The 57,671-nt window shown below is 59.6% G+C and carries 49 protein-coding genes (1 of these 49 running past the window's edge); 12 read left to right on the top strand and 37 right to left on the bottom strand.

Going from position 1 to position 57,671, the window contains the following annotated elements:
- The 3 genes from VE23_RS27720 to VE23_RS26295 all read left to right on the top strand — a co-directional run.
- Positions 1–45 carry the 3' portion of a hypothetical protein gene (locus tag VE23_RS27720; protein ID WP_069202423.1) on the top strand. The gene continues 309 nt to the left of window position 1, outside the view, so 45 of the gene's 354 nt are visible here — the last part of the coding sequence; its start codon lies off the left edge, out of view; its stop codon occupies positions 43–45.
- Complete coding sequence (locus tag VE23_RS01940; RefSeq protein WP_049867174.1) at positions 42–581, top strand: spore germination protein GerPE; 540 nt, start codon at positions 42–44, stop codon at positions 579–581. Before VE23_RS27720 ends, VE23_RS01940 begins: the two co-directional genes overlap by 4 nt.
- 112 nt (positions 582–693) lie before the next feature.
- Positions 694–813 carry a YjcZ family sporulation protein gene (locus VE23_RS26295; protein ID WP_021879232.1) on the top strand — a complete coding sequence of 40 codons (120 nt, stop codon included), beginning with the start codon at positions 694–696 and terminating at the stop codon, positions 811–813.
- Between the two features lie 256 nt (positions 814–1,069).
- Here VE23_RS26295 and VE23_RS01930 read toward each other — a convergent pair whose 3' ends face one another.
- A complete protein-coding gene (locus tag VE23_RS01930) occupies positions 1,070–1,762 on the bottom strand; it encodes a class I SAM-dependent methyltransferase (protein ID WP_049867172.1) in 693 nt (230 codons plus the stop codon).
- Between the two features lie 258 nt (positions 1,763–2,020).
- Between VE23_RS01930 and VE23_RS01925 the strand changes: the two genes are divergently transcribed.
- Positions 2,021–2,395: a winged helix-turn-helix transcriptional regulator gene (locus VE23_RS01925; protein ID WP_021879230.1), complete on the top strand. Its 375-nt coding sequence runs from the start codon at positions 2,021–2,023 to the stop codon at positions 2,393–2,395.
- A 65-nt stretch (positions 2,396–2,460) separates the two neighbouring features.
- Here the strand turns inward: VE23_RS01925 and VE23_RS01920 are convergent, their stop codons facing one another.
- From VE23_RS01920 to VE23_RS01875, 10 genes are all read right to left on the bottom strand, one after another.
- On the bottom strand, positions 2,461–3,003 hold the full coding sequence (locus tag VE23_RS01920) for an NAD(P)H-dependent oxidoreductase (RefSeq protein WP_049867171.1): 543 nt from the start codon (positions 3,001–3,003) through the stop codon (positions 2,461–2,463).
- Between the two features lie 253 nt (positions 3,004–3,256).
- Entirely contained in the window at positions 3,257–3,844 is a 588-nt protein-coding gene (locus VE23_RS01915) for a GNAT family N-acetyltransferase (RefSeq protein WP_069202422.1), read from the bottom strand.
- 81 nt (positions 3,845–3,925) lie between these two features.
- Entirely contained in the window at positions 3,926–5,902 is a 1,977-nt protein-coding gene (locus VE23_RS01910; RefSeq protein WP_048748450.1) for a glycoside hydrolase family 15 protein, read from the bottom strand.
- Positions 5,884–7,347, bottom strand: coding sequence for a glycogen synthase GlgA (gene glgA, locus VE23_RS01905; protein ID WP_049867169.1), 1,464 nt, complete (start codon positions 7,345–7,347; stop codon positions 5,884–5,886). The genes VE23_RS01910 and glgA overlap by 19 nt, the downstream gene beginning before the upstream one ends.
- Positions 7,348–7,557: 210 nt before the next feature.
- A complete protein-coding gene (glgD, locus tag VE23_RS01900; protein WP_048748468.1) occupies positions 7,558–8,670 on the bottom strand; it encodes a glucose-1-phosphate adenylyltransferase subunit GlgD in 1,113 nt (370 codons plus the stop codon).
- Positions 8,667–9,833, bottom strand: a complete 1,167-nt coding sequence (locus VE23_RS01895; protein ID WP_049867168.1) for a glucose-1-phosphate adenylyltransferase — start codon at positions 9,831–9,833, stop codon at positions 8,667–8,669. Before VE23_RS01895 ends, glgD begins: the two co-directional genes overlap by 4 nt.
- Before the next feature lie 16 nt (positions 9,834–9,849).
- Positions 9,850–11,766, bottom strand: a complete 1,917-nt coding sequence (gene glgB / locus VE23_RS01890) for a 1,4-alpha-glucan branching protein GlgB (protein WP_049867167.1) — start codon at positions 11,764–11,766, stop codon at positions 9,850–9,852.
- Positions 11,767–12,063: 297 nt separating this feature from the next.
- Complete coding sequence (locus VE23_RS01885; RefSeq protein ID WP_021879222.1) at positions 12,064–12,519, bottom strand: disulfide oxidoreductase; 456 nt, start codon at positions 12,517–12,519, stop codon at positions 12,064–12,066.
- A 33-nt stretch (positions 12,520–12,552) separates the two neighbouring features.
- Positions 12,553–13,266 carry a DsbA family protein gene (locus VE23_RS01880; protein WP_232316774.1) on the bottom strand — a complete coding sequence of 238 codons (714 nt, stop codon included), beginning with the start codon at positions 13,264–13,266 and terminating at the stop codon, positions 12,553–12,555.
- Positions 13,267–13,390: 124 nt separating this feature from the next.
- Positions 13,391–15,640, bottom strand: coding sequence for a hypothetical protein (locus VE23_RS01875; protein WP_157053890.1), 2,250 nt, complete (start codon positions 15,638–15,640; stop codon positions 13,391–13,393).
- A 155-nt stretch (positions 15,641–15,795) separates the two neighbouring features.
- On the opposite strand from VE23_RS01875, the gene VE23_RS01870 reads away from it, so the two are divergent.
- The 3 genes from VE23_RS01870 to VE23_RS01860 are packed head-to-tail and all read left to right on the top strand — an operon-like array spanning position 15,796 to position 19,348.
- On the top strand, positions 15,796–17,166 hold the full coding sequence (locus VE23_RS01870) for a spore germination protein (RefSeq protein ID WP_048746732.1): 1,371 nt from the start codon (positions 15,796–15,798) through the stop codon (positions 17,164–17,166).
- On the top strand, positions 17,163–18,266 hold the full coding sequence (locus VE23_RS01865; protein WP_021879217.1) for a GerAB/ArcD/ProY family transporter: 1,104 nt from the start codon (positions 17,163–17,165) through the stop codon (positions 18,264–18,266). The genes VE23_RS01870 and VE23_RS01865 overlap by 4 nt, the downstream gene beginning before the upstream one ends.
- Entirely contained in the window at positions 18,263–19,348 is a 1,086-nt protein-coding gene (locus VE23_RS01860) for a Ger(x)C family spore germination protein (RefSeq protein WP_021879216.1), read from the top strand. Before VE23_RS01865 ends, VE23_RS01860 begins: the two co-directional genes overlap by 4 nt.
- 88 nt (positions 19,349–19,436) lie before the next feature.
- On the opposite strand, the gene VE23_RS01855 is transcribed toward VE23_RS01860, so the two are convergent.
- The 3 genes from VE23_RS01855 to VE23_RS01845 all read right to left on the bottom strand — a co-directional run bounded on the left by VE23_RS01855 (position 19,437) and on the right by VE23_RS01845 (position 22,710).
- On the bottom strand, positions 19,437–20,945 hold the full coding sequence (locus tag VE23_RS01855; RefSeq protein WP_049867165.1) for an alpha-glucosidase/alpha-galactosidase: 1,509 nt from the start codon (positions 20,943–20,945) through the stop codon (positions 19,437–19,439).
- A 125-nt stretch (positions 20,946–21,070) separates the two neighbouring features.
- Complete coding sequence (locus VE23_RS01850; RefSeq protein ID WP_049867164.1) at positions 21,071–22,105, bottom strand: helix-turn-helix domain-containing protein; 1,035 nt, start codon at positions 22,103–22,105, stop codon at positions 21,071–21,073.
- The gene (locus VE23_RS01845; RefSeq protein WP_049867163.1) at positions 22,102–22,710 is read right to left on the bottom strand and encodes a GNAT family N-acetyltransferase; all 609 of its coding nucleotides are present in this window, start codon (positions 22,708–22,710) and stop codon (positions 22,102–22,104) included. Before VE23_RS01845 ends, VE23_RS01850 begins: the two co-directional genes overlap by 4 nt.
- 126 nt (positions 22,711–22,836) lie before the next feature.
- On the opposite strand from VE23_RS01845, the gene VE23_RS01840 reads away from it, so the two are divergent.
- Positions 22,837–24,069: an aminopeptidase gene (locus VE23_RS01840; protein ID WP_048748241.1), complete on the top strand. Its 1,233-nt coding sequence runs from the start codon at positions 22,837–22,839 to the stop codon at positions 24,067–24,069.
- 88 nt (positions 24,070–24,157) lie between these two features.
- On the opposite strand, the gene VE23_RS01835 is transcribed toward VE23_RS01840, so the two are convergent.
- From VE23_RS01835 to VE23_RS01810, 6 genes are all read right to left on the bottom strand, one after another.
- Positions 24,158–24,823: a pentapeptide repeat-containing protein gene (locus VE23_RS01835; RefSeq protein ID WP_069202421.1), complete on the bottom strand. Its 666-nt coding sequence runs from the start codon at positions 24,821–24,823 to the stop codon at positions 24,158–24,160.
- Positions 24,789–26,795, bottom strand: a complete 2,007-nt coding sequence (locus VE23_RS01830; protein WP_049867162.1) for a PAS domain-containing hybrid sensor histidine kinase/response regulator — start codon at positions 26,793–26,795, stop codon at positions 24,789–24,791. The genes VE23_RS01835 and VE23_RS01830 overlap by 35 nt, the downstream gene beginning before the upstream one ends.
- A gap of 438 nt (positions 26,796–27,233) precedes the next feature.
- The gene (locus tag VE23_RS01825) at positions 27,234–29,792 is read right to left on the bottom strand and encodes a beta-mannosidase (protein ID WP_049867161.1); all 2,559 of its coding nucleotides are present in this window, start codon (positions 29,790–29,792) and stop codon (positions 27,234–27,236) included.
- A 196-nt stretch (positions 29,793–29,988) separates the two neighbouring features.
- Entirely contained in the window at positions 29,989–30,969 is a 981-nt protein-coding gene (locus tag VE23_RS01820; RefSeq protein ID WP_049869599.1) for a phosphotransferase family protein, read from the bottom strand.
- A gap of 108 nt (positions 30,970–31,077) precedes the next feature.
- Positions 31,078–31,764: an LrgB family protein gene (locus VE23_RS01815; RefSeq protein ID WP_048748230.1), complete on the bottom strand. Its 687-nt coding sequence runs from the start codon at positions 31,762–31,764 to the stop codon at positions 31,078–31,080.
- On the bottom strand, positions 31,761–32,141 hold the full coding sequence (locus VE23_RS01810; protein WP_049867160.1) for a CidA/LrgA family protein: 381 nt from the start codon (positions 32,139–32,141) through the stop codon (positions 31,761–31,763). The genes VE23_RS01815 and VE23_RS01810 overlap by 4 nt, the downstream gene beginning before the upstream one ends.
- A 103-nt stretch (positions 32,142–32,244) precedes the next feature.
- Here VE23_RS01810 and VE23_RS01805 point away from each other — a divergent pair, with 103 nt between their 5' ends.
- Both VE23_RS01805 and VE23_RS01800 read left to right on the top strand, forming a co-directional pair.
- Positions 32,245–33,141, top strand: coding sequence for a LysR family transcriptional regulator (locus VE23_RS01805; RefSeq protein ID WP_049867159.1), 897 nt, complete (start codon positions 32,245–32,247; stop codon positions 33,139–33,141).
- Between the two features lie 92 nt (positions 33,142–33,233).
- Positions 33,234–33,908 carry a hypothetical protein gene (locus VE23_RS01800; protein ID WP_049867158.1) on the top strand — a complete coding sequence of 225 codons (675 nt, stop codon included), beginning with the start codon at positions 33,234–33,236 and terminating at the stop codon, positions 33,906–33,908.
- A gap of 99 nt (positions 33,909–34,007) precedes the next feature.
- Here VE23_RS01800 and VE23_RS01795 read toward each other — a convergent pair whose 3' ends face one another.
- Positions 34,008–34,982: an SDR family oxidoreductase gene (locus VE23_RS01795; RefSeq protein WP_083436525.1), complete on the bottom strand. Its 975-nt coding sequence runs from the start codon at positions 34,980–34,982 to the stop codon at positions 34,008–34,010.
- A gap of 159 nt (positions 34,983–35,141) precedes the next feature.
- Here VE23_RS01795 and VE23_RS26905 point away from each other — a divergent pair, with 159 nt between their 5' ends.
- A complete protein-coding gene (locus tag VE23_RS26905; protein WP_164763000.1) occupies positions 35,142–35,306 on the top strand; it encodes a hypothetical protein in 165 nt (54 codons plus the stop codon).
- A 142-nt stretch (positions 35,307–35,448) separates the two neighbouring features.
- Here VE23_RS26905 and VE23_RS01790 read toward each other — a convergent pair whose 3' ends face one another.
- From VE23_RS01790 to VE23_RS01720, 16 genes are all read right to left on the bottom strand, one after another.
- Positions 35,449–36,099 (bottom strand): amino acid ABC transporter permease, encoded by a 651-nt coding sequence (locus VE23_RS01790; RefSeq protein WP_048748236.1) that lies wholly within the window; start codon positions 36,097–36,099, stop codon positions 35,449–35,451.
- Positions 36,100–36,291: 192 nt separating this feature from the next.
- Positions 36,292–37,122 carry a transporter substrate-binding domain-containing protein gene (locus VE23_RS01785; RefSeq protein ID WP_049867157.1) on the bottom strand — a complete coding sequence of 277 codons (831 nt, stop codon included), beginning with the start codon at positions 37,120–37,122 and terminating at the stop codon, positions 36,292–36,294.
- Positions 37,123–37,380: 258 nt separating this feature from the next.
- Positions 37,381–38,085, bottom strand: coding sequence for a response regulator (locus tag VE23_RS01780; protein ID WP_048748227.1), 705 nt, complete (start codon positions 38,083–38,085; stop codon positions 37,381–37,383).
- A gap of 2 nt (positions 38,086–38,087) precedes the next feature.
- Positions 38,088–39,734, bottom strand: a complete 1,647-nt coding sequence (locus VE23_RS01775; RefSeq protein WP_049867156.1) for a DUF4118 domain-containing protein — start codon at positions 39,732–39,734, stop codon at positions 38,088–38,090.
- Positions 39,735–39,866: 132 nt separating this feature from the next.
- Complete coding sequence (locus tag VE23_RS01770) at positions 39,867–42,191, bottom strand: histidine kinase (protein WP_049867155.1); 2,325 nt, start codon at positions 42,189–42,191, stop codon at positions 39,867–39,869.
- 7 nt (positions 42,192–42,198) lie between these two features.
- On the bottom strand, positions 42,199–42,759 hold the full coding sequence (gene kdpC, locus VE23_RS01765) for a potassium-transporting ATPase subunit KdpC (RefSeq protein WP_048748225.1): 561 nt from the start codon (positions 42,757–42,759) through the stop codon (positions 42,199–42,201).
- 51 nt (positions 42,760–42,810) lie between these two features.
- Positions 42,811–44,847, bottom strand: coding sequence for a potassium-transporting ATPase subunit KdpB (gene kdpB, locus VE23_RS01760; protein WP_049867154.1), 2,037 nt, complete (start codon positions 44,845–44,847; stop codon positions 42,811–42,813).
- Positions 44,848–44,879: 32 nt separating this feature from the next.
- Positions 44,880–46,556, bottom strand: a complete 1,677-nt coding sequence (gene kdpA, locus VE23_RS01755) for a potassium-transporting ATPase subunit KdpA (RefSeq protein ID WP_049869598.1) — start codon at positions 46,554–46,556, stop codon at positions 44,880–44,882.
- A 32-nt stretch (positions 46,557–46,588) separates the two neighbouring features.
- A complete protein-coding gene (locus VE23_RS27820; protein ID WP_127506941.1) occupies positions 46,589–46,666 on the bottom strand; it encodes a potassium-transporting ATPase subunit F in 78 nt (25 codons plus the stop codon).
- A gap of 530 nt (positions 46,667–47,196) precedes the next feature.
- Positions 47,197–47,943 carry a C40 family peptidase gene (locus VE23_RS01750; RefSeq protein WP_021879521.1) on the bottom strand — a complete coding sequence of 249 codons (747 nt, stop codon included), beginning with the start codon at positions 47,941–47,943 and terminating at the stop codon, positions 47,197–47,199.
- 264 nt (positions 47,944–48,207) lie between these two features.
- Positions 48,208–48,426: a hypothetical protein gene (locus VE23_RS01745; protein WP_049867153.1), complete on the bottom strand. Its 219-nt coding sequence runs from the start codon at positions 48,424–48,426 to the stop codon at positions 48,208–48,210.
- 216 nt (positions 48,427–48,642) lie between these two features.
- Positions 48,643–48,900, bottom strand: coding sequence for a hypothetical protein (locus tag VE23_RS01740; RefSeq protein WP_049867152.1), 258 nt, complete (start codon positions 48,898–48,900; stop codon positions 48,643–48,645).
- Positions 48,901–48,927: 27 nt separating this feature from the next.
- The gene (locus VE23_RS27815) at positions 48,928–49,155 is read right to left on the bottom strand and encodes a DUF5348 domain-containing protein (RefSeq protein ID WP_049867151.1); all 228 of its coding nucleotides are present in this window, start codon (positions 49,153–49,155) and stop codon (positions 48,928–48,930) included.
- Positions 49,148–49,963 (bottom strand): IS21-like element helper ATPase IstB, encoded by an 816-nt coding sequence (istB, locus tag VE23_RS01730; RefSeq protein ID WP_049867150.1) that lies wholly within the window; start codon positions 49,961–49,963, stop codon positions 49,148–49,150. The genes VE23_RS27815 and istB overlap by 8 nt, the downstream gene beginning before the upstream one ends.
- Positions 49,963–51,186: an IS21 family transposase gene (gene istA, locus VE23_RS01725; RefSeq protein ID WP_049867149.1), complete on the bottom strand. Its 1,224-nt coding sequence runs from the start codon at positions 51,184–51,186 to the stop codon at positions 49,963–49,965. Before istA ends, istB begins: the two co-directional genes overlap by 1 nt.
- An 85-nt stretch (positions 51,187–51,271) precedes the next feature.
- On the bottom strand, positions 51,272–52,117 hold the full coding sequence (locus VE23_RS01720) for a glycosyltransferase (protein ID WP_049867148.1): 846 nt from the start codon (positions 52,115–52,117) through the stop codon (positions 51,272–51,274).
- A gap of 568 nt (positions 52,118–52,685) precedes the next feature.
- Here VE23_RS01720 and VE23_RS27810 point away from each other — a divergent pair.
- The coding region (locus VE23_RS27810; RefSeq protein ID WP_442950544.1) for a beta strand repeat-containing protein at positions 52,686–57,671 on the top strand (4,986 nt) is incomplete at its 3' end.

Raw genomic sequence — 57,671 nt, 5'->3', positions numbered from 1 at the left:
TCCAGCTTCGTCAGCCCGAACGGCTCCATCACGATAAGCCCATGATCGAAAACGACGCATCGATTCGAACTTCGTTCGTCGGGTCGTTTCAACTGATCAATACCGGGCTTTCCTCCGTCATCCAGTTCGGAGATTCGGCGTCGATCAGCGCCAAATCTTCCGGCCTTGCCGTCCAGCGCCAGCTGGACAACCGAGCCGGAGGAGAGGTGGATTTCGCCAGCTACGACTTGTTCAGCACGCCATTCAGCCTTCCGCAAGAGGAAAGCGCCGACGCTGCCGACATCCGAACGCGGACCGTCAACCCGAATCCAAGCATCATGGTAGGCACGGTCAACATCATTACCTGCAGCAGCGCTTCCGTCGTCCTTACTGGCAACGCCATGGATACGCTGATGGAATCCAGGCTCAAGCACTTCCGCCAGTATGCCTACAGTCTCGGCTCCACCTCCGTTCCCAATCCGGCTCTGTCGCAGGCGATCGAGACGGCCCACAACGAAAACGATGGAGCCTCCGCAGGCCCGTCCGGCAGCGAAAGTCCTTCTTCGAGCGGCGAGGCCGTTACGACGACCCGGGACAATTGACTATGTCCATAAGCCCGCTTCCCGCATACATTGTCATTGTGAAGCTTAAGCTGCTGCGCTAGGCGCAGGGCTGTCAGCTTCAAATGAATCCATGTTACAGGAGGTATGCTTGATGGGTTATCCTGTTGCAGGAGCAGCCGCCGGCTGCGGACCTTATTGGGGATCGAGCATAGGGGTCATTCTCGTTCTATTCATCCTGCTCGTCATCATCTCCCGAGCTTTCTTCATCTAGCATAGAGATGGAGCCGAAAAAGCAGCTCCCGGAAGGTTCCGGGAGCTGCTTGCTGCGCTTTCCGTACAGCCTCGTTACATGGATAAGCTTGGCGGAACGCTTGCGGGTTCGGCTTGGCGCTGCATGGCTTTTCCGGGTGCCTTTGCAGAGCGGCGGAGCGTCATGCGCTTGCGGACAAGCCCGGCGCAAGGCGCCGGCGGGCATCGGCACCGTTCTCCTTGGAACATGCTGCGCTCACCATAAGCCGATCCAATCTTCACTCCAGCTTGCGATGCCACACGCCGGCGAATTCCGGCACGATGCTCCAGCCGTTCCGCCTGACCTTCTCCGCCGTCTCCGGCCCGAAAAAGGCGCCTGTCCTCGCCGCTGCCTCCCGAACGTCCGCAAAGCGGTAATCGACTCTGACGACGGTCCTCTTGAATTCATACCGCTCTTCAAGGCTTCGGAAATACGCCAGCAAATGCTCCGGCGGAGCAGGCTCTTCGGCAGCCGTTCCATAATTTTCGAACAGCACGACGTCGCCTCCGGGAATCCCGATCCGGTTCATCTCCGACTCTATCGCCGCCAGCCTCTGCTCCCACCCCGGCTGTGACGGGGCTACGCCGTAGCAGATCGACCAGCCGCCCAGAATGAGATCGTAAGCACAGCTGTCCAGCCCCGTGCCGGCATGATCGGCCACGGCCAGCTTCAGCTTGCCCTCAGGCTGCAAGCCCGCTTTTTCCCGGAGCCTGTCCAGCATTTGCTCCGATGTGTCCACCGCCGCGACGGAAGCCGCCACAGGCAGAACCTGCAGCGTCAGCCGGCCGGTTCCTGCGCCTAAATCCGCGATCCGCTTGCCGCTCGGATCGGCCAGCTTCCGCAAAACCGGAAGCAGGCTTCGCTGAGCGCCGATCAGCGCGTCGTAATTGGCTGCTTCTCCCCTGCTGTAGTACTGTGCATCTCTGGTCATGTCATCGCCTCCGAAACCATCATGCGCCTTGACGCGGCGTCAAGGTCAAGAGCGCATCTCCATGCAAGTGGAGGCGCAGGACGTTCAGGAGGAATGCGCTCCCGGAGGAAGGAACCGGCAAGGCATTGAGCTGTCCGTTTTGAAATGATAGGATGAGTCCATGACGCCATCCGTCCCGGCAGCAGCCTGTCCAAAGAAAAACGAGGCCCTGACCGGAGAGGCGGCCTTGAGCGATGTTCCATAAGGAGGTAATCGTGCATGGATAAAACAAGCTGCGCTCCGTCCGGCATCCAGATGAAGGATACCGGCTTCGACTACACCTTGTCCGTCATCTGCGGCAAATATAAAATGACTCTGTTGTACTGGCTCTCCCAATATAAGGTCATGCGCTTCAACGAGCTGCAGCGGGGAATCGGCACCATATCCTTTAAAACCTTATCCGTCATGCTGAAGGAGCTGGAGACGGACGGTCTCGTCCGTCGCGAGGAATTTCCGCAGATTCCTCCCAAGGTGGAGTATTCCTTGACCGAAAAAGGGCAGTCGCTCATTCCCGTGATGGATATGATGTGCGACTGGGGAGAGAAGAACGTCAAGCCGGCCGAGCAGGCGGAGACGGCCCATCTTCCGACATAGCGGCATCCAGGCCAAAAAAGCAGTCCCTCCATGGGCAGGAGGACTGCTTTTTTGGTTGCTGCCGGTTAAAGCCGGCTGAGAAATTCAATATAGCCCTGCGCGCTCCGGTCCAGCCGCTTCAGGTAGTCCGCATTCTCCACCGTCTCGTATTCGGCGCCGTAGAAGGCATAGAAGTCCTGATAATCGGAACCGCAGTAACGGAACGTCGTTTCGAATGGGGACAGAATCCGGTCAAGCCCGTAGCGGAGCTTTCCTTCTTCGCTGAAATCCAGCCTCGTTCCTCCTGCGGTTACAGCCAAGGCTGTTTTTCGATTTCTTAGCCTGTCTCCCTTCGACCCGTACGCCCATCCGTAAGTGAACACATCGTCCAGCCACTTTTTAAGGAGCGGAGGAGAACTGAACCAGTAGATCGGGAACTGCAGGACAAGATGGCCATGCGCTTCAATCAGCTCCTGCTCCTTCTCTGCCTGGATATTTCCATCCGGATAGGCTTTATGCAGTTCATGGACCGTGTAGCGGTCGGGGTATTTGCGGAGCTCTTCCAGCCAGCGCCGATTGACGACGGATGTATCGATGCCGGGATGCGTGACGACGACAAGTGTTTTCATAGGGTCGGCCCTCCTCGAGCGTTCGGTTTTGTACGCTTTTGAGTATAGCCGGCGTTGCGCCGTCGCATAAGTACGCACTTTCCGTTCACATACTTACCCCGAGGTGAGCATCGGTGCCGGACTCCGACGCTTCATCCGCTCACCGGACGAGGCGAACGGAATCGGAAGCCGCCCGTGAACCGGGGGGTTGCCGCATAGAGGCCCGCAACAACCGCGGTCCAATTCCGCAACCGCTCTTCCCCGCGGCTGCTTCCTATCGGCCCGAGCGGCCGGCCGCCTGCTCCTCTTCCGCTTCGAGAGCTTCGTTGAGCAGCACCATATGATAATGGTCCTCCCATTTTCCGTTGATCTTCAAATATTTGCGGGCCAGCCCTTCCTCCTGGAACCCCAGCTTGCGCACGACCGAGAGAGAGGCTTCGTTGCGCGGAATGATATTGGCCTCGATCCGATGCAGCTTCAGGACGCCGAAGCCGTAGTCGACAATCGCCTTGACGGCTTCCGGCATATACCCTCTGCCAAGCAGTCCGCTGTCCAGCCGGTAGCCCAATGTGCTGTTCTGAAACACGCCGCGGATGATATTGCTGAGAGCGACCGAGCCGATGACGGTGTCGGGATCTTCCTTCAAAAAAATCCACAGCTTGCACATTCGGCCCGCTTCCATTTCGGCCCGGTCCGCCTCCAGCATTTTCCGCTGTGCGGTCAACGAATAGAAGGATTCGTCGCGCAGCGGCTCCCACGGCTCCAGAAACTCGCGGTTGCGGCGCGCATACGAAGCTACGGCAGCCGCATCCCCCGGCTCCGCCGTCCGCAAAATCAATCGATCCGTCTCCATGCTTTTCATGTTCATCATCCTTCCTCTGTTCAGGGCGAAAACAAGTCCCGGCTCCAAAAAGGAACCGGGACTGAAACCATCCTATCCAGTTTATACAGGGCCCGCGCTTCCCGCAAGCTCCTTGTACTTGGCCGCGTACTTGCTCACGCTCTGCACGAAGGTCGCATGCGACCAGGTGAGCGGAGCGACGGACAGCGGCGAGCCGTCATAGGGATTGAGCTGCTCCGGCAGGACGCCGCTCTCCAGCGACTGGCGGACGACCCACTCCAGCGTGCGCCTGGGAGCTTCCAGTTCGGCCAGGCTCGTCGCCGACTCGATCTCGAAGTTGGCCACCCACAGCGTGCAGATAATCCATGGGTTCCCAGGAACCCGGTCGATCTCCCCGGATTGCTGGAAGTAATAGTCGTTCGTATAACGGGCGATGCCGCCGACTTCGGTACGCACCGCCAGCCCTTCCCGGATCGCCTGCATCGTGCCGATGACACGGTGATCGGTCGCCGGCAGCACGCCGAACTCCAGAACGGCGAACAAGCTGCTCTCCAGCGTCATGTCCTTCACCCAGCGCCCGTCCTTCTGCACGAGTCCGCGGGCGAACCGGCCGCTGTCCTCATCCCATAGATGGGTCAGCATGCCCTGCTTGATCTCCTCGGCGGTGCGGCGGTAATGGTCGCTGCGCTCGTAATCGCCGAACAGCTCCGTGAAGAAGCTTGCCGCCATGAGGCCTCCATATACGGAAGCGGTCGTATACGTCCAGATGCCGTAGCGTTCCTCCCACAGGTCGTAGCTCGGCTTCGGCAGCGACATCGAATGCTCCATGTAGCTGCTCAGGAAGGCGGCCGACTTGCGGATGAGGCTGCTGTACAGCGACTGGGGCAGCTCGATGACCTGATGGCGCTTGTAGTCTCTCCAGAGCGCGAACAGGACAAGCGCCGTCTCGTCTTCCTGGATCGGGAGCCGCTTGGTTCCCTGAACCATGTAAGGATGCCAGCTGGAGCCTACGGTTCCGTCCGGATTGAATTTATGGTACAGATATCCTTCCGGAGTAAGCGCCTGCGAGCAGAAGTGGAAAAACGGCGCGATCACGCTCTGATAGCCTGCCAGCGACATCGCATCGGCGACCAGCGCTCCATCCCGCGGCCACATGTAGCTGTAATGGTCCCGGTTGTACTGAAGGATATCGGTATCGTTGGCCGCGATGATGGCGCCCCGCTCGTCGGTCTGCGTCCTCACCATGAGCAGGCTGAGGCGGAACATCCGCGCCACTTCCGGAGGCAGGTCGCCCAGATCCCTCTCCGCCCTGCCCAGCCAGTGGTTCCAGTAGATGACGATGCGGCTGAGCAGCTTCTCGGGATGGTTCTCCTGGACGTACTGGTTCAGCTCCTTGACCTCTTCCAGGCTCTTGCCGATCGACATCCAGTAATAGACCGTCTTCTCGCCGCCCGCCGGAACGACGGTGCGGAAGCTGATCGTGCTGTCGACGGAGCCCTGTGCGATCGCATTGCCCATGAGGGTGCCGTCCTCGGCGTCCCTCCATGTTCCTTCCGCCGAATGGAACCGCTTGATTCCGGTCGAATACTGGGTCATGCCGCCTTCGTCGGAAAATCCGTTGAACATGAAATACGACGAGCGCTTGTAGTGGAACAGCGTATGGTTGTCGGGATAGTAGGCGGCCGTATCGCCAACCTCGGATCCGTCGATCATGAGATCCTGGTGGAAGAACAGCCGGTATTCCCTCTCCCTGTCCGACAGGTTGCGGATGACGACTCGCTTGAGGTAGATGCATTCGCGCTGATGGATGCCGTCGTTCATCTGCAGCTCCGTCTGGAGCCCGCCATGGCGGGCGTTGACGTTGGTGACGAGAGAATCCTCGATATAGTCCAGCTTGGACTCCCAGGCCGAATCCTCCAGCCAGCTGAATTGTCCCTCGGTCCAGATGCCGAGGCGGCAGTATTGGCCGCCGACATGGTTGAGCTGTCCGACGTACGGATAATAGATGTCCCGGATGTAGCTGTTATGGTCAAGGTTGAGAAGCATTTTTCCGTTGCCGATTACAAGGTGACGGGCCATGATTCCTTCTCCTTCCGCTCAGGTGCTAGTTGTTCGTAGAGGCCGATGTAGGACTTGGCGGAACGGCTCCAGCTGTAATCGTCATTCTCGCCGTTGCTGACGATCACCTTCCAAGCTTGTTCGTTGCGGTAATAATGCAGCGCCCTGCGGATGGTATACAGCATGTCATGGGCGTTGTAATGCGCGAAGCTGAAACCGTTGCCTTCCCCAGTGTATTCGTTGAAAGGCTGGACGGTGTCCTTCAGCCCTCCCGTCTCTCTCACGATCGGCACCGTTCCGTAGCGCAGCGCCAGCAGCTGGCTGAGGCCGCAAGGCTCGAACTGGGACGGCATGAGATACAGGTCGGAGCCGGCGTAGATGCGGCGCGCGAGCCCGTCATCGAAGCCGGTGCGGATGCTGCATTTGTCATACCGGGAATGCGAGGCCTGGCGGAACATCTCCTCGTATTTCCATTCCCCGGAACCGAGGATCGCGAACTGCACGTCTTCTTCGAGCAGCTCGCCGAAGACGGCGTCGATCAGGTCGAAGCCCTTTTGCTCCACCAGCCGGGACACGATGCCGATGACCGGAACGTCCGCCCTCTCGGGCAGGCCCATCTCCCGCTGCAGGGCGAGCTTGTTGGCCAGCTTGTATGGAGCGGAGCCGCCCAGCTTGGCGTGGAGCGCCTCATCCGCAGCCGGATCGAAGTCGGCCGTGTCGATGCCGTTGACGATGCCCGCCAGATCGGCCGCTCTCCAGCGCAGAAGGCCGTCCAGCCCTTCCCCGTAATAAGCGGTCTTGATCTCCTCGGCATAACTCGGGCTTACGGTCGTAAGCTTGTCCGCGTAGAGAAGTCCGCCCTTCATGCAGCTCGCCGCACCGTGGAATTCCAGGCCGCCTTCGCTGAAGATCTCCGGCCCCATCCCGATCATATCCATCATTTCCTGCTGGCCGAATATGCCCTGGTACCGCAGGTTATGGATCGTAAATACGGTACGGATGCCGCCCAGAACCTCATCCTGGAAGTAACGGCGCTTGAGCAGGAAAGGCACGAGCCCCGCCTGCCAATCGTGGCAGTGCAGCACATCGAAGCGGGTGTCCATCCTGCGGACCGCTTCGAGCACGGCGATGCTGAAGAACACGAAGCGCTCCGGATCGTCGCCGTAGCCGTACAGTCCGCCCCGGCGGAAGTAATGCTCGTTGTCGATGAGATAATAGACGACTCCGCCGACCTCTCCCCGGAGAAGTCCGCAGTATTGCATCCGCCATCCCATCTGGACCGAGAACGTGTCGATCGTCTCGAAATGCTGCAGATGCTTCCAAGGGATGCTTTCATATTTGGGCAGGATTACGCTGGCTCCCACCCCGTTTTCCAGCAAAGCTTTGGGCAATGCGCCGGCCACGTCGGCAAGGCCGCCCGTCTTGGCCAGGGGCACAGCCTCCGATGTCACGAACAATACATTCACGGCAGGTTCCCTCCTGGACAGCGCAAGCGGCGGCAGCTGTTCCTGCCTGCCGGCCGCCCGCCTGTCTTTCTATCATCTAGTATCGGTTTGGAAGAGTCATTCTATTCGCTTTTAGAGAAAAAAGCTGCAATTGCTAGATAAGATGGACCTCGGCTGGAAGGAGGCGACCTCCCTCTAGAGAGAAAAAGGTCCCGATAAGAGAAAAGACCATTAAATGGTCTTTCTCTTGCCGGATACGAAAGGCATGCTTTCCGCGCCGCGGATGTCGCGGTCGGCTTCAACGCTGCTTTCCTTATCCAATATGACCCGGTCAAGCCGGGTGCCCGCTCCGATCGTTCCGTTCTGCATGACGATGCTGTTGCGGATGACGGCGCCTTTGCCGACGTGGACGCCGCGGAACAGCACGCTGTTGATGACGGTCCCTTCGATCCTGCAGCCATTGGCGATCAGGGAATTGCCCGTCATCGCTCCTTCGAGATAACGGGTAGGAGGCTCATCCTTGGTCTTGGTGTAGACCGACCCCGGCTGGAAGAACAGCTCCCTCCACACCTCGGGGCGAAGCAACTCCATGCTCGTGCGGTAGTAGGATTCCACCGTATTGACGACGCCGAGGAAGCCCTCATAGAGATAGCCGTATATTCGCAGGCTGTCCAGGCGCGAGAGGATCGCGTGGCGGACCAGATGGTCCTGCCCCTGCGCCAGCGAGGTCTGCACGAGATCCATGAGAAGATCCTTCTTCATGACATAGATCTCCATGGAATGAAGCGAGCTGTCCATATTGCCGAAATGGTCCTGCATCTGAACGACGCGGCCGTCGGAGGCAAGCTCGACCTTGCGCGTCTTGCCGCCGAGCATGTCGGCCTGCTGCTTGCAGACGACGGTAACGTCGGCGTTCATCTGCTCATGGTAATCGAGCACCGCGTCGAGATCGATGTTGCACACCATCTGGCTGCGGGTCACGACGACGTACTCCAGCTTGCAGCGCTGGAAATAGTCGCGATGCTGGTAGAAGTGGAACAGGTCTCCCCGGCTGAGCTCCTGGATGCTGTCCGAAGCCGGCGGAAGAATGAAGAGGCCGCTCTGCCTCGTATGCAGATCCCAAGGACGGCCGGATCCCAGATGGTCCATGAGGGAGCGGTACTTCGTATGGGCGAAAACGGCTACCTTGTGGATGCCGGAGTTGACCATGCTGGAGAGCGTGAAGTCGATCAGCCTGTATCTGGCCCCGAACGGGACGGTAGCCGGGCAGCGGTATGACGTGAGGCCTTCCAGCTCATCCGTCTCGTGGATAAGGTTCACGACGCCCATCGCTTTGTTGATCATGGCTGCTCCACCTCCTGAAGTTTTGGACTTCTGCTGATCTTCTCGTCGCTGCCGACGACGGCGATGTCCGGACTGTCGGGGGATCCCATGACGACGCCAGGCTCGATGACCGCTCCCTCGCCGACGATGGCGCGGTAGAGCTTCACTCCCTCGCCGATGATTGCTCCCGGCATGATGACCGATTCGCGGATGAAGCTGCCGGCGCCGACTTCAACGCCATGGAACAGGACCGAACGCTCGACGACGCCTTCGACGACGCATCCCTCGGTGACGAGAGAGTCGGAGATGGATGCCTCCGGAGAGACATAATGGGCCGGGCGGTTGTGGCGGGCGGAATAGATTCTCCACTCGTCGCCGCCGAGATCGAGCTGAGGCTCGGCGCCGAGCAGGTCCATATGCGCCTCCCAAAGGCTGTCGATCGTGCCGACGTCTTTCCAATAGCCCTTGAACGGGTACATATGGAGCCTGATGTCATCCTCCAGCATGCGCGGAATGATATCCTTGCCGAAGTCGTGGCTCGACTTTCGGTCTCCTTCGTCGAGGATGAGGTATTTCTGCAGCACTTTCCAGGAGAAGATATAGACTCCCATGGAGACCACGTTGCTGACGGGATGCTTGGGCTTCTCCTCGAAATCCGTCACGCGGCAGTTCTCGCCGATATGCATCGTGCCGAACCGGCTGGCTTCCTTCAGCTCGACCTCCAGACCGGCGATCGTCACATCCGCTCCGAGCTCCTTGTGATGCTCCAGCATCTTCTCGTAGTCCATCTTGTAGATATGATCGCCGGAGATGACCAGCACGTATTCCGGCTCATAGCGGTCGATGAATCCCATATTCTGATAGATGGCATTGGCGGTTCCTTTGTACCAATCGCCGCCTTTTGATTTGACGTACGGGGGGAGCACGGCCATTCCGCCGTCGCTGCGGTCGAGCCCCCATGGGCTTCCGATGCCTAAATACCGGTTCAGCTCAAGCGGCTGGTACTGAGTCAGGACACCGACCGTGTCGATGCCGGAATGCATGCAATTGCTCAAGGTAAAATCGATAATCCGGTATTTGCCGCCGAAGTGGACGGCCGGCTTGGCCAGATCCTTCGTCAGGACTCCCAGCCGTTTGCCTTCTCCGCCGGCAAGCAGCATGGCGATCATCTCTTTGTGGCCCATGGTACCCATCTCCTCGTCAATGTGTTCCCCGCGGCCGGAATTCTAGGAGCTGGAAGCTGAGCGGGGGCAATTCCACGGTAAGGCTGTAATCTCGTCCGTGCATGGGTTCAGGCTTGCTGAGATAGTGGGTCGGCAGCCCGTCAAGGCTGCCTCCATATATGGAATCGCCGCTGTGCAGAAGAAGGGAGTAGCGCCCCTTCTCCGGCACGCCGACTAGGAATTCCCCATAGTTGCTGCGCGAGAAGTTCGCGACGGCCACGACGAACCTGCCGCCCTCGCCCCTGCGGATGAAGGAGACGACGCTCTGGGAAGCGTTGTTCGCGTCGATCCACTCGAAGCCTTCGGGATCGTAGTCCTTTTGCCATAGAGACGACAGCTTGCGGTAGAGATGGTTCAGCTTGCGTGAATAGTGCTGCATCTGCCGGTGGGAGTCGTACTCCAGCACCATCCAGTCCAGCGATTCGCTATCCTTCCATTCGTCGAATTGCCCGAATTCTCCTCCCATGAACAGAAGCTTTTTGCCGGGATGGGTCATCCAGAATCCGTAAAACAGGCGGAGGCCGTCGAACTTCTCCCCGTAGCTGCCGGGCATCTTGTTCAGCAGCGAGCGCTTGCCGTGCACGACCTCGTCATGGGACAAGGGCAGCACGAAATTTTCGGTATAAGCATACATAATGGCGAAGGTAAGAAGATTATGCCGCTTCGGCCGCTCGGAAGGATCAAGCTGCATATAACGGAGCATGTCGTTCATCCAGCCCATATTCCATTTGAAGTTGAAGCCAAGCCCCCCTTCGTGGACGGGAGCCGTCACGCCGGGCTCGGACGAGCTGTCTTCGGCGATCATGAGGGCGTTCGGGAAATAACGGAACACGGTTTTGTTGAGATTCCGCAGGAACTCCACCGCCTCCAGATTGCGCGTCCCCCCGTACCGGTTGAGGCTGTGCATCTCAGGCGGCTTATCCATCGTCAGATCCGTCATGCTGGCCACGGCATCCACGCGAAGGCCGTCCACGTGGAAGATGTCCATCCAGTAGATGGCGTTGGAGATGAGGAAGCTTTGGACCTCGGTCCGGCCGTAGTCGAAAGCGTTGGTTCCCCACAGCGGCTTCTCCGCCAGCTTGGGATCGGCCCCCTCATAGATCGGGGTGCCGTCGAACTGCCTGAGCCCCTGCTCATCCTTGCAAAAGTGGGCGGGCACCCAGTCGAGGATGACTCCGATTCCCTTGCGGTGGCAGCGGTCGATGAACTTCATCAGGCTCTTGGGACTGCCGTAACGGCTCGTCGGAGCGAAATAGCCGGTGATCTGGTACCCCCAGGACTTGTCGAAGGGATGCTCGGCAAGCGGCATCAGCTCGATGTGGGTGTAGCCCATCTTGACGACGCAATCCAGCAGCTCGCCGCCGATCTCGTCGTAGGAGTAAAAGATTTCCTTGCCTTTGATCTTCCAGGTTCCCATATGGATCTCGTAGGTGAGCATCGGCTCCTCGTAAGGAGATGCGTTTTGCTTGCGGGCCTGCCATTCCTCGTCCTTCCACTTGTAGCTGCCGAGATCGGCGACGACGGATGCCGTGCCAGGCCTCAGCTCCGAGGCGAAGGCGAACGGATCCGCCTTCATCAGCCTGCGCCCGTCGGCAGCGATGATCTCGTACTTGTACATCGTCCCGGCCTTCAGGCCCGGAATGAACAAGGACCAGCAGCCGGTACTTCCTGCCGGCTCCATCGGATGGGAGGATCCGTCCCATCCGTTGAAGTCGCCTGCGACCCGGACTTCGCGGGCGTTGGGCGCCCAGACCGTGAAGCGGATACCGCGTCTTCGGTTCTCGAGCGCGCTGTGCGCGCCGAAGGTGCGGTAGGCGTGATGGGCCTCTCCGCGATTGAACAAATAGAGATCTTTCATGAAAGCTTTATCCGGCAAATCTTGTACGATTGGCATGGGGCACCTCCGGAGGAATGGGCTGTTCGGGGCGGTCGTCATGTTCGGCATGCCTAGTCCTTCAAGTATATCAAAACATCCGGATAAGGAGATAAAAATCGTCATGTAAACGCTTTATAAACGGACTCGCCTTAATCATATACCCACGCCTTTAGTCTTACAAACCAAAACTTGTATGCAATTAAAAAAAGCCTGCATCGGATGCAGGCTGGGGCATTTGAAACGGTGAAAAGCATGTCGATTCTTGTCTGGATATGTCTATGGTCGCAGTTGACGCAGGTTCTGGTTCCTTCCTGCCTAGGATCGGCGCGATCCCTTTCCGCCTGTCAGCAGGCAAACGAGGATGGCCGCGAAGGCAGTCATCGACAGGAGAGGAATCGTAATGAAGCCGAGCCAATTGAGGTAGTCCCGGTTGCACGGCACGCCAGACTTGCACGGCACGAATCCAGCGAGGGAAGGATTCCAGATTTCAAGGTTGTGGTAGAGGGCGATCAGGAACCCCGCGGCAGCCAGAGGAAGAGCGTATTTGGCGATGCCCCTGTCCCCTTTGTATACCGCGACGCCGAGAATGACGGCCAGCGGATACATGGCGATGCGCTGGTACCAGCAGAGGTCGCAAGGAATGAACCCTTTGACCTCGCTGAAGTACAGGCTGCCGAGCGTCGCGACGAGGGCGACCATCCAAGCGAAATAAAAGCGGTAACGAGGCCAGAAGCCTTCGACCGGCTGCTCTTCTTCTTCACTCCGTATCATGCAGTCTCCGTCACTCCTTGGGGGCGGTTAGGATCATTTGCTCGCGGCCTCGATCTGTCCCTTGAGATCGTTGTAATCTTTGAAGCTGACCAGCTTGCCGTTCAGGAACAGCGTCGGAGTGCCCTGCACGCCGGACTTGGCGGCCATGGAATTATGCTCCTTGACTCGGTCCGCGTAGACGCCGCTTTGAATCTCCGCCAGCATCTTGTCGTAATCGATGTCGAGCTTCGCCTCCTTGGCGATCTGCACCAGCTTCTCAGGCGTCGCCCATGCGGTGTTCTCGTCTTCTTGATTGGCATAAAGAGCATCATAATAAGTCCAGAAAGCGTCCGGCTTCTGCGTCCGGACCGCTTCAGCGGCTTCGGCGGCCGTACTGGAATCCTTGCCGATGAAAGCGTAGTTGGCGAAATAAAGAGCTGCTTTGCCCGTGTCGATGAGATCCTTTTGAAGCTGAGGCTTGTACGTTTCCGCGAACGTCTTGCAGCTCGGACATTTGTAATCGCCGAATTCCACAATCTTGACCGGAGCGTCCGCGCTGCCCAGTCGAGGCAGGTCGGCATAATCGAAGTCATACGCCTTGGACTGGTTGTTGATGCCCAGAACGATGAAGACAGCTACCGCCACTATGGCGAGGGAAAGCCAGATCAGCGCCCCGTTGCCGCCTTTTTTCTTGTTCGGATTGACGTAGGCTTTGCTGCCTTGGCTCTTGTTCCTGTTCCTGCTCTTGTTGGCGGAGGATTTGCTCAAAAGGGCGTCCAACCTTTCTGTGATCCCTTGAATCGGATCGTTCATGATTTGGGATGAATGAGTTCAAAAGCACTTACTAAAGTATAGCCAGCATGGGACAAAGGCGTCAAGCGCCTTAAACCTCTCAACCGGGGGGAGAAATCGACGATTTGGAGAAATCCGGGCCATATAATCCGATGTTGTCCAGCATCAGCTTTCCGGGTCCGCTTCCGGCGGATCGGAAGCGGATCTCGACGGATACGAGCCCGTCCGTGTCGAGACTCGGGTTCAGCATGGCGAACAGCTTCAATGGCATCCGGTAGGAATGCAGGACCGACGCGGCTGCGGCCTTGTATTTCCCTTTGCTCCACCCTTCCGCCAGCCAGGACATGCGCAAGTAGCGCGGAGCTTCGGGAGGGGAGATCGGTCCGACGGCAGCCTGAGAAAATTGTCCATCCGCATCGGTCAAGCGGACGGTTGCGGTGATCTCCTGCGGCTGGCAAGCGGAGCCGTCTGCATCGCACAGGTCCATGGAGCGGTTAGCTGCGGAGAAAGTGATGCCCCCGGCCGGCTGAATGACCGGCGGCTCCTCCAGACGAATACGGTAATAGTCCTCGCCGCTGCCGGCGGCCCAGGAAAAGACCCCGGCCAGGCTGTCCTGTCCTCCCCCGCTTCGGCTCGGCACCGGCTCGACGGCCGCACTCAAGCCTGGCGCCGCTTCTGCTGCCGGCAAGCTTGGAAGATCGCCGGCCTTTTCGAAGTCCTGCAGCATCCGGTAGGACCCGTCTTCATACTGGATGGAATAACCGGGAGAACGGAAGCCGGGGAGGCTGTCGCCCGGATTGCGGATTCGGTCTCTCGCTTCAGCATCGCTCCGGAATACCGCATCCATGAAAGCGGAGATGAAATAGGAAGCGGCCGCCCGCTGCTCCTCTCCGCTCAGAAGCCCTTTCTGGCTGAGCAGCAGCCCGCCCGGGAGCGAATTGTCCATCGTGCCCCAGTCGCTATTGAACCGGCTGTGATTCGCCTCCGGGATGTAAACGGCCGCTTTGAAGGCGTCGGAGTCCGGTTCGATCGCGGTCCGGTTGTACTGCCGTTCTCCGTAGAAATCCGTCAAGTCCGCGTCCCTGCCGCCTTGCAGGACGAGATAGCTGACTCCGCTAAGCTGTGCCCGCTCTCCGTCCGTGATCGTATCTGTCGGCGCGAGAGCCGCGACGGCCCGGATGGAGACGCCGTCCACGCCGGTGCCGAACCAGCGGGAAGCATCCGCGGCCATCGCCGCGGCCTGCCCTCCTCGGGAATGGCCGATCAGAGCGGTCCGGGACAGGTCGATCCGGCCATAGAACGGATTGTCCGGCTGTTCCGCCCATTCGGCCAGCTGCTCCAGATGGCGGAGGAGAAGCCAGGACCGCAGCAGCATATCATCCTCCGGAATATCGGACCATACCGAATAATTCAGAAAGTTCTCGTCTACCGAGACGGCCGCATATCCGCGGGAAGCGAGCATCTCGCCTAGATAGGCGTAGCCTTTGTCGGAGTCCTGCTCGGCGAGGTGGTTGCCGTGCACAAGCAGCACGAGCGGGACCGGTTCCTCCCCGTCAGGCAGCCATGCCGTTCCGTTGAGCGGCAGACGTGCAGGCTCGAAGCCCCAATACAAGCTCTTGAGCGGGCTCCACGAAGGCAGCAGCGAGCTTGCATCCGCCGTTCTGGAGACAAGCATGGCGTCTTCGGCGAACTCCTCCCTCCGATCCGAACCGCTGCCGTAAGTAAATGCCTGATATCCGCCTTGCCCGCTTGGCGGCTGAGCAAGGGCGTAGTCTGCCGCCTCCCCCGCCATAGCTTCTCCGATGTCTTCGGACATTCGGACAGCCGCAGGCAGCAGCAGCAGCAGTGCCGCTGAGATTGCAGCGGCTTTGAATGCGGCTGGCGTGCCGGCGCCGTCATCGCAGCGCCTGACCGAAACGGCATGCAGAGCGGACAGCAGCATGCCCGCCGCCATTCCGCAGGCCGTGTACGCCGCTGCGATGACGACGGACCCGGTCCAACCGGCTCCGGAAACCTTCAGCGCCGCGATGGAGCCCGACAGCAGCGTTGCCGCCCCGCCGGCGAACAATCGGGGCAGCGGGAGGCGAAGCCACGTGAAGACAATGGCAAGCAGCATCGAAAACAAGCCCATGGCCGCTGTAGCGGCCAGCACCATCAGCATGACATCCTGCGATGCCCCGAAGCCCGTAGGCGTGCCCATCGCTGACGCGGATGCCAGGAACGCTCCCGCAGCCCATAAGCCCCCCCATGCCCTTCTCCAGAATAGGCTGTCCCTCTCCGCGAAGCGGAGCCTGCGCTTCGGGCGGTCCGCAACTCGGACTGGAGCGATGAAATTCCGTTCAACTGACATCGGTTGATTCCCCCGACTCTATCATGATGTTGGGTCAAGTATACCAGAGGCTCGGCATGCGCGGCATCCGTTTCCCGCCACGCATACATGAGAATCCCCGTTTCCGGACAGGATAAGACTGCCAATGCTACCATTTCCAGATCGGAGGCGCAGACATGCCTGAAATCCTTGAAGCCATCCACCGTTTGAGAGCCGGTTCCGGCAGCCGGAGCTTGTTTGGGATGCTGCGGGATGCTTTCGGCGATTCGGCCGACTACCGAACCGAGGCTGTGGGAGCCTCCGGCTCCGAGCCCGTCTACATCTGCTTTCTCGCTTCCCTCTGCTCCACGCAGAAGCTGGATCTGCTGCTCGGCTCGACAGGCATCGGCGAGCTCTCCGCCAAGCTGAGCCGCTATAACGGCACCTCGATAGGGGAGGCGGACCAGCCGGCCTGCGAGAAAGCGATCTGCAACGGCTCCGCTGTCATTTGCACGTCCTTATCCGAAAACGGCCTTCTTGTCGACCTGTCGGAAACCCAGCAGCGCGGCATCGGCTCTCCGATTACCGAAAGCGTGCTCCAAGGGCCGATGTATGCGTTCAACGAGAATCTGGATGCCAACACCGCTCTCATCAGGCAGCAGATCCGCTCTCCCAAGCTGAAGATGTGGGAAACGAAGGTCGGCGAGTTGAGCCAGACCCGAATCGCGGTCTTTTATTGCCAGGGCGCCGCCGATCCGGACCTGCTGGCGAGCCTGAAGGAACGGATCGGGAACATACAGGCCGACGGCATCCAGGACAGCGGCCAACTGCTCCGGCTGCTCGTCTCCCGGAAAAAGCTGGGCTTGTTCCCGCTGGCGATGTCCAGCGAGCGTCCCGACCGTTCCACGGCGGATCTGCTTCGGGGCAAAATGGTCATTATGGTCAACGGATCCCCTTTCGCCTTGACCGTCCCCGCCGTTTATACGGACTTCTGGCATTCTCCCGAAGACAACTATGTCAATCCTTATGTCGCCTATTTTCTGCTCTCCCTCCGCTTTCTCGCCATGTTCATGAACCTGTTCCTGCCGGCTCTGTATATCGCCCTTACTTCCGTCAACGTGGACGTCAACCGGCTGGAGATCAGTCTGGCCGCTTCCGCCAGCCGCGAAGGGGTTCCCTATCCCGTGTTCGTGGAAACCTTTCTCATGCTGCTCATCATCGATTTCATCACCGAAGCCGGCATCCGGCTGCCAAAGACGATCAGCTCGACGGTGACGATGGTCGGGGGCGTCGTGCTGGGCCAGGCAATCATCCAGGCGAACATCGTCAGCAACCTGCTCGTGATTATCGTCGCCGCGACCGCGATCACCAACTTCATCGTCATCGACTATCAGATGGGGCTTGTCCAGCGCATTCTCAAATACTTCATCGCCATCGGGGCTACCGTAGCCGGACTGCTGGGCATTATGTTCTGCTTCGCCTGCCTTGTGTTCTACCTGAGCTGCCTGGAATCGTTCGGGGCCCCTTACTTGACCTCTCTGCGCAGGAAAGGAGCCATACAGCCATGAAGAAGAATCCCCCTTCCCTGACCGGCTACGACATGTTCTCCATTCAAGTCCTCTTTTTCGGAGCTTCAGCCGGCTTCATCTATCCGAGCCTGATCGTCCGAAGCACGACAGGGGCGTACTGGGTTCCGCTGGTCGTCTGGGCGGCTGTTGCGCTGCTGAGCTGCCTGCTCTACAGCAAGCTGCTCGGCCGCCTGCAGGAAGGCAAGCTGATCGACAGGCTATGCCAATCGGCCGGCATTCCCGCCGCTTTGATCATCTGCCTGCCTCAGCTCATCTTCATTTTCGGAGCTCTTGTCGTCATGCTGAGGGCCTATTCGGAACTGATTACGATGACGATGCTGCCGACGACTCCCATTACCTTTCTCAACGGCATGCTGCTTGCTCCGGGCGCGCTGGCTCTTGCCGGCATGATGCCCATAGCGAGAGCTGCGCGTGTCCTCTATCTAATCAGCACCCTTCTATCCGTCTGCCTGATGCTGATCGGCTTCAGCGACGTCAAGTGGACGCTGGGCGGTCCCTGGCTTTTTACAAACGGTGATTTTCTCATGATAAGGAACTTCTACTCCGGCTCCTTTATCTGGATGGGGTTTGTCTTTACCGCTCTGATCGGCAGCTACAATCCTCGAATCTCGGGACGCTACCGCAAAAGCTATATCTATGCCCTGCTCCTTTCGTTTCCGATGATTGCCGGATTTATTTATCTGCCCGTCATGACTTTCGGCCGCGAGCTCACACGCCACCTGACCTTGCCGTACATATCCAAAATGGATTCCGTCTACCATTATTGGGTCGTCTTCGAGAACCTGACCGCCTTGTTCGTATCGGTCACCATGCTGTACGTGCTGCTGGTCATGGCTTTGAAGCTCCATGCTCTCGGCGAATCCGTTAAAAGCTTGTTCCCCCGCGCCAATCCGATCTGGATTTATGGAATTGTCGTGCTGCTGGTCTATGCTTCGGCTTCGGCTCTTCCCTCTTGGAGAGCCGTTGAAGGAACGATATTCTATACGCTGGGCCTAAGGCTGTATGCGCTTTTCGGCTTCCCTCTGCTCGGCCTGGCCCTTTTGTCGGTTCGGGAACGAAAAAGGAAGGTGGCGTCATGAGAAAGATGCGCTTGGTCCGGGCAGCGGCTGCCTGTTGTCTGCTCGGACTGCTGAACGGATGCTGGGATTCCAAGGATGTGGACAACCGGCTGATGATCGGGGCAATGGGACTGGAAAAAGGATCCGGATCGCAAATCCAGGTGTGGATGAGGTTCCCGCTGCCCAAGACCGCCCAAAAAACCGAAGGGAAGGATTTCTTCGCCATGAGCCAGCCGGGCATTACGGTCGCCGATGCGATGAACCGCGCCCGCTACAAGCTGCCCAAATCGCTGGATGCCACCTCCACGAGAGCTCTTCTTCTCGACGATTCGATGACCAAGGTCAGCTTGAAATCTTATTTGGAGTTTGCGGTAAGGGAGCGTTCCGTGCCTCTCGATGCCGTCGTGGCGATCGTCAAGGGAGATATGAGCCGAATCTTTACCAGCCCCAATCCGACCGGTGAGCTCTCCGGCATTTACACCAAGCTTTTTTTTGAACCCTATGCAGGCGGCATCCCCCGCAAAAACAAGACCATGCTGTGGGAAATCTACTCCAAGCTGTACAATCCGCTCCAAGCGAACCTGATTCCGATTCTTTCGGAAGGAACCCAAAACTCGTTCGAGCTTGAGGGCAATGCCATCTACGCCAAAGACCGCATGGCGGGAGTGCTGAACCCGGATGAATCGCTGATCTATGAAATCATCACGCATCGCTTCCATGATTCGGAGGTGAAGCTGATGAGCCGTTCGGACGTCAAGATCGTTCATAACCGCACGCAAGTGAAAACCGCGCTCAGCAGCGGACAGCCGATTATCGACGTCGAGTCCTGGCTGATCGTGACGCTTGTCGACAGCTCGCAGATGAATGAAATGAGCGAGGAAGAGGTTCTGAGGGAGCTGCTGGAGGATTTGAATGTGCAGGCCAAGTCCATGTTCGCGAAAACCCAAAGGGCCGGCGCGGACATATTCGGCTTCGGGAACCGGTATCGCAGCCGGCTGAAGCCTGCTCAGTACGAGCAATGGCCGGAAATGTTCAAAATGGCTAAAATCAGCATGAAGTTCCACATCGACCTGCGCAATACCGGACTCGAATTCCTGGAATGAAAAAAGCCGCCGGAAAGGCGGCAGGCGAATGGATATCCAGCATCGGCGGCCGATCGGCGGTCCATCCGCGGCCGACCGGCGGGGGGAATCAGCGGTCCATCGGAGCGGCGCGATGTTTGCCTTTGTCCGCCTCCCCCGCATTGCGATCGGCTTCCTCGCGGTTCAGCCGCATTTCCTCCAGCGTCTTCGTCTTCAGCCGCGCCGCCCCTTCCGAGGCTCTTACCGGCAGAAGAGGACCTTCTTCAAGACGCTTGCGCGCTTGCGCAACGGCCTCCTTGTATTGAGGAAGCCAGGCTTCGCCGGCGGCCAGCATCTCGTCGACCATCTGCCAGATCTCCGGCGGGTTGCAGACGGCACCGACGAGCGGATCCATCATGAACGCCTGGCGCAGCAGCTTGTCGTCGCCGCGCACAGCGGCTTCGACCGCGAGCCGCTGCACGCTTATGCTGGCATTGCAGACGGCTGCCGGCCCGAGCGGCAGCTCGCCGACGGCTCCCATGGCGATGCCGCTGCGATCCACATAACCCGGCGCTTCGATGACCGCGTCCTGCGGCAGATTGGAGATGATGCCGCCGTTGACGACGTTGAAATGTCCGCGATAGGTCCTTCCCGTCTCCAAAGCTTCGATGATGTAGGAGCCATGCTCCTGGCTGCGCTCATCCATCGAGTACTTCAGCGGCGGCTCCTTCATCCAGGCCGGAAATTCCGTCTCGAACCAAAGCCTGCCCTCGACGCAGACGCGCAGGTACCCGCCCGTCTCCCCGTTGATCCAGCTGCCCATGTCGATCCAGTCCGCGATCTCCTCCGGACGCTTGCGGTACCAAGGCACATATTCGCTCAAATGGCCGTTGGACTCCGTGCTGTAATAGCCGAAGCGGCGAAGCATGTCGATCCGCACCTTCTCGGTCCGGGCAAAGTCGGGATGGCGCTCGAAGGCTTCCAGGAGATCGCCGGTCCGGTCCACGCCTCCGGTCTTGACCTGCACGTACCAGGTCTGGTGATTGATGCCGGCGCAGACGATGTCGACTTCCTCTGTAGCGAGCCCCAGCGCCTCCGCGATCTGCCAATGGCCGTGCTGCACCCCGTGGCACAGCCCGACCGTGCGGACGCCGCCGTATCGATTGCACGCCCAGGTCAGCATCGCCATCGGGTTGGAGTAATTGAGGAGAAGCACGTCCCCGCTGGCGACCTCGCGGATATCCTTGCAGATGGCGAGCATCTCGGGAATGCCCCGCTGGGCATACATGATCCCGCCTGCGCTCAGCGTGTCGCCGACGCATTGATCGACCCCGTACTTCAGCGGAATCTCCACATCGGTCCGGAATGCTTCGAGGCCGCCGACTCGTATCGTGCAGATGACATAATCGGCATCTGCAAGCGCTCTCCTTCGATCCGTGGATGCCTCGATGACGATGTCCAGGCCGTTCTCCGAGATGTCTCGCTGGCAGAGCTTGGTCACCATTTCCAGATTGTCCGCATGGATGTCGGTGAAGGCGATCCTAACATCCCGCATCTCCGGCACGGAGAGCAGATCCCGCAGCAGTCCTCTCGTGAACCCGATGCTGCCCGCCCCGATAAACGCAACTTTTTTGGCCATTGCCCGATCCCTCCATCTTGGATGATGCCTATGGATAGAGTGTAGCAGGCGCGGGGGATTAAGCGTTATCGATAACGGAACCGTCTGGTGGCGCAGATGTCAGAAATCGAAACCTGTCCTGTCCCTCACGGGGATCCGTCCCTGCCTTCCGGGGATGAAGCCCTGTTGTCGTCGGATGAATCCTTGCCGACGGCGGATGGATCCCTGCCTTCGTCAAATGAATCCTTGCCGACGGCGGATGGATTTCTGCTATAGGCGGAAGGATCCCTGCTGTCGGCGAGACTGCTCTGCCGGTATTCGCTCGGCGTCATCCCGGCAAGCTTGCGGAACCAGGCATGGAAGTAGGACCGGCTGCCGAGCCCGACATAATCCCATAGATCGGATACCGGAATCGCGGTCCGGGCAAGCAGCTGCTTCGCCTTCTCATAGCGGACCGCCGACAGATAGGCTCCGACAGACATTCCCTCCGCCTTCCTGAAGATCCGCTGCAAATAGTTCGGGTGAAGGTTGACCTCGGCGGCGATGTCCCTCAGCTGCAGCTCCCGATCCATATGCTCGTGGATGAAGTCCTTGCATCGGCCGATGTAGGAAACCAGCCGTTCCGCTCCGTCTTCCAGGCTCTTCTCCGCCAGCCGGGCAATGCGGATGATCAGCTGGCCGAACAGGAGGCCAGTGAGCCGGTTTCCTTCCATGCCTTGCTGATCCAGCTCCAGAACGAGGCAGCGGAGAATATGGAAGCATTCATCGGTATCCTTCATGACGATGCGCGGCTGCGCGCGGGAAAGCAGGCTGCGCACAGACGCCTCCGCCTCCGCCAGCGCTCGGACCGAGAGATTCGGACCCTCGGCCGGCCGGAAGCGGAACTCCACGTTCAGCATGCGGCAGCCCTTGGCGGCGTCGACGATCAGCCGATGCTCCGTGCCCGCATCGAGCAGCACCAGCTCTCCCCGCCTCAGCATGCCGTCTTCCCGATGCCTCATCTCTCTCGTCTGCACCTGGCAGGATCCTTCGATGACATACATGATCTCCATGGAATCATGACGGTGGAAGTCCATCTCATACCCGTTCCAGCGCTTGAAATAATAGGCGGTCACCTCCGGCTCGAGATGTTCGCTCGTCAGCACGGCATCGTAGAAGCTGCTTGCCCCGGCCGGAGTCATGCCTCCTCCGCTGCGGCCGCTTCGACATAGCCGTCACCGGCCGCTTTCCGGCGTTCTCTTTTGTGCCGGTCCCACTCCGAGGCGACCATGCCGTAGACAGCATGGTCGTAATAGGAAGCTCCGCTCCGCTCCTCCTGCCTGAGCAGGCCTTCAAGCGAGAAGCCCAGCCTATCAGCGACACTCCGGCTGCGGGCATTGTCCGACCGGGTCCTGATTTCGACCCGGTTCATTTCGAGCGTCACGATGGCATACTGGACCATTTCCTTGCAGGCAATCGTCATGATTCCTCTTCCCTGGCAATCGGCGCTCAGCCAATATCCGAGCGAAGCCTTGCGGTTGCGCCAGTCGAGCTCCTGGTAGCTGACGACGCCGACGGGATTTCCTCCCTCGAGGATGACTGCGGAGAAGCCTTGCTGAAGCTCCCTTCTTTTCTGCTCGAATTCAATGTAATCCTTCATGTCGTCGACATTCTCGATATGCTTGACCCAGGGAAGCCATTCGTTCAGATAATTCCGGTTCCGCTGGACGGTCCGGAACAAGGGACGCGCGTACCGCGTCTCGAGAAGCCTCAGCTCCAGGTCGGGGTTCAATTGGCAGGAGAACAAGACGTTCCTCTCCTTTCAGGCGCCGGCAAGGCGGTTTGGTCTTCCCATCTTAGCATGGCATTTTCATTTTTCGGAACAGATCGTGTACAATAATCAGGAACCCGCACAATGAATGGAGGAATCAACATGACCAAACTGAAAGAGCAAATCGAGCGGTATGCGGATTTGATCGTTCAGGTCGGCGTCCAAATCCAGCCCGGCCAGAGACTGGTCATCAACGCGTCTCTCGATGCCGCGGACCTCGTTCGCCTGATCGCCAAAAAAGCGTACGGAGCAGGAGCCCGTTCCGTCAAGGTCAACTGGAACGACGACACGCTTGCCCGCCTGCGCTATGAGCTGGCGCCGGACGAAGCGTTCCTCGACGAGCCCAAATGGTATGCCGGGGAAATGCTGGAGCTTGTCCAGGAAGGCGCGGCTGTCATCAGCGTCGTTTCTTCCGATCCGGATCTGCTTAAGGGAGTCGCCCAGGAGCGTATCATCAACCACCAGAAAACCTACGGCAAAGCCCTCTCTACATACCGCCAGATGATGCAGTCCGACAAATTCAGCTGGTGCGTCGTCGCGGCGCCGTCCAAAGCATGGGCGAAGAAGGTGTTCCCGGGATCGACGGAAGAAGAGCAGTACAGCAGCCTGTGGACGTCCATCCTCAAAGCCGTGCGCGCCGATCTCGACGATCCGGTCGCCGCCTGGAAGGAGCATATCGCCAGCCTGAACGCCAAGTCGGAGCATCTCAACTCGCGCAAATACAAAAAGCTGCATTACACCGCCCCGGGAACGGATCTGACGATCGAGCTTCCGGAAGGCCATCTGTGGGTCGCGGCGGACAGCCACAATATCCAAGGCAACCAATTCGTAGCCAACCTTCCTACGGAGGAAGTGTTCACAGCGGCCAAGGCCGACGGCGTAAGCGGCTATGTATCCAGCACCAAGCCGCTCAGCTACGGGGGCACCATCATCGACAACTTCAAGCTGACGTTCGAGAACGGCAGCGTAGTGAAGGCCGAGGCGGAGAAAGGGCTTGCCGCTCTGGAAGGACTGCTCGAGATGGACGAAGGCGCGCGCCGGATCGGCGAAGTCGCTCTCGTGCCTTACGATTCCCCTATTTCCCGCTCCAACATTCTGTACTTCAATACGCTCTTCGACGAGAACGCCTCCAACCATCTTGCGCTCGGCAGCGCCTATGCCTTCAACATTGAAGGCGGCAAGGGCATGTCCCAGGACGAGCTGAAGGAAAAAGGGCTGAACACGAGCATGACCCATGTCGACTTCATGATCGGCTCCGCCGAAATGGATATCGACGGCATCCTCGAGGACGGCAGCCTGGAGCCGATCTTCCGCGGCGGCAACTGGGCGTTCTAAAGGAAACCGATCTCGTCCCGCCAAAAAAAGGACCGGACGCGAGCATGTCTGCTCGCGTCCGGTCCTTCTTCATGCTCTGGGCAGGAGGCTACTCCTTGACGACCAGTCCGAAAATTCTCGTGAACAGGATCGCCTGGGCAGGCGCGATGATGCAGCCCTTCAGATCCTCCATCTCGACGCCGAGATGATGGAACTCGCAGGAGCTGAGATCGATTCCGGACAGGCGGGTTCCGGACAGCTGGGCCTTGTCCAGCTGTACGTCCTCGAATACCGTCTTGGACAGCTCCGACCGGTACAAGTCCGCATGGTTCAAGCTGCTGCCGCTGAACTTGACCTGCTTGAAGCTGCCGAACCGGAAGGAGGCATAATCCGCCTGGCAGTCTTCAAAAAGAACATTGCGCAGCACCGCCCCCGACAGATCCGCGCCTACAAGCTTGCAGCTGTGGAACTCTACCCGATGAAGCACCGCCTCGTCAAGACGGATGTTGGACAGATCGCAATTCTCGAACCGGCAATCCGTCAGCTCCAGCCTGTCTAGACGGCAATCCGTGAACGTGACATGCTGCCACAGAATCCGTTCCGCAACCGAGCGCTCCGTATTCCGTTCCTCCACGGCCGCCTCGCGTACAAGCAGATTTTCATGAAAGCTGCCTGAATCCGCAAACAAGGGATGAACGGGCTGCTCGAGACCGGCTTCTGCAAGTCTCGGCTTCTCCAGCTTAAACTTGCCGGTACCGATTGCTGTCTTGACCATGCTTGTCTCCTCTCGCCCTCTGCAGCCGGTAACGCTCCAGCGCCTGCAAGAGCGATTCCTTGCGGATCGGCTTGCTGATGTAGTCGTTCATGCCGCCAGCTAGGCAGGCTTCCCTGTCCCCTTTGAGCGCATTGGCTGTAACCGCGACGATATAAGGCGTATCCTCGTTTTCCGATAGGCTGCGCAGATGTCGGGTCGCTTCCATCCCGTCCATGTCCGGCATGAGCACATCCATGAAAATCATGTCGTATCCGCCGTCGTCCTTGCGGAAAGCTTCCACCACTTCCGTACCGTTGCCGACGACCTCCACCTCGTGGCCGAGCTTGACCAGCATCTTCTGCAGAACCATCTGGTTCACTTCGTTATCCTCGCCGATCAGGATCTTGAAGGAACGGGATTCTTCCGCTCCGGCTTCGGCCTGTTCGGCCCGAGCCGCCTGCTCAGAGCTCCGTTCCAGCTTGACCGTGAAGGCGAAGCAAGCTCCAGGCCCGTCCACCTTTTCCACTCCGATCGTTCCGCCCATCAGCTCGACGAACTTCTTGGATATGGCAAGGCCAAGGCCGCTGCCCTCCACCTTGCGGGTCATGAAGTTGTCCAGTCGGCTGAAAGGATTGAACAGGAGCGGCAGCGCATCGGCGGGAATTCCGATTCCCGTATCCCGGATCTTGATGAGGAGCAGGACGCCGGCACCGGTCGATTCCTTCCGCGAGATGTGAAGGCTGACACCGCCGGAATCCGTGAATTTGACGGCATTGCCGAGCATGTTCAGCAGCACTTGCCTCAGCTTGCCCCCGTCGCCGAACAGCATGTCCGGGACATCGCCGTCGACCTTGGAATCGATGGACAGCCTCTTCTCGAGAATTTCCGGCATCAGGACGGATACGCTCTCGGCTGCGAGCTCCCGGATGCTGAACGGAGCCTTGGCCATAGCCGTCTTGCCGGCCTCGATTCTCGTAAAGTCCAGAATGTCGTTGATGATCGTCAGCAGCGATTGCCCGCTCTGCCGGATGATCTCGACAAAGCTGCGCTGCTCGTCGCTCAGATCGGGCGAATCCAGCAGCAGCTGCGTCATGCCGATCACCCCGTTCATCGGCGTGCGGATTTCATGGCTCATCATCGCCAGGAAGTCGCTTTTGGCGCGGGTCGTCGACTCCGCAGCCTCCTTCTCGATGAGCAGCTTCTTCTGCTCGGTGATATCCTTGGCGATCAGATAGTAGCCCATGATCCGTTGGTTGATGATGATCGGGGCGACGGAGGTCAGAATCTCAGCCGCCTTTCCGTTGCGATTCACGATTTCGCTGATCCGCCGCTCAACCGAGTCGCCTTCGTGCGAATCCGCCAATACGGAGCGGATATCCGGCACTTTGACAAAGGGAGAAAAGTCCTTGCCGACAAGCTCTTCGGCATGCATGCCGAGCAGCCTTTCGGCGACGGCGTTGCAATGAATGAAACAGCCCTTCAGATCCAGGGATATGACGGCATCATGGTTGTATTTCTTGAGCGAGGTATATCTCTCGATCGTCTCCTGCAGCTTAAGCTCGGCTTCCTTGCGGGCGGATATGTCCATCAGGGAGAACAGGTATCCGCAAATGGTTCCGTTTTCCGCTTTCAATGGGAAAAAGACGACTTCCAGGCTGATTGTCTTGCCGCTCCGGCTTCGGCATTGAGTTTCATAGGAGACCGGCTCCGATCCGCCTGCGCCGAACCGTTCCAGGTCGATGTCCGACTGGGGCATCAGCAGAGTTCTGAATTCAATCGCATCCATGCCCGCCACCTCATTCTGGGACCAGCCGAGCTGCTCGGTGAACGCCGGATTCACGATGGAGATTCTCCAGGAAGAATCCATCATGACGAGCGGATGGGGATTATGAAGCACGACGGATTTGTACTGCGGCAGTCCCGGCTCCTCCGCTTGGAGTCTTGTCCGCTTGCCGTCAGGTTCTATCGGGGAAAAGAGGCTCTCTTCGCTCATAAGGTTCTCCTTTTCAACTTTCTCGTATGTGCAAACATTGTACTACCTGCATCTCGAAAGGGAAACCTGACGAATGAAGGAGATTGCCGCCGCTGGCGTCATAGGTCCACTAGCGGGCTAGTCCCTGCGGACCGTATGAAGGAGTGCGCATCTCCGCTCCGGCCGTCCGTCCTTTTTACCCGGAATCCTTGAATCCATCCCAGCGCAAGCGCCCTGGAGAAGTCTGTCATGCCTTAAAAATGAACAAGCCGATCTTACTGGATTTTACCGCCACTCGTCAGAGAACGTCAATGTTCGACAGGACGCCAAAAACGCCGCGGCAGCTTATTCGCCTTGGCGCTTTTCGGGAAGAAAGTTCTGTATCCGGGCACAAATGGAGGGAAAAGGGCTGTTCCGCTGTCAGAGCGACAGCCGAACAGCACGGCCTGACTGCCTTGCTCAGCCTTTCGCGGCGAGGGCTTTCACCGCATCCCCCATGGACGAGGCCGTCACCCGCCCGGCGTCGGCAGCCTCATAACGCACTGCGCCAGGCTTCAGCGCCTTGAACGCCACCGTCACCGGGCGCCCCGGCACCAGGTCGAAGAAGTTGTCGCTGAATATGCCTTCGCGGTCGCTCTGCAGCCATACCGCTCTAGCCAGACGGCTGGCGCTGACGCGGAAGCGGCTGCCGCCGCTGCCCTCGATCTCTTCCACATGGATCGATGCCGGGGCAAGCGCAAGCTGGCGGTCGCCTTCGAGGAAGGCGGAGGCTGCGGCAAGCAGCGACCCGTCTTCGGCAACCAGCTCCGCCGTCACCAGAACGGAATCGGAGGCAGCGCTTTCCGGCAGAAGCTCTTCGCCTGCAAGCGAGAGCAGCAGCCGCGATTGGCCTCCTGCCGCCGCAGCCGGCACTTCGCGCTCGGCAAGCGTGAGCCCGGAGAAATCCAGCAGGCTGACCTTGAGGGTGCCTTGCAGCGATGCCTGCAAATCGTTCACCAGATGGAGATCGATTCCCGTGCCGGTCCTGTCTGCGGAGAGCAGAACGTCCCGGAAGCTGCGCTTGGCGTAATAGTGCATCGCTTTCCAGCGGCCGAAATAATCCATGCCCGCCCAGGAGGCGACCGGCCAGCAATCGTTCATCTGCCAGTAAAGGGTGCCCATGCAGTAAGGGCGGCGGCGCCGATGCGCTTCAATCGCCATCTTCATCGCTTCAGCCTGCAGAATCTGGCTCTCGTAGAGGAAGGCCGGGAAGTCCTTCGGCTCCGGCAAATACATGTCCATATATTCCTTGATGAGCCTGTTGCCGGCTCCGTTCTTCTGATGGGCGAGCATGACGGTGGACAGCAGCTCCATATCGGCTTCCTCGGCGAAGGAGCGCACCGATCTGTATTCCGGGAAGGACTGGAAGCCGTACTCGCTGATGAAGCGGCCGATCTTGAGCTTGTAGTTCTCGAACGGCTCTACGGCGTGCCAAACGCCCCAATAATGGACGTCCCCGGCCGCAGATTCCGGGTAGGCATGCTGGCCCGCATCCTCGGTAAGGCTGATGAGCGGCGAGGAAGGCCAATACCCGATGCCCGGCGACAGCCGCTCTACCGCATCCGGAAGCAGCTTGTGGAAGATGGCTTCATAGTCGGCCCAGATGCTCTCCCGCTGCTCCGGCGTGTAGTCCTTTTTCCAGCCCCAGCCGCCGTTCTCGTCGTAGTGGGCCCAGGCGGAATCGATCTCGTTGTTGCCGCACCAGAGCACGATGGACGGATGATTGCGCAGGCGCCTGACATTGTCCTCAGCCTCCGCGCGAACGTTGTCCAGGAAGGCTTCGTCGCCGGGATACATGCTGCAGGCGAACATGAAGTCCTGCCAGACCATGATGCCGTGCTCGTCGCACAGGTCGTAGAAAATATCCTGCTCGTAAATACCGCCGCCCCATATGCGCAGCATGTTCATGTTCGCTTCGGCCGCGGACAAGATCTCATGGCGGTAACGGTCCTCCGTCACTTCCGAGACGAAGCTGTCGTTCGGAATATGGTTCGCTCCCTTGGCGAATACGGCGACGCCGTTCAGCTCGAAGTAAAACGAGGTGCCGGCTTCGTCGCGGTCGCGCACCAGACGGACGGAACGCAGTCCGGTCCGGACCGTCCTGGAGTCGGCTGCTCCGTCCTGCTTGTCAACCCTGGCCTGGAATTCCGTGAGGGACGCTTCGCCGAGCCCGCGGCTCCACCAGAGCCGCGGCTGCTCGATCCGGATCGGGAGCTCCAGCGTTTGGACTCCCGTCTCCAGCTCCGCTTCAAGTCTGTGCTCCCGGCCTTCTACGGTTACAACCATCGTCGAGGGACCCGAGGCAGCGGCTTCCACCGTGACGACCGCCGTCACCTCCGCCGCTTCGGCCGAGACGGCGTCCTGCCGAATGAACAGATCGGAGATGCGGACGCCCGACCAGCTCTCCAGACGGACCGGACGCCAAATGCCGCTCGTCACGAAGCGCGGTCCCCAGTCCCAGCCGTAATGATAGGGGGCTTTGCGGGCGAAAACGCTGATTCGCTTGTCGCCAAGGCCGCCAAGCTCGGACTGGTCGTTCGTCGCCGGAAGCGCATAGCCGAGCCGCTCCAGCTTCGGCAGATCCTCGTTGACGGGCGAGCGGAAGCGGATATGGAGCTTGTTGCCGCTCTCCTTGAGGAGGCCTTTCACTTCGGCCTTCCAGATGCGGAACATATTGTCCGCCGACAACAGGCGGGATCCGTTCAGCGTAACGTCCGCGTACGTATCCAGTCCTTCGAACACGAGCTGGACGAAGTCATCGTCGAGCTGCTCCGCTGCCGCGTCGAACTCAGCCGCGTATTCCCAGTCCTGCTTGTCGATCCACTGGAGCCGGTGTTCATTCGTTCCATAGAAGGGATCCTCGATGTTTCCGTTGCGCAGCAGATCGGTATGGACACAGCCTGGAACTTTCGCTTCCATCCATGCTTCCTCCCGGCCAGCCGCTCTGAACGTCCAGCTTCCGATGACGATCGATGTCATGATGCCAATCCTCCCTATTCGCTTTAAACGCTTCCAAAACTAATTTGTTAGGTTTGTTAGGATAACACGCACTTGATTTCGCGCCAATCATAACGGCGTTAGGTAGTTTCGTCAAGCCACGAATCGAAGGGAAAAAACCCTCTCTCAGGTGAGCGGGTTTTTTGAGGGGTCAAAGCGGCGCCGGGACAGAAAGCGCTTAGTGCATTATGTAGCGGAACGCCCATTCCCGGAACGTCCACTCCGGATTCCAGCTGACCGCTCCGATCGCATGGAAGCAGCCCCAATCCAGAATCTTTTGATGAAGCGTATGGACCTTGATTCTCTGATCGAACCCTTCCTTATCGGCAAGCCCGTCCCGATACGCCAGAACGAACCGCTCGGCGAGATCGGATCTGCCGCGGTCGATGAACTGGGTCGCGATCTTGGGCAGATCGGCTGCCCCATCTCCGAAGTAGCCGTTTGTGAAATCGAACAGGCCGCTCAGCTCCCACTGATCGCCGTTGCGGCGGACCAGCAGATTGTCGAACTTGAAATCTCCCATGACATAGACGGGCCGGTCGAAGCCGTCGAAGGAATCCGTTGCGGCATCGAGGATTTCTTCCGTCCACGCCCAATCCTCCGCCGCCACCGGCGCGTAATTCTGCGCATCCCGAAGCCAGTGGCGGATCCGCCCGTACAGCCAATCCCGGTAGGAGACAGGAAACGGCTCGACTTCTCTTGAGGCGGGAATCCATTCCCCGCAGCTTTCCGATTTCCATTCGTGCATTCGGAGGAGCGTCTGCGCCAGCATGCCGCTGAGCTTGCGCAGGCTTCCCTCGTCTTCGAGCGAGAGGTCCCGGGGATGGATGCCCGGCAGCCTCGGCATGACGGCATACGGCCAGCCGAAAATATCCGATCGTTCATCCATCCGGTATGGAGCCGGGACGGGAAGTCCGCGCTGCAGCAGCTCCGTTACGAAGTACCGTTCCTCGCTCAGCTGTCCCTTATACAAAGGATTGCCCTTAAGCACGAACTCCCCTACGTCGGACTCCAGGAACAGCGTCTGGCCTCCGGCCCCGCTCGCCGTGCGGCGGCAGCCTCGAAGCCGGCCGAGCGAGAACCGGTCGAGCGCCTTCTGCAGCTGCTCCGATGTTACGTCCCCCAGCTTGTTCGTTGAAAAATAAATCGTCGTTGTCATCTCCCCCATGCATCCTCCTGTCTCTCGTGGAATTGCATCCTGGCGGCCGGCCGGATATGAAACCAGAGCGTGCCGGCCTGTATCCGCGGAGCCGTCTCTCCCCTTCCGTCAAGCCGCGAAGCCGGCAACCAGGGGAATCAGGAACAAGGAAAGGAACGCGCTCAAAAGCATGGACACGCTGGCGATGGAGCCCGGCACGGCTCCGAGCTCGAATGCTTTGTGGGCCCCGGCCGTATGGGCGCTGCTGCCCATCAGCACCCCCTGGGCCACTTCGCTGCGTATCCGCGTCCAGCGGATCACGAGCGGGCCGAGCACCGTGCCCAAAATGCCGGTGATCAGAACGAATACGGCGGTCAAGGTCGAGATTCCGCCGATCATGCCGCTGACGGCAAGTGCGATCGGCGTCGTGGTCGCCCGGAGCAGGAGCGAGTCCGCGAGCGCGCGGTCGAGATGGAAGAGCCGGCAGATTCCGAGCGCGGCAGCCGTTCCCGTCATCCAGCCGGCAGCTACCCCGGCCGAGATTTCAAGCGCATGCTTTTTCAGCAGAGCCGCATTTTTGTGCAGCGGCACGGCAAGCGCGACCGTCGCCGGACCGACCATAGCGCTCAGCCAGCGGCCTCCCTCGTTATAGGTTTCATAGGGAATCCGGCATAGGGCTAGAATGGCCATGATCGCAACCGGCGTTAATATCAAAGGAGACAGGATCAGATTGCGCCAGCGCCGATGCGCCAGCTTGCTCCCTCCGTACACCAGCACGGTCATGACGATGAAGGCGGCAGCTGCGAGAATGCTCATCGCTCTTCCGCTCTCTCCCGGCGGCGGCCTGCCAGCTGGGCAAGTCCTCCCGCGCTGATCATAACGATTACGCTGCTGACGAGGATGACGAGCAGGATCTGGAGGCCGCTGCCGGCAAGCAGCGAGCCGAATTGGATGAGCCCGGCGGCAGGCGGGATGAAGAAGAGCAGCATCTCGGCGAGCAGCCATCCGGCTCCGAGCTCGATCCAGCCTAACTTGATCACCCCGGTCCGCAGCAGAATGAACACGAGGGCCAGCCCCAGGACGCTTCCCGGCATATGCAGAGACAGGGCGGAGGACAGCAGCGTCATAGCCTCGTAAATGGCGACGAAAAAGAGCATCTGCGCAGCTCCGCGCAGCAAGTTGGCGAAATTCATGTCAAAATCCCTCCTGCTCCCAGTTTATTCCCCATGCGATTATACGTAAAATGAATAATAGGAATCGCTCGCATTCCATCTGTCTATGACATAAGGAGGAACCATGGAGCTGCGCCATCTGGAATACATGCTCGAAATCGCCAAGCAGGAAAGCTTCACTAGAGCCGCCGAGGCTCTTCATGTTACACAGCCGACGATCAGCAAGACGATCGCCCAGCTCGAACAGGAGCTGGGAACGCCGCTCTTTGTCCGCAATGGCCGGAAAATCAAGCTGACGGATGCCGGCCAGGCCATCTTGTCCCAATCGCAGGACATCGTCCGGCTGGCGGGAAGCCTGAAATCGGAGCTCGCCGAACTCTCCGGCTTCAAGAGCGGCTGGATCCGCATCGGCCTGCCCCCGATGGTTGGAGCCACCGTCTTTCCCAAGGTCGTACGCATGTTTCTGCAGGAGCATCCAGGCCTGTCCATCGGACTGGAGGAGCATGGCGCGATCCGGGTGGAATCGGAGGTGGCGGAAGGATTGCTGGATGCAGGCCTCGTGCTGGCGCCGGTACGCGAGGATCTGTTCGACTCGTTCCCGATTCTTCAGGAGAATCTATGCGTCGTCATGGAGCGCGGCCACGTTCTCGCCGGACGGCCAGAGCTGTCCTTGCAGGAGCTTCGCGAGGAAGCCTTCGTCATGTACCGGGAGGACTTCGCCCTTCACGCCAAAATCTACGAGCAATGCGACGCCCTCGGCTTTCGTCCCCGCGTCCTGATGGAAAGCTCGCAGTGGGATCTCATCTACGAGATGGCCGCCGAGGGCCTTGGCATCGCCCTCTTGCCGGAATCGATCTGCCGCAGGCTGGACCCTTCCCGAGTCGCGGCGGTCCCGCTCGTGAATCCGTCGATCGGATGGAATATCGTCATGATCTGGCGGCGGGGGCAATACCTGAGCTTTGCCGCACGGGAGTGGATCCGGTACGCCAGGGAGCATTTCGGCCATTCCGCCCCGAAGTAGATGCAGGCAGAAATGGTAGCATCCGGAACTTTTTCCGGACAAGCCTCGTCAGGAAATCATCCTCCCGTGCAACGGGATTATTGGAGGCTGGCATGGCAACGTGGATGACCCATTTTCGCATCGCGGATCAAATGCTGAAGAGCGGATTCAAGGCCAGCGTGCCGGAGTTCGTCGTCGGCCACATCGGCCCGGACTGCGGCCTGCCCGATCTCGGCACGGGGCAGTTCCGGCCCCCCAAGTCCGTGACCCATTTCTTGGACGCCGACAAAATGATTCACCCGGATCGGTTCCTGAAAGCGTTCCTGCCGGAAGGAGTAGATCAAGCGGATGCCATGAATCCCCGAACCGCGTTCCTGATCGGCTGTTATTGCCATCTGCTGACCGACGTCGAATGGATCGAGCTCCAGAAGCGCAAAAGAAGGGAGCCTGCCACGCAAGCTCTTGAAGGAACGCCGGACCGCACCTCCCGGCTGAAAAGCGACTGGTATGGAGCCGACTTCCTGTATCTGGAGAAGGAGCCCGCCAACATCTTCACCCGCTGCTTCAGCAGCGTCCGCGATTTCCCCGACTACCTGGACATCTTCCCCCCTGGACAGATCCAGAAGCAGATCGACCGGATCGCCGCCTATTACACAGGCCATGCTTTCCAGCAGGATTGGGGCGGCGATTACGAGTTCCGTTTCCTCTCGCCTCAAGAAACCGCCGCCTTCGTCCACGAAGTCGCCGGCAAGCTGCTGGGCATGATGTCCGCCATGGAGCGAGGCTGACCCCCCGCCCCGGTCCCAGACGCAACAGCCGACCCCTAATAACTGGGATCGGCTGTTTATTTAGGACGCCAGAGCCGCTCTGACAGCAGCCGCAGCGGCTCAGGAATTCGTCGACAGGCCGCCGTCTACATGCAGCACCTGCGCCGTCACATAGCGGGAATCGTCGGAAGCGAGGTATACCCAGGTCGGAGCGAGCTCGAACGGCTGGCCCGGCCGGCCCATCGGAGTGTCCGTTCCGAATACGGCCACCTGATCGGCGGAGAAGCTCGATGGAATGAGCGGCGTCCAGATCGGCCCGGGGGCGACGGCGTTGACGCGGATGCCTTTTTTCGCCAGGTTTTTGGCCAGCGCCCGCGTGAAACCGACGATCGCGGCCTTGGATGCCGTGTAGTCCATGAGCAGCTTCTCCCCGACGTAGGGGACGACCGAGGCGGTGTTGATGATGGAATCTCCCGCCTTCAGATGCGGAAGCGCAGCCCTCGTTGTATAGAAGTGGGAGTAGATGTTGACCTTGAACGTCTCGTCGAACTGCTCATCCGTAATATCCGTCAGCTCGTTTTGCTGGAACTGGATGCCCACATGGTTCACGAGAATGTTCAGGCAGCCGAACGCCTCGACTGTCTTGGCGACGATATCCTTGCAGTGGCCCTTGTCTCGAAGATCGCCGGGCAGCAGCAGGCAGCGGCCTCCAAAATGCTCCACGCGAGCCTTGGTGCGGCCGGCGTCCTCATGCTCGTCGAGATAGGAGATCGCGACATCCGCCCCTTCCTTGGCGAAGGCGATGGCGACGGCAGCTCCCATGCCGCTGTCTCCGCCCGTAATCAGCGCGACCTTGCCTTCGAGCTTGCCGCTGCCTTTGTAATGGGGATTCTCGATGATCGGGCGCGGCACCATAAGCTTCTCCAGACCCGGCTGGAACAGCTGGCGCTGCTCCGGAAAGCTGATCTGCACATCCTCGTAGCGGGTAATCTTGCCGTAGGCCGGATACAGCGGATAACCGCTTTGCTTGCAGTTCTCGAACCATTCCTGCAAGTCCCGGATTTCGCTCAGGCCGTCGTCTTTTTCTTCACTCATGCCGCGTCCTACCTCCTGAACCTTCTTGTATCCATAGCCTATGGGCTATGGGCGCCTGCCGTGCCTGCCCACCCGGCTCAATCGTATCCGAAGTGCCCGGATGGCTCCGAATGGAATATAGTATCAGGCAGCAACATGGCCCTACAGGAGGAGATCAATGTGAACTACTATTATGACGAGAGCATCAAGCTGCTGCTCATTCCCTATTCCAAGGAAACAGTCGAAGTGGTCTACGCCCCGTATAAATTCGCGCTGCCGCTCATCGCCATCCGACCGCCCTTCTACGCCAATCCCCGCCTGGAATCGGAGTATCCGGTCGCTTGAGAGGCTTCCGCGGCAGACGAAGAAACCCGGCGCTGTCCGAGGCGCCGGGTTTCTTCGCTTCCCTTCCATCGAGCGGACATCCGCCTGTCCGACTCGATGGCATTCGCTGCTTTGCCGCGTCACATTCGACGCAAAAAGAAGCTTATGCCGCTTTCCGTTCGGCGAAATGAAGAAGCTTGCTCAGCAGGTACGTGAGGATGAGGTAGATGACGGCAGCAGTCAGGTAAGGCTCCCACACCTTCAGATACTGTCCTTTCATCGCATTGCTCCAGTACATAAGCTCAGGAACGGCGATATAGGCTACCAGCGACGAGTCCTTGACAAGCACGATGAATTCGTTGCCGAATGCCGGTATCATCCTCTTGACCGCTTGCGGCAGGATGATGAAGCGCATCGTCTGGTAGCGGTTCATTCCGAGGGAGAGCGCCGCCTCTTTCTGCCCCGGATCGATGGATTGAATGCCGGCTCGATATATTTCCCCTGTGTATGCGGCGGAGTTCAGGGACAATGCCGCAACAGCTGCGACGGCTGCCTGAGTCGTTCCGAGAAACATAGGGACCACGATGAAATGCGTGATCAGAATCTGCAGGATGAGCGGGGTTCCGCGGAAGGCATGGATATACCCGCTGGCCGGCCAGCTGAAATACCACCGATCCGACATTTTCCCAAAGCCGATCAACAAGCCCAGAACCGCCCCCAATAGAATCGCCAGCAGGGAAATTCCGATGGTCATGCCGGTTCCCCTGATCAATAAAGGAAGATAATCCCATACGATGCCGAAGTCGAACTTCACAGGCAGCGCCCCTATCTCTACGTTGTCGCATCCTTGGCCATAACGGATGGCAAGAAGATCGTTCCGAAGGCAATTCCGCTGGAACCGCCGCAATCCGATCCCCTCGGGACTCTCCAGCGCGGGAAAGAATGCTTGTCCGCAAAAAAGCAGGAGCAACGCTTCCGCATGCGCATGCCCCGGTCTTTGCCGCGCTTACTTCGTCTTCAGCAGATCCGTCGTATCCGGCTCGACGCCGATCCATTTCTTATACATCGCCTTGTATTCATCGCTCGCGCGCACCTTCTCTACAGCGGCATCGATTTTCGGCTTCAGGCCGCTTCCCTTGGGCAGCATGATTCCATAATACTCCGGCGCAAAATTCGTCTTGTCATAGGCAGCCGCATAATGCATGTCCGGGTTGTTCTGGACGAAGGCTTGAACGACCGCGAAGTCCGCGACGACCGCGTCCACGCCGCCCTGATCCAGCTCCATCAGCGCCAGCGTATTGCTGTCGAACCGCTTCAGGCTGGTGCTGCTGTCTCCCATGATCCCCTTCATCAGGTCTTCCGCCGTCGTCGCTCCTTGTACCGCGACTTTCTTGTCCTTCAATTCCAGCGCATCCGCAACTTTGGCATCTTCCTTCGTCAGGATCATATTGACCGATTCAAAATAAGGAATGGAAAAGTCGAATGTCTTTTGGCGGTCTTCCGTAATCGAGATGGAGGATATGGCTGCATCAAAAGAGCTCTTCTCTCCCTTGCCCAAATCGGCGAACAACGGATCCCAGCCCGTATTCTGCAGCTCGTAGGAAAGTCCGGCCTCCTTCATGACGGCATCCAGGAAGTCCACATCCAGCCCGACAATCTTATCCTTGTCCATGCTCTCCATCGGGGCGTAGCTCGCATCGGTGGCGATTTTGACCACCTTCGTTTCCCCGCCGGACCCGCTGCTTCCATCTCCCGAAGCCTCGTCCCCCTTATCTCCGCATGCCGTCAATGCCAGGACAAGCACAGCGGCTCCTAAGATCCATGATCGTTTTCCCATCTTTCATCCCCCTTTTGTGTCATATAATATAACAGCAATTAGAGAATTGCTAGAATGATTTTCCATTTAAATTCTTTATTTGCTTGTATTTATTAAAAAAGCTGACATCGGCGATAACGCCAATGTCAGCTTTTCGATAACAGCTCTTAAACAGGACGTTCTCCGCGTGCATAAGTCCGTTGCATTGACTACGGATCCATGCATCCCTTGCTCTTCAGGCTCCGTCGCCGGCGACTCTGCAGCTATCGAAACGACCCCTCATTCCCCGGTCAAAAACCGGTATCCGATTCCCGGCTCCGTGGCAATATACCGCGGATCTGCGGGATCCTCCTCCAGCTTTTTGCGGAGATGCCCGACGTATATGCGCAAATAATGGCCTTCCGAGGCTAGATTGCTGGAGCCCCACACCTGCTGCAGCAGCTGCTTCTGCGTCATCACCTTGCCGGCATTGGAAGCGAGAGCCTTCAGCAGGTCGTACTCCGTCGGAGTCAGCTTCAGACGGCTGCCCGACAGCTCTACGCTGCGGAGGGCCAGGTCGATGACGAGCTCTCCGAAGCGCAGCACCGGCTCGCCGCCGGATTTGTTGGCGGCATGGCGCAGGGCGACACGCATGCGCGCGACCAGCTCGCCCATGCCGAACGGTTTCGTGACATAATCGTCGGCTCCGGCATCCAGAGCTTCGATCTTGTCTTCCTCGCGGTCTTTGGCCGTCAACACGATGACCGGCACCGACGACCATTCCCTCAGCCGTCTAAGCACCTCGATTCCCGCCATGTCGGGCAAGCCCAGATCCAGGATGACGAGATCCGGATGGTGCATGGAAGCCTCCAGCATCCCCGACTCTGCCGTGGCGCTTTCATAGATTTCGTATTGATGCGCCTGCAGCGTCACCTTCAGCAGCTTGCGGATTTGCGGCTCGTCGTCAATGATCAGAACCCGCGCTCCTGTTCGTTCGGTTGTCATCTCTAGTCCCTGCTCTCTGTTGCTGGATCTGATGATTCGGACGGCGGCCCGCCGGAAGGCATGGACAGCGGCAGCAGCACGGTCACGGCCGCACCCTTGACGTTGCCCGGACCCGCGCTGATGGAACCCCCGTGCATCTCCGCGATGCCCTTGGCGATCGAGAGTCCGAGCCCCGTGCCGGGAATATGGCGGGTCGCTTCCGAGCGGTAAAACTTGTCGAAGATGCGCCGCCCCTCCTCCTCGCTCAATCCGGCGCCTTCGTCCTCGATGCGCAGCGCCAGGCTCCGGTCGCGGACAAAGGCTTCCAGCCGGATGTCGCTGCCGTCGGGAGAATATTTGATGGCATTGCTCACGATATTGGCCAGCATCTGCTCCAGCAAGACGATATCCCCGGGAAGCGGCGGCAGATCTTCGCTGATTCGAAGCCGCACTTTGCGCTGCCCCAATGCTTCCTTCAGCTGGCGGATCACGATTCCGGCCAGCTCGCCGACATCCAGCCATTCCCGCCGCATCTTGATCATGCCGCTCTCCAGCTGCACCATCCCGAGCAGGTTCGTCACAAGCCGGTTCATGCGCAGCGCGCCGTCCCGGATCGTGCCGAGAAGCTCGGCGCGGTCTTCCTCGGAGAACAGCTCGCCGGATTCAAGCAGGCCGGTCGAGGAGCCGATGATGGCCGCCAGCGGGGTTCTCAGCTCATGCGAGACGGAATCCAGCAGCGCCGTGCGCATCCGTTCCGATTCGGCGGTCAGCTGGGCCAGCTTGGCATCCTCTCCGCGCTTGATGCGGGCCAGCGCGCTTCCGGCGAGACCGCTCAAAGCCTCGACCTGCAGGACGACGGCCGGAGATAGGTCCTGCCCGAGGGCATGAATCTCCGCTACGCCGTACGTTTGATCCTCGGCCTTCAGCGGCATGAACCACCCGGAGGAGCCGCCAAGCTTGCCGGTCCCCTGTCCGGCAGGCTCTCCGTGCCGATACACCCAGCGGGCGATCAGCTCGGGATTCTGTCCATGCGTCTCCTGCCCCCGCTCCGTCCCCTTCATGGAGCCGAGCGGCGGATTCAGCCCGAACGGCCGCAGCTCCCCCTCCTTGTCCGGCACATAAAAATCGGCGGCCAATCCGCAAGCGTCTCGGATATGTCCGCTGAACGCCCCGAGCACGGCAGGGACATCGCTGACGTCGGACATCAGCCGGCTCATGACATAGAGCGCTGCCGTGCTGCGCTCCTGCCGCCGGGCCGCCTCGACCTGCCGCTTGAGCCGAGCCGCCAGTCCGGCCGTCATGAGGGCGACGGCAAGATAGACGGCAAAAGAAATCAAATAGCGCAAATCCGCCACCGTAAAGCTCCATACCGGGGGAATGAAGAAGAAGTCGAACGCCAGTATGCCCGCGACGGCCGCAAAAACGGCCGGCCCTCTCCCACCGTATGCAGCGGCGAACAGCACCGGGAACAGAAAGAGCAAGGCAGCGTTCACCGTATCGTAAGCCAAGCCGGGCAAATGAAGGCATACCGACAGCACGCCGATCGACACGGCCACGATTCCATAGGTCACGGCAGCGTTCCGCCTCCGGCCCGCACTGTCTCTTCCCGCTTCCGCTCCGACGGCCTCGGGAACGTTCTCGCCCTCCGCCGGCCTGCCGCTGACTGACAATCCGCATCTCTCCTTAACGCCGCGCACTCCTGCAGCTTCTATTTGCACCGCGCACCCCTGCAGCTCTGCCTGTTGGCATCCCGCCATCTGCAGCTCTGCCTATTTGCATCCCGCCATCTGCAACTCTGCCTATTATAGCGCATGTCCCGGCTCATAATCAGCTACGATGAGCACATCCAGATGTCTGGCCGCGCGGAGAAGGCTCCGGACGAGCGAGCCGTTCCTCCATTCCTTGGAGAACGACGGGCTCGGCTGCCCGATGACAAGCTGGGTCGCTTCCGCCTTCCCGGCTTCGGCCACAAGGATAGCGGCAGTCTCGCGAGGCGACCTGCCTTCGTGAACGACGAAATCTCCTCCGAGCAGCATCGTGAGCCTCTCCAGCTCCTCGACCCGCCGAGAGGCGTCCCCTCGAGAGTCCATGCCGTCCCGCACGTAGTGGACATGCCAATCCGCCTTGAGCCGGAAAGCCGTCCGGAAGCCGCGGCGAATAAGCCGTTCCGCTCCCGGGGAAGCGCTGACGCAGACGAAGATGACTTCCTTGCGCCTCCATGGGCCGCGCAGCGAACCGCTGTCGCTCCGCGATTCCAGACGTTCGTCGACATCGTCGGCGAGCTCGCGCAAAGCGAGCTCCCGCAAGGCGATGAGGTTGCCCGTACGGAAAAAATGGTTCAGCGCCTGATCCACCTTGTTCATGGCGTAAATCTTCCCTTCCCGCATCCGCTGCTGCAGCGACCGGGGAGAGACGTCGATCAGCTGAATTTCATCCGCAAGCCGCAGCAGGCGGTCCGGCACCGTTTCCCTCACCCGGATGCCGGTAATCTGCTCCACCGCATCGTTGAGGCTCTCCAGATGCTGGATATTGACCGTCGTCAGCACGGAAATGCCCTCTTCCAGTATCCTCTGCACATCCTCGTAGCGCTTGCGGCTGCGGCTGCCGGGAACATTGGTATGGGCCAGCTCATCCACGAGCACGACCTCCGGCCTCGCGGCGATGATCGCCTCCACGTCCATTTCCTGCAGCAAAGCTCCTTTCATCTCCGAAGCCGCTCGGGCAATGACGGGGAGGCGGCCGAGCTGCGCCTGCGTATCCGGCCGGCCATGCGTCTCCAGCAGGCCGACCCGGACATCGATGCCTTTATCGAGCAGATCGTTGCCCTCTCGAAGCATCGCATACGTCTTGCCTACGCCAGGAGCCGCCCCGATGAACATTTTGAGACGCCCCCTGGCGATTTTGCCGATCTCTTCCTTGACTTCATCTTCCGTCAGCCTTCGATGCGGCTCCTGCCGCTTGCCTTCCCTGGACGCGCCGGTCACGATGCGGCTGCCGTCGCCGGACTCCCGGTCGGCGATGAGATAAAGATCGACGTTCCTCATTTTCTTGAGCAGCGTGCCGAGCACCGAGCCCTTGCTCCACTCTTCCCAGCGGCTCTGCCGTGAATGGCCCATGATGATGCGGGTCACGCCATGAGCGTAGGCGTAGCGGACAAGCTCATCCGCAATTCGTCGCCTCCCCGGACTGGGCAGCTCCTCGAAGGAGCTGCCCAGCTTGGAGGAGAGCTTCAGCATGCTGCGGCGAAAATCGGCCCCCTCCTTGGACAGCGGCTTGCGGGGATCCTGGAAGGTAACGACCGAAAGCGCCCCTCCGAGGCGCTTGGCGATCTGTCCGCCGCGGCGGATATACAGCGAGCCGTTCCAATGATACTGGGTGCTGACAAGAATATGCTCGCCGGCTCCGGAAGGGCCGGACAGCCCCATTCCCCGGCGATAGCGCCGCAGCGATTCGTTCACCTCCTCCGCCACGAAGCGTAGGGCAAGCTCCCTCAGCACGCCGAGATTCCCCTGGCGCAGCAAGGGAGCATCCTTGCCGCTTCTCCGCTTGGCCTCCTCCATCCGGCTCAGCAGAGCCTCGGGCGTCACATCGATCAGCCGGACCTCATCCGCAAGCTCCAGCGTATCGTCGGGAACGGTGCAGCGGACCTCGACGCCGGTCAGCCGCTGCGCCAGCTCCTTGTATCCGTCCAGCTCGTACACGTTGACTGTCGTCATGACGCTGATGCCGCTGGATATCAGCAGGCGGATATCCTCAAGCCTCGTCGGCCGCGGAGCCCCGGGCCGGTTGCGGTGGGCGAGTCCGTCCGCCAGCACCAGGTCCGGCATCCGCTCCACAATGCGGTCGACGTCCAGATCCTGCATGCCCGTGCCGTTCTCCGTCCAGACGAGCGGCGATATTTCCTCCAGCGATCCGATCTGCTCTAGCGTCTCCGGCCACACCGGGGCGGCGAGCGCTCCGATGACGACGTCGACTCCTTTGGCTGCGCGGGCGCAGCCTTCGCGCAGCATATGGTACGTCTTGCCCGCCCCGCTGACCGGCCCGATATAGACCGTCAGCAGGCCGCGCTTCAGCCTGTCGATCGACTCCAGCAATTCCTCCGGCGATTTCCTGCGGTAAGAATCCATGGCCGGCTTACGGAGTCCGCTTGGACAGCTCCAGATTGAGGGCGTTCACGTTGACCCTCGGCTCGCCGAACAGGCCGAGCTGGCGCCCTTTCGTCAGCCGGTCCACCAGCTTCGTCAGCTCGTCCGCCGGAATGCCGCTCGCCTTGCTGATCCGGGGAATCTGGGCTTTCGCCGCCTCCGGAGACAGATCGGGGTCGAAGCCCGATCCGGAGGCGGTCACGAGATCGGCGGGCATCTCGGCAAGACCGGGATTCTGCTTGCGCCAATCGGATGCCTTGGCCAGCGTCTCTTCCACATAGTCCTTCGTGCCGACAGCCCGGTTGGAGCCAGATGACGCGGTCGGATCATACTTGGCCATGGAAGCCCGGGGCTGGAACCGCCCCGGCGATGCCGTCTCCTGCGCGAGCAGCTCCGATCCTGCCGGAACGGAACCGACATGGATCAGGCTGCCTTCAGCCTGCTTCGGGAAGAGAAGCTGGGCGGCTCCGGTCGTCGCGAGCGGATATAGAATTCCGCATAGAACGAGCAGCAGCGCCGATATTCGAAATGCAGTCATAAATGCTTTCATAGGATACAGCTCCTTCTCCTGCTGAAAATGAATGATAACCCGGCGGTCCGATCAAATAAAGCTGGACAGCAGCATGTCGATCAGCTTGATGCCGATGAACGGCACGATGACGCCCCCGACGCCGTAGATAAGGATGTTGCGGGCCAGCATCCGGTCTGCGCTGAGCGCCCGATACTTGACGCCTTTCATCGCGACCGGAATAAGCAGCGGGATGATGACGGCATTGAAGATGAGCGCCGACAGGATGGCCGAGGACGGCGAGCCGAGCCCCATCAGGTTGAGCGAGGACAGCTGCGGCAGCACGGTGATGAACATCGCCGGCAGGATCGCGAAATATTTGGCCAGGTCGTTGGAAATCGAGAACGTCGTCAGCGCGCCGCGGGTGATGAGCAGCTGCTTGCCTATCGATACGACCGAAAGCAGCTTGGTCGGATCGGAATCGAGGTCGATCATATTGGCCGCTTCCTTCGCCGCCATCGTGCCGGAGTTCATCGCCAGGCCGACGTCGGCCTGGGCAAGCGCCGGAGCGTCGTTCGTGCCGTCGCCCGTCATCGCGACCAGCCGTCCTTGCTGCTGCTCGCGGCGGATTGCGGCAATCTTGTCCTCCGGCTTCGCTTCGGCGATATAGTCGTCGATGCCGGCTTCGAGCGCAATGGTGGCCGCCGTCAGAGGATTGTCGCCCGTGCACATGACGGTGCGGATGCCCATCGACCTCAGCTCCGCGAATCTTTCCTTCAGCCCCGGCTTCACCGTATCCTTCAGGTGGATCAAGCCGAGAATGCGGCTGCCGGAGGATACGGCAAGCGGCGTGCCGCCGGACTTCGCGATGACGGCCGCCTTCTCCTCCAGATCGTCGGGAATGAGTCCGCCCGCCTCCGCGACCGCTCTCCGCACGGAATCGACGGCGCCTTTGCGGATGGCCAGCCCGCCTGGCAGCGTAATGCCCGACATCCTCGTTTCGGCCGTAAAGTCCATTACTTCCGCATCGGCGTAATCCCGATCGTCCCAGCTCTCCCCGAGCTTCTGGGCGAGCTCCGCGATGGATCGGCCTTCCGGCGTCTCGTCCCGGACGGAAGCCTGCAGCGAGGCATGTGTAATCTCGCCCGCACTGACGCCCTGCACCGGAATGAATTCCGAGGCCATCCGGTTGCCGTACGTGATCGTGCCCGTTTTGTCCAGGATGAGCGTGTCGATGTCGCCTGCGGCCTCGACCGCCTTGCCCGACATGGCCAGCACGTTGAACTGCGTCACCCGGTCCATGCCGGCGATGCCGATGGCCGAGAGCAAGCCCCCGATCGTGGTCGGGATGAGGCAGACGAGCAGGGCGATCAGAGTGGCGGGATCGAGCTGGATGCCGAGATAATCGGCCATCGGCACCATGGTGACGATGACGATCAGGAAGATCAAGGAGAGAACGGCCAGCAGCGTCGTCAAAGCGAGCTCGTTCGGCGTCTTCTGCCGCTTGGCCCCTTCCACCAGCGCAATCATGCGGTCGAGGAAGGACTCCCCGGGATCCGCCATGATCCGGATGACGATCCAGTCGGAAGCTACCCTCGTTCCGCCCGTTACCGAGGAGAAGTCGCCGCCGGCTTCCTTGATGACCGGAGCCGATTCCCCGTTGATGGCCGATTCGTCGATCGATGCGAGGCCCTCCACGATCTCGCCGTCCGACGGAATGATTTCTCCCGCTTCTACCCGCACGAAATCTCCTTTCCTCAGGGCGGTGGAAGGGACCTGCTTCAGGGAGCCGTCTTTCTGGATCAGCGCCGCCATCGTCTCGCTTTTCGTCCTGCGCAGCGTATCCGCCTGGGCTTTGCCCCGGCCCTCTGCGAGCGCTTCGGCGAAGTTGCCGAACCATACCGTAAAGAACAGGACGAAGAAGACGGCGATATTGTAGCCTCTGCCCGCTTCTCCGGTTCCGAACAGCCCGGGGTCGATGGCCAGCAGCAGGGCGATCACGGTGCCGGCCTCCACGATGAGCATGACCGGATTTTTCGCCATGACGATTGGGTTCAGCTTGATGAGAGCGTCCAGCATCGCCCTTCCCACCATTTGTTTGGACCATGTTTTCTTGCGGCTTTCTTCCATTGCTTGAAGCTCCCTTCCCGTATTCGCGGACGTCATGGCATCGCCAGATGCTCGGCGATCGGCCCGAGGGCCAGAGCCGGCAGGAATGTCAGCGCGCCGATGACGATGATGATCATGATTAGAATGCCTGTGAACAAGCCGGTGTCGGTGCGCAGCGTCCCCATCCCTTGAGGCACGGTTTTCTTGACCGCCAGCGATCCTGCGATGCCGAGCATCGCGATGATGGACACATAGCGGCCGACAAGCATGACGAGGCCGATGCCGACGTTATAGAAGTCTGTATTGGCATTGAGGCCGCCAAAGGCCGACCCGTTGTTCGCGGCTCCGGAAGTAAAGGCGTACAGCACTTCGGACAAGCCGTGCATGCCGGCGTTGCTGATGGAGGCGACCGCCTGCGGCGTCAGCAGCGCAAGCGCGGTCGGGGCCAGGATGATGAACGGATGAACCAGCAAGGCGATGGAAGCCAGCTTGATCTCCTTGCCCTCGATCTTCTTGCCGAGGAATTCGGGCGTCCTGCCGACGAGAAGGCCGCAGATGAACACCGCAAGAATGGCGTACAGCAGGCCGTTCAGGAGGCCGACGCCTTTGCCGCCGAACACGTTGTTCAGCATCATTTCCGCCAGCGGCACGAGTCCGCCGAGCGGCGTCAGCGATTCATGCATGTTGTTGACGCTTCCCGTCGTCGCCGCTGTCGTCACGGCCGTGAACAGCGAGGACTCCGCGATGCCGAACCGGACTTCCTTGCCCTCCATATTGCCGTGGATGCCGGCGGCATCCAGAGCAGGCACGCCGCGATATTCCGACGCCATCACGAGGGCAAGCATCGCCACGAAGATGAAGCTCATGGCGCCGAACACGGCCCAGCCCTGGCGCTTGTTGCGGATCATCAAGCCGAAGGCGTACACGAGCGCGGTCGGCAGAAGCATCATGCTGACGATATGGACCAGGTTGGTCAAAGGTGTAGGGTTCTCGAACGGATGCGCCGCGTTCGTGCCGAACCAGCCGCCTCCATTCGTGCCCAGATGCTTGATGGATTCAAGCGATGCGACGAGTCCTCGAGTGATCGTCTGCTGGCCGCCTTCAAGCGTCGTAGCCGTTATCGCCCCGTAGATTGTCTGCGGAACGCCCTGGAAGACCAGGAACAGCGCTGCCGCGAAGCTCAGCGGAAGAAACACCCGCGTAACGGCGCGGACCAGATCCACGTAGAAGTTGCCCAGCGCGTCGCTCTTGCCCGAGATCCCGCGGATGAACGCGATCGCGACGGCAAATCCCGTCGCCGCCGATGTGAACATCGGGAAGGTGATCGCCGCCATCTGCGAGAAGTAGGACAGCGCATTCTCGCCGCTGTACGATTGCCAGTTCGTATTCGTCATGAACGATACAGCCGTATTGAACGCTTGCGCCGGCGGCATGTTGCCGATCCCGTCGGGATTTAAGGGCAAGTATTTCTGCAGTCTGAGGATGGCGTACATGATGACGAGCATAATAAAGTTGGTGAGGAGCATCGCCTTCAGATAGCCCTTCCACCCCATGTTCTCTTCTTCCTTGATGCCGGCCAGCCGGTACAGCGGCTTCTCCGCCCAGCCGAACCATCTGTCGAGCTTCGTCCTGCCGCTGCCGTAGTCGAACACGGCGACCAGATACGTTCCGACCGGCTTGACCAGCAGCATGATGATCGCAAGCGTAACCGCGACCTGAACCAATCCCATTCCCACGTCTTAGCTCCCCCTTGCGGCATTCATTAAAATTTTTCCGGATAAACCAGAACAAAACCAAGGTAGACCATGCAAATAAAAGCGATGATAGCGAGCACAAGCATGCTTATTCCCTCCTTATGACCTCTCCGCGAAGGAAATCAGACCTCTGAACGCCAGAAACCCGAGCGCCATGAGCAGCAGCAGGGTCCAATCCTGATTGAACATTCTCAACTCTCCCTCTTGGTTCTCATTTCCTCTACCGCATAGGGAAATGGTACTGCGGGCAGCCGTAAAAACGGGGTAAAGATCGACGGCTGCGGCGTAAAAAAGACGTAAAAACTACCAGGAAAACGCAAAAAAGCCGCTCCCGGAGGAGCGGCTTGTCATCTATAGCGATAATCGCCGCTAGCCGAAAGCGGAATCCTTGCCGGATGCCGAGCAGACAGGCAGGCGAAAGTCCAAGGCCTCGCGCAGAGGCCGTAGCTAGCTTCCGCCGTACGCTGCGCGGTCATGAGAGGCAAGTCGCTGTGCGGTCGCGCAGGGCGAGGTTCCGCCGCAAGCGGTGCGGTCATGCGTGGCGATTCGCTGCGCGCTGTGCAACCATGCGAGGCGAGGTTCAGCGGCACTTTGCGGATTCATCCGCAACGAGCTTCTACAGCACGCTGCGGGCGGATACAAAGCGGTCTTTCCACCAGCCGGATGTCAGGCTGTTGACCGTCACCCCGTTGGCGGATGGAGTGTTGTGGATGAAGTTGCCGTCGCCCATGTAGATGCCGACATGGTTGATGACGCCATTGTTCGTACCGACAGTGTCGAAGAAGATAAGATCGCCCTTCTTCAGATTTGCCCTGCTGACGGCGGTTCCTTGGGATTTCTGGGAGCTTGTCCCCCATTTCAGGCTGACTCCGGCTTTGCCGTAGATGAACTGGGTGAAGGAGGAGCAGTCGAAGATCAGCTTGCTCTCATTTCGGACGCCGTAGCTGTACGACACTTTGCCGATGTAGCTTTGCGCCAGCGAAACGACCTGATCGGCTTTCGCGCTTGCTCCGGGCTGTACGCTTCCGCCGCCCCCTCCTGCTGCAGGTCCGGAGTATGTGGTGTACTGGCTTCCGGAGGAAATATAACCGCTCTCTCCTTTAGCGGTCAAGACATGCAGCCAGTAGCTGTTGGCTTGTCCGACAACATGGACCGCTTCGCCTTTTTTCAGCATGCGGATTTTGGCGGCGGAGACGCTTGGCTGAGTGCGCATATTGACGCCATATGTAATGGTGGTTTCATAAGAAGATGATGCCGCAGCTGCCGGGGTCGGCGGGACGTAAACGGCTCCAATAGCGGTGAAGGCGACGGCGGCGCATAGACTCGTTCCAATCAGCTTGCGGTTGAACCAATTATTGCTCATGTTGGTGAAAACCTCCTAGGGTTGTTGGTCTCAACCAACTGTAGCAGATTATAAACGGCCTAAGATTTTCCACGAAGAGCGGAAATCCAGGAAGGACATGCCTTTCAAGGCCTTTCTTAGAAATAAATGAGAATTATCTCATCAAAATCAGCCCTTCCCGAATCAACGAAGGACTCGTTAAGGGGCAGTAAATAGAGCCCTGCAAAAGGCAGCGAGGGCACTAAAAAAAGCATCCGTTTCCCCGGATGCTTCTGCTCGCATGAATCAGCCTTTTACCGCAGCCGTTACGCCGGCATCGGGAACCATTCCATGCGACGAACGGAAATACTCCCGATTATGCAGCATGCTCGGATGATCCGGATGAAAGGCGAGCGCATGTTCATTATGCTCGAATGCCTCCCTGAACCTTCCCAGCCGGTCAAGGCAAAGGCACATTTGCAGATGGGGATACCAGGTTGACGCGGTGCGATTGATTATTCCCATCGTAACGGGGGGCTCCAAGGCGACAGCAAGCCCGTACCAATAAAGGGCAGCCTCGTACTGTTCCCTCTCAAATGTCAAGGCCGGATTTATTTTGACCCATTTCGCCGGGTTAATTTTGACCCACCCATCGACGAATTAGGCATTTCACTTGCGACCTCATCGTGAATTGACGATGAGGAATTGGGAGGAAAGGGAGCACTGCCGCCCCCATTTCCGTTATTCCAGTTCAGTCAGGAGATGCCGGAACCGCGGATAGGCGGCTAAATGGTCAAACGTCTCGTATAGATCGCTGTGCACATCCGGAAAAGGCTTCTCCTGCCCCGGCGATGTCAGCCGATTGACATCGTGACGCAATTCCACCACCTGCTGTTCCAGGCTCTTGCAATACTGAGCGAGTGCTGCGATGAGGGCTTCAGTCTCTTGCTGCCTAAGCGCTACCAGCGATTCCTCATCATACATCGGCTCTCGGGTCATGCGAAATTCCTCCTTTGGTCATGCCGGTTAAACGTCTATACCGATAGCATAAATGGTTCGTCGATGAAGAACAAACTTCGTATCCTGCATCAGAACATACCAATCGGCATCGAGCTCCAAGCGGCATTCGTAAGCTTTATTGCCCATATACAAGGTGAAACATTCCCCGCAATGTAGGCCGTATCGCCGTCGCCCCAAATCGACACACCACTCGTCGCGGTCCGGTTCATAGCATATTCGGGCGCGCCTACGCATGGGCATTCTCCTTGACGGTTATACTGCCAGAATCCGTGGCCGGTTTGTCGAGCGGCGTGCCATACACGCCGGCTCTCATCTTGTCCTTGAGCCGGTAACTTGGACCACGGATGTTAATAATGTGCGAATGATGAAGCAGACGGTCCAGAATCGCCGAAGCCAGCACCGAGTCCCCAAACAACTCGCCCCAATCGCCAAAACTCTTGTTGCTGGTCAGGATCAGGCTGCCGCGCTCGTAGCGGGTGCTAATGAGTTGGAAGAACAGGTTGGCTGCCAGCGGGTCGAGCGGCAGATACCCGACTTCGTCAATGATCAGAATTCGCGGGCGTAGATACTGTCTCATCTTCGCATCCAGCCGGTTCGCGTTATGGGCGCGCCGCAACTCTTCTACTAGCTGTGTGACGGTGGTGAAATACACCGAGATACTCTTCGCGAGCGCCTCCAGCGCAAGCGCAATCGTAAGGTGGCTCTTTCCGACGCCGGGCGGTCCGAGGAATACGACATTCGCCGTCTGGCGAACGAAATTCATCGTCGCCAGCTCGTCGATGAGCTTTTTGTCCACGCTCGGCTGGAACGAGAAGTCGAACTCCGTCAACGTTTTCTGATACGGCAGGCGCGCCATACGCATCTTGGTCTGAATCGTTCGTCTGAGCCGCTGCGCCAGCTCCTCACCCAGCAAGTCGATCAGAAACGCGACATACGTCCACTGCTTGTCCGTCGCTTGCTGCAGCCTGCTTTCCAGCACATCGGCGGCGGCGAGCAATTTGAGTGACTCCAGTTGACCTCGCACTTGATCCAGCTCCAGCATCAGCTCATCACCGCCAATGCTTCATACTGTTCAAGCGGCCGCTCTTCGACTACCGGCGTAGAAACCTCTCGGGCCAGCGGCTTCGGTTTCAGAGCGCCTTCCGCAGCTTTGAGCCCCTCGTATTGTCCGGGCAGCCTCACCATGCCGGTCCACAGATTGGATTTCTCGTGCGTCGCGATACGCTCGCCCTGATGCCAAATTTCTACATGCATACCCACTTGGCGAACGAGAACAACTTGGCCGCTGTACCGCCAATGAACACCATACCTAACGCCGTCGAAGCTGACGAACCCATCCAAACTGACCGTACGCTCGACGCGCAAAAACTTCGTCAGGCGATCCGGAGATGGCAGCGGCAGTAGGTTCTCATCCTTCAACCGATCACACGGGCGCTCGCCGGTCGTACCATGAATCCGCTGGTCGACTTGATGGCACCACTGAATCGCTTGCCGATTCAAATCGGCAATGTCCGTGTAGGTGCGCCCCGGCCAGAAGTTATCCTTGACGAACTGGACGCCGCGCTCGACCTTACCCTTGGTTTCCGGACGTCGTACCTTGCACAGTTTCGGCGTCAGACCGACCGACAGCGCGAAGTCCTCGAACATCCGGTTCCACTGAGGAGTACGGTCGTCGTTCATGCCGGTAACAACGGTTTTCATGTGATCGGTGAGCATGATTTTGGGTACGCCGCCGAAGTGCTCGATGGCATGAACGAAACAGCGTAGGAAACTATGAATGTCACAGCGACGGGTGTACTCAACATACGTGGCGCGTGAGTAGCCCAGCACCATGACAAAGACTGGCAGCTTATGGGCTCGTCCATTGGCATCTACGGTTTCGCAAAATCCCCAGTCTACCTGCGCTTGATCTCCCGGCAACGTCTCGTACCGGACGGTTGCCTTTGACTGCCACGGCGGACGCTTTTGCTGTACATAGTCTTTGATGATCGTCGCACCACCGGTATAGCCTTTCTCCTTGAGGCGCATGAGCATCGCCTGACAGTTGAACAATCCGTCTTCTTTCATCCAGCGGTCGATCGTCTCTTTAAACGGATCGAGCTTCGACCCTCGTTTCTCACGCTCCTTGGACTCCGGGATCTGCCCATCCCGTACATATTTTCGGACAGTGTTCCGAGCATGGCCGGTTTCCCTGACAATCTCTCGAATCTTCTTTCCATTGAGCTTCATTTCGTGTAATCTCAAGACAGATCCGCCTTTCAGCATCGAGTATCTCTCCCAGGTTGATTTGGTCGTCAATCCTGAGAGATATTCGCTAAAGGTGGGTCATTTTCATTCCGGCGCCGGTGGGTCAATTATAATCCGGCGGTAACACAAACAAGCCGTTGCCGATCGCACAGCTGGATTCCGGCCGAGGCTTGTCGTAACAGAGCGATCTCAGCGCAGCTTGCAGCTGCAGATCCTTGTGCCCCATCTGTCCATAACAGTCCGCCAGCTTCAGGCATGCCTGAATGTTGTCCTCGATCCACCCCTGTCCCGTTCGAAGCATCTGCTCATAGTAGAGCGCCGCCTCGTCGTAGAACGCGTGATCCTTCAATTCATTGGCAAAGTAATAGAGATCCCTGATGGAAAAATCTTCGCCAGCCTGCTGCCGGTTGCGATAAATGCGCAAATTGCGGTCCGAGTATTCCTTTTCCTTCCCATGCGAGACACAGACATCGCTGTCCAACGCTTTTCCCCATGCTTCCAAATATTCGTGGACAGGCCCGATCCATTTGAACCCCCGGTCCCTGCGCACCAGACGGTTGCGCCGAAGGCTCGATACGGCGTTGCCTGCGGAATCGTAAGCCAGATTATAGGGCATGGTCACCCGTTCATAGGATGGGTCCAGCGTTTTTTTCAAGCGCAGCAGCCCCTGCCTGTCTTCTTCCCGGAGCCAGTCATCCGCATCCAGCCATAGAATATAATCCATGCCGGCTTGTGAAAACGAGAAATTGCGCGCGGCCGCGAAATCGTCGATCCACTCGAAATCAACGATTCGGCATTGTTCGTACGCGGCCGCAATCTCTTTCGTTCTGTCGACGGAACCCGTATCCGCGATGATGATTTCGTCCACGATGTCCTTGACGCCGTCCAGAACTCTCCCGAGAGTCTCCTCTTCGTCCCGAACGATCATGCACAGGCTGATTGTGATCATGCCATCCCCTTCCCTCTCCCTGGAATGGAATTTCCCCAAGCTTCCTCCAGTAAATCTATTCGCATCCAGGAAAAATCATCACCATGCCTGTCATCCGATAACCTTTTTGGGCTGCTGTGCATAGAGTAGAACAAGGCTGATCCACGAACAAGCCTGTCTGCATAACTGGAGAGGAGGCGTCTGGTTGCGGGATTCCGATGAAAAGGACAAATGGATCGATGAACTCGCCCGATTGCTGTCGGAGGTATCAATCGAGGAGCTTCGATCGAGCCGATATTTGGACCGTCAAGGAAAACAACTCGATCAGGTATTGAAAAATCCCTCCTCGTCTCTTCAAGACATTCTAGCCGCCAATGACCATTTGAAAGCAGACTTGCAGAAGCTGGCTTTCAGGGATATGCACTTGCAATACAAGCTCGATATTTTGTTGGAAGCATTAAATTCCCCGGATGAATCCCTCCTGCACCTTCATTCCGCGCATCTGATCAAAGGTTTGCCGGGACCGACAGGACCGGCGGGGCCGATGGGACCGGCGGGGCCGATGGGGCCGATGGGACCGGCGGGGCCGATGGGACCAGCGGGGCCGATGGGACCGGCAGGCGTTACAGGAGTGACTGGAGCTGACGGTCTGACAGGAGTCACCGGAGATCCGGGTGTCACTGGCGCGACGGGGGTTACTGGGGATCCAGGCGTCACTGGCGCGACTGGCCCCACTGGAGTTACGGGGGATCCAGGCGTTACCGGGTTTACCGGGGCGACGGGTGTCACTGGGGACCCAGGCGTTCCCGGAATTACCGGCGCGACGGGTGTCACTGGGGATCCAGGCGTCACTGGCGCGACTGGCCCCACTGGAGTTACGGGGGATCCAGGCGTTACCGGGGTTACTGGGGCGACGGGTGTCACTGGGGATCCAGGCGTCACTGGCGCGACTGGCCCCACTGGAGTTACGGGGGATCCAGGCGTTACCGGGGTTACTGGGGCGACGGGTGTCAGTGGGGATCCAGGCGTCACTGGCGCGACTGGCCCCACTGGAGTTACGGGGGATCCAGGCGTTACCGGGGTTACCGGGGCGACAGGTGTCACTGGGGATCCAGGCGTCACTGGCGCGACTGGCCCCACTGGAGTTACGGGGGATCCAGGCGTTACCGGGGTTACTGGCGCGACGGGTGTCACTGGGGATCCAGGCGTCACTGGCGCGACTGGCCCCACTGGAGTTACGGGGGATCCAGGCGTTACCGGGGTTACTGGGGCGACGGGTGTCAGTGGGGATCCAGGCGTCACTGGCGCGACTGGCCCCACTGGAGTTACGGGGGATCCAGGCGTTACCGGGGTTACCGGGGCGACGGGTGTCACTGGGGATCCAGGCGTCACTGGCGCGACTGGCCCCACTGGAGTTACGGGGGATCCAGGCGTTACCGGGGTTACCGGGGCGACAGGTGTCACTGGGGATCCAGGCGTTACCGGAGTTACCGGCGCGACGGGTGTCACTGGGGATCCAGGCGTCACTGGCGCGACTGGCCCCACTGGAGTTACGGGGGATCCAGGCGTTACTGGCGCGACTGGCGCCACTGGAGATACGGGGGATCCAGGCGTTACCGGAGTTACCGGCGCGACGGGTGTCACTGGGGATCCAGGCGTCACTGGCGCGACTGGCCCCACTGGAGTTACGGGGGATCCAGGCGTTACCGGAGTTACCGGGGCGACGGGTGTCACTGGGGATCCAGGCGTTACCGGAGTTACCGGCGCGACGGGTGTCACTGGGGATCCAGGAGTCACTGGGGCTACTGGGGTAACCGGGGATTTGGGCGCTACAGGCGTTACAGGCGTTACAGGCGTTACAGGCGTTACAGGTGTTACAGGTGTTACAGGCGCGACCGGTGTCACTGGAGATCCAGGCGTCACTGGCGCGACAGGAGTCACCGGAAACTCTGGAACCACTGGAGCTGCTGGTTCAACTGGGGCTACCGGCGCAACGGGCCTTGCTGGTCTTGCGGGAGCAACCGGGGCCACAGGGGCCACTGGAGACCTTGGTGCCACTGGCACTACCGGCCTCACAGGCGGTACCGGATCAACAGGTGCGACTGGCTTTACTGGCGCCACTGGAGCTACCGGATTCACTGGTGCCGATGGAGCTACCGGAACGACTGGCTTCACAGGCGCCACTGGACCAACTGGCGTTACTGGTTTTACAGGTGCCGCCGGCTCTTCTGGTGCAACTGGATTCACGGGTGTCACCGGATCAACTGGTGCGACTGGGTTCACAGGCAGCACTGGACCAACTGGCGTTACTGGACTTACAGGTGCCACCGGCGCAACTGGCGCAAATGGATTCACAGGTGACATCGGATCCACTGGTGCGACTGGGTTCACAGGCAGCACTGGACCAACTGGCGTTACTGGACTTACAGGTGCCACCGGCGCAACTGGCATTACCGGGTTCACTGGTGATACCGGATTGATTGGGCCGACTGGCTTTACAGGGGCCACTGGATCGACTGGGTTCACTGGCCTTACAGGAGCGACTGGAGCTACGGGTGCGAATGGCTCTACAGGTGCGACTGGAACAACAGGTGCGACGGGCTTCACGGGTGACACAGGGCCAACTGGCCTCACCGGCGTCACTGGAACTACCGGTTCGACCGGCTTTACAGGTACCACTGGAACGACTGGTGTCACTGGCCTTACAGGAGCAACCGGACTTAATGGCGCCACTGGGGCCACTGGTTCGACGGGCTTTACAGGTACTACTGGAACGACTGGCTCCACAGGTGCCGCTGGAGCTACCGGTGCCACTGGATTGACAGGTTCCACAGGTGCGACGGGAGCAACTGGCGTGACTGGCTTTACAGGAGCCACTGGCCTTACTGGTGCGACTGGGCTTACTGGCGAGACTGGATTGACTGGTTTTACAGGGGCCACTGGGTTAACTGGGTCGACTGGTTCCACTGGAGCTACCGGTGCGACGGGCTTCACGGGGGCCACCGGAGCTACCGGTGCAACAGGCTTTACAGGTTCCACTGGAGCAACAGGTACCACTGGAGCAACAGGTGCAACAGGCTTTACAGGTTCCACTGGAGCAACAGGTACCACTGGAGCAACAGGTGCAACAGGCGTTACAGGTGCCACTGGAGCAACAGGTGCAACAGGCGTTACAGGTGCCACTGGGTCGACTGGTTCCACTGGAGCTACCGGTGCGACGGGCTTCACGGGGACCACCGGAGCTACCGGCGCGACTGGATTCACAGGGGCCAACGGAGCTACCGGTGCAACGGGCTTTACAGGTGCGACCGGAGCAACTGGCACTACTGGATTTACTGGCAGCACTGGAGCAACTGGCGTGACGGGCTCCACTGGCACCACCGGAGATACTGGTGCGACAGGCTTCACAGGGGCCTCTGGCACAACCGGTGCAACGGGGCCAACTGGAGTAACAGGCTCTACTGGATTTACTGGGGCCACTGGCCTCACTGGCGCCACTGGAACCCCTGGAGCAACCGGTCCTACGGGCTCTACAGGTGCCACTGGCACAACTGGCTCGACGGGCTTCACTGGAGCAACTGGCGCGACGGGTTTCACTGGCGCCACTGGAACAACTGGTGTCACTGGAGCAACCGGTCCTACGGGCTCTACAGGTGCTACTGGCACAACTGGCGCGACGGGCTTCACGGGGGTCACGGGGCCAACTGGCTCGACCGGTCTCACTGGAGCTACCGGTGCGACGGGCTTTACTGGCACCACAGGTGCTACCGGTGTAACGGGCTTCACGGGCAGCACTGGAGCAACTGGAGCGACAGGCTTCACTGGCACGACCGGAGCTACCGGTGTGACGGGCTTTACTGGCACCACCGGAGTAACTGGAGCGACGGGCTTCACTGGCACTACCGGTGCGACCGGCGCAACGGGCTTCACAGGGACCACTGGAACAACCGGTGTAACGGGGCCAACTGGCTCGACCGGCTTTACTGGTGCCACGGGAGCTGCCGGCTCGACGGGCTTTACTGGTGCCACTGGAGCTACCGGTGCGACAGGCTTCACGGGCACCACCGGAGCTGCCGGAGCGACCGGCGCAACAGGCTTCACTGGTACTACCGGTGCGACCGGCGTAACGGGCTTCACAGGCGTCACCGGAGCTGCCGGAGCGACCGGCGCAACGGGCTCTACTGGCACCACCGGTACTACCGGCGCGACAGGCTTCACGGGCACCACCGGTGCTACCGGTGCAACGGGCTTCACGGGCAGCACTGGAGCAACTGGAGCAACTGGAGCGACAGGCTTTACAGGCAGCACCGGAGCGACAGGCGCAACGGGCTCTACTGGCACCACCGGCACCACCGGTACTACCGGCGCGACAGGCTTCACAGGCGTCACCGGAGCTGCCGGAGCAACCGGCTTCACGGGCAGTACTGGAGCAACTGGAGCGACAGGCTTTACAGGCAGCACCGGAGCGACCGGCGCAACGGGCTCTACTGGCACCACCGGTACTACCGGCGCGACAGGCTTCACGGGCACCACCGGTGCTACCGGTGCAACGGGCTTCACGGGCAGCACTGGAGCAACTGGAGCAACTGGAGCGACAGGCTTTACAGGCAGCACCGGAGCGACAGGCGCAACGGGCTCTACTGGCACCACCGGTACTACCGGCGCGACAGGCTTCACGGGCACCACCGGGGCTACCGGCGAAACGGGCTTCACGGGCACCACCGGGGCTACCGGCGTAACGGGCTTCACAGGGACCACGGGAATAACCGGTCTAACGGGGCCAACTGGCTCGACTGGATTTACTGGTGCCACCGGAGCTACCGGTGCGACGGGCTTCACGGGCACCACCGGAGCAACTGGAGCGACGGGCTTCACTGGCACTACCGGTGCGACCGGCGCAACGGGCGTCACCGGAGCGACCGGCGCAACGGGCTTCACGGGCAGCACTGGAGCAACTGGAGCAACTGGAGCAACTGGAGCGACAGGCTTCACGGGCACCAACGGCGCTACCGGTGCGACGGGCTTTACTGGTGCCACCGGAGTAACTGGAGTTACGGGCTTCACGGGGACCGCTGGAACAACCGGTGTAACGGGGACAACTGGCTCGACTGGATTTACTGGTGCCACCGGAGCTACCGGCTCGACTGGATTTACTGGTGCCACTGGATTTACTGGTGCCACTGGAGCTACCGGTGCGACAGGCTTCACGGGCAGCACTGGAGCAACTGGAGCGACAGGCTTCACGGGCATCACTGGGGCTACCGGTGCAACGGGCATCACCGGAGCGACCGGCGCAACGGGCTTCACTGGCACTACCGGAGCGACCGGCGCAACGGGCTTCATTGGCACTACCGGAGCGACCGGCGTAACGGGCTTCACAGGGACCACTGGAACAACCGGTGTAACGGGGCCAACGGGCTCGACTGGATTTACTGGTGCCACCGGAGCTACCGGTGCGACGGGCTTCACGGGCACCACCGGAGCAACTGGAGCGACGGGCTTCACTGGCACTACCGGTGCGACCGGCGCAACGGGATTCACAGGGACTACTGGAACTACCGGTGTAACGGGACCA

Source organism: Paenibacillus sp. D9 (genome assembly GCF_001188365.1).
In the GTDB taxonomy this organism is placed as follows: domain Bacteria; phylum Bacillota; class Bacilli; order Paenibacillales; family Paenibacillaceae; genus Paenibacillus_O; species Paenibacillus_O humicus.
Note: the sequence above shows the minus strand (reverse complement) of the source record. Positions and strands in the feature narration are given on the sequence as shown.

What these genes read in the sequence shown, in the direction of transcription:
- VE23_RS27815 (WP_049867151.1), bottom strand. Translation starts at nt 49,155, where the DNA reads ATGCGTAGGCGCGCCCGAATATGCTATGAACCGGACCGCGACGAGTGG.
- VE23_RS01785 (WP_049867157.1), bottom strand. Translation starts at nt 37,122, where the DNA reads ATGGGAAAACGATCATGGATCTTAGGAGCCGCTGTGCTTGTCCTGGCA.
- VE23_RS26295 (WP_021879232.1), top strand. Translation starts at nt 694, where the DNA reads ATGGGTTATCCTGTTGCAGGAGCAGCCGCCGGCTGCGGACCTTATTGG.
- istB (WP_049867150.1), bottom strand. Translation starts at nt 49,963, where the DNA reads ATGCTGGAGCTGGATCAAGTGCGAGGTCAACTGGAGTCACTCAAATTG.
- VE23_RS01740 (WP_049867152.1), bottom strand. Translation starts at nt 48,900, where the DNA reads ATGACCCGAGAGCCGATGTATGATGAGGAATCGCTGGTAGCGCTTAGG.
- VE23_RS01885 (WP_021879222.1), bottom strand. Translation starts at nt 12,519, where the DNA reads ATGATACGGAGTGAAGAAGAAGAGCAGCCGGTCGAAGGCTTCTGGCCT.
- VE23_RS01855 (WP_049867165.1), bottom strand. Translation starts at nt 20,945, where the DNA reads ATGGCCAAAAAAGTTGCGTTTATCGGGGCGGGCAGCATCGGGTTCACG.
- VE23_RS01805 (WP_049867159.1), top strand. Translation starts at nt 32,245, where the DNA reads ATGGAGCTGCGCCATCTGGAATACATGCTCGAAATCGCCAAGCAGGAA.
- VE23_RS01940 (WP_049867174.1), top strand. Translation starts at nt 42, where the DNA reads ATGATCGAAAACGACGCATCGATTCGAACTTCGTTCGTCGGGTCGTTT.
- kdpC (WP_048748225.1), bottom strand. Translation starts at nt 42,759, where the DNA reads ATGAAAGCATTTATGACTGCATTTCGAATATCGGCGCTGCTGCTCGTT.
- glgD (WP_048748468.1), bottom strand. Translation starts at nt 8,670, where the DNA reads ATGATCAACAAAGCGATGGGCGTCGTGAACCTTATCCACGAGACGGAT.
- VE23_RS01870 (WP_048746732.1), top strand. Translation starts at nt 15,796, where the DNA reads ATGCCTGAAATCCTTGAAGCCATCCACCGTTTGAGAGCCGGTTCCGGC.
- VE23_RS01865 (WP_021879217.1), top strand. Translation starts at nt 17,163, where the DNA reads ATGAAGAAGAATCCCCCTTCCCTGACCGGCTACGACATGTTCTCCATT.
- VE23_RS01770 (WP_049867155.1), bottom strand. Translation starts at nt 42,191, where the DNA reads ATGGATTCTTACCGCAGGAAATCGCCGGAGGAATTGCTGGAGTCGATC.
- VE23_RS01795 (WP_083436525.1), bottom strand. Translation starts at nt 34,982, where the DNA reads ATGAGTGAAGAAAAAGACGACGGCCTGAGCGAAATCCGGGACTTGCAG.
- VE23_RS27820 (WP_127506941.1), bottom strand. Translation starts at nt 46,666, where the DNA reads ATGCTTGTGCTCGCTATCATCGCTTTTATTTGCATGGTCTACCTTGGT.
- VE23_RS01815 (WP_048748230.1), bottom strand. Translation starts at nt 31,764, where the DNA reads ATGAGCATTCTCGCAGCTGCCGCCTTCATCGTCATGACCGTGCTGGTG.
- VE23_RS01825 (WP_049867161.1), bottom strand. Translation starts at nt 29,792, where the DNA reads ATGACATCGATCGTCATCGGAAGCTGGACGTTCAGAGCGGCTGGCCGG.
- VE23_RS01860 (WP_021879216.1), top strand. Translation starts at nt 18,263, where the DNA reads ATGAGAAAGATGCGCTTGGTCCGGGCAGCGGCTGCCTGTTGTCTGCTC.
- VE23_RS01895 (WP_049867168.1), bottom strand. Translation starts at nt 9,833, where the DNA reads ATGGGCCACAAAGAGATGATCGCCATGCTGCTTGCCGGCGGAGAAGGC.
- VE23_RS01800 (WP_049867158.1), top strand. Translation starts at nt 33,234, where the DNA reads ATGGCAACGTGGATGACCCATTTTCGCATCGCGGATCAAATGCTGAAG.
- VE23_RS01750 (WP_021879521.1), bottom strand. Translation starts at nt 47,943, where the DNA reads ATGAGCAATAATTGGTTCAACCGCAAGCTGATTGGAACGAGTCTATGC.
- istA (WP_049867149.1), bottom strand. Translation starts at nt 51,186, where the DNA reads ATGCTGAAAGGCGGATCTGTCTTGAGATTACACGAAATGAAGCTCAAT.
- VE23_RS01830 (WP_049867162.1), bottom strand. Translation starts at nt 26,795, where the DNA reads ATGAGCGAAGAGAGCCTCTTTTCCCCGATAGAACCTGACGGCAAGCGG.
- VE23_RS01910 (WP_048748450.1), bottom strand. Translation starts at nt 5,902, where the DNA reads ATGGCCCGTCACCTTGTAATCGGCAACGGAAAAATGCTTCTCAACCTT.
- VE23_RS01780 (WP_048748227.1), bottom strand. Translation starts at nt 38,085, where the DNA reads ATGACAACCGAACGAACAGGAGCGCGGGTTCTGATCATTGACGACGAG.
- VE23_RS01850 (WP_049867164.1), bottom strand. Translation starts at nt 22,105, where the DNA reads ATGACTCCGGCCGGGGCAAGCAGCTTCTACGATGCCGTGCTGACGAGC.
- VE23_RS01810 (WP_049867160.1), bottom strand. Translation starts at nt 32,141, where the DNA reads ATGAATTTCGCCAACTTGCTGCGCGGAGCTGCGCAGATGCTCTTTTTC.
- VE23_RS01840 (WP_048748241.1), top strand. Translation starts at nt 22,837, where the DNA reads ATGACCAAACTGAAAGAGCAAATCGAGCGGTATGCGGATTTGATCGTT.
- glgB (WP_049867167.1), bottom strand. Translation starts at nt 11,766, where the DNA reads ATGCCAATCGTACAAGATTTGCCGGATAAAGCTTTCATGAAAGATCTC.
- VE23_RS01835 (WP_069202421.1), bottom strand. Translation starts at nt 24,823, where the DNA reads ATGGTCAAGACAGCAATCGGTACCGGCAAGTTTAAGCTGGAGAAGCCG.
- VE23_RS01925 (WP_021879230.1), top strand. Translation starts at nt 2,021, where the DNA reads ATGGATAAAACAAGCTGCGCTCCGTCCGGCATCCAGATGAAGGATACC.
- VE23_RS01745 (WP_049867153.1), bottom strand. Translation starts at nt 48,426, where the DNA reads ATGGGAATAATCAATCGCACCGCGTCAACCTGGTATCCCCATCTGCAA.
- kdpA (WP_049869598.1), bottom strand. Translation starts at nt 46,556, where the DNA reads ATGGGATTGGTTCAGGTCGCGGTTACGCTTGCGATCATCATGCTGCTG.
- VE23_RS01920 (WP_049867171.1), bottom strand. Translation starts at nt 3,003, where the DNA reads ATGAAAACACTTGTCGTCGTCACGCATCCCGGCATCGATACATCCGTC.
- VE23_RS01820 (WP_049869599.1), bottom strand. Translation starts at nt 30,969, where the DNA reads ATGACAACGACGATTTATTTTTCAACGAACAAGCTGGGGGACGTAACA.
- VE23_RS01915 (WP_069202422.1), bottom strand. Translation starts at nt 3,844, where the DNA reads ATGAAAAGCATGGAGACGGATCGATTGATTTTGCGGACGGCGGAGCCG.
- kdpB (WP_049867154.1), bottom strand. Translation starts at nt 44,847, where the DNA reads ATGGAAGAAAGCCGCAAGAAAACATGGTCCAAACAAATGGTGGGAAGG.
- VE23_RS01720 (WP_049867148.1), bottom strand. Translation starts at nt 52,117, where the DNA reads ATGATCACAATCAGCCTGTGCATGATCGTTCGGGACGAAGAGGAGACT.
- VE23_RS01875 (WP_157053890.1), bottom strand. Translation starts at nt 15,640, where the DNA reads ATGTCAGTTGAACGGAATTTCATCGCTCCAGTCCGAGTTGCGGACCGC.
- VE23_RS01930 (WP_049867172.1), bottom strand. Translation starts at nt 1,762, where the DNA reads ATGACCAGAGATGCACAGTACTACAGCAGGGGAGAAGCAGCCAATTAC.